Raw genomic sequence first — 55,595 nt, 5'->3', positions numbered from 1 at the left:
CTCGTGGCGGACCTGCTCCAGTTCCTGGCGCAGGTCCTGCACGCGGCGGATGGCCTGCCGTTCGGCCTCCCACTGGGCGTGTTTGGCGTCGGCCTCGCCGCGCAGGTCGGCCAGTTCCCTGCGCAGCTCCTCCAGGCGGGTTTTGCTGGCGGGGTCGGTCTCCTTGGACAGGGCGGCTTCCTCGATCTCCAGGCGGGTGACGCGCCGGGTGATCTCGTCGAGTTCGGCGGGCATGGAGTCGATCTCGGTACGCAGCCGGGCGCACGCCTCGTCGACGAGGTCGATGGCCTTGTCGGGCAGGAAACGGTCGGTGATGTAGCGGTGGCTGAGGGTGGCCGCGGAGACCAGCGCGGTGTCCTGGATCTTGACGCCGTGGAAGACCTCGAGGCGTTCGCGCAGGCCGCGCAGGATGGAGATGGTGTCCTCCACGCTGGGTTCGTCGACCAGTACCTGCTGGAAGCGGCGTTCGAGGGCGGCGTCCTTCTCGATGTGCTTGCGGTACTCGTCCAGGGTGGTCGCGCCGATCATGTGCAGTTCGCCGCGTGCCAGCATGGGCTTGAGCATGTTGCCCGCGTCCATGGCGCCCTCGGCGGCGCCCGCGCCGACGACGGTGTGCAACTCGTCGACGAAGAGCAGGATCCGCCCCTGGGCGGCCTTGACCTCGCTGAGTACGGCCTTGAGGCGTTCCTCGAACTCGCCGCGGTACTTGGCGCCCGCCACGAGCGAGCCCATGTCGAGGGCGAACACCGTCTTGTCGCGCAGGCCCTCAGGCACGTCACCGCGCACGATGCGCTGGGCCAGACCTTCCGCGATGGCGGTCTTGCCGACGCCGGGGTCGCCGATCAGGACGGGGTTGTTCTTGCTCTTGCGGCTGAGGATCTGGGTGATGCGGCGGATCTCGGCGTCCCGGCCGATGACGGGGTCGAGCCGCCCGGCCCTGGCCTCGGCGACCAGGTCACGGCCGTACTTCTCCAGGGCCTCGTAGGCCACCTCGGGGTTGGCGGAGGTCACGCGCTGGTTGCCGCGGACCTGGGTGAGCGCGCCGAGGAAGGACTCCTGGGTCACGCCGTGCTCCTTCAGCAGGAGCCCGGCGGCGGTCGCCGAGCCCTCCTCGGCCAGGGCCAGCAGTAGGTGTTCGACCGACACGTACTCGTCCTTGAGGCGTTTGGCCTCCCGCTCGGCCGCGTCCAGCAGTCGGGCCAGGCGCTGGGTGACGAAGACCTGGCCGGGCGCCGCGCCCGGGCCGGTCACCTTGGGCCGGCGGGAGAGCTCCTCGCGTACGGCCGCGCGCAACTCCTTGGGCTCGGTGCCCGCCTGCTGCAGCAGGCGCGGGATCAGGCCATCCTCCTGGTCGAGGAGGGCGAGCAGCAGATGCTCGCCGTCGACCTCGGTGTGGCCCAGGTGGCCGGCGGCGCTCTGGGCCTCCTGCAGGGCTTCCTGGGACTTCTGGGTCAGGCGGTTCATGTCCATGGTGGTAGATCACTCCTCGTGCCGGCACGCCGCAGCGCGGCTTCGAGCAAGCTGATGCGGTCGAGCAGGTCGAGCACCAGACCGATGGATGCGTAGTTCAGGCACAGCCCGGTGCGCAGCCGCTGGACGCGGGCGAGGGCGGCCGGGGCCGTGGGGGCGAACACCAGCCGTCCGGAGGCGTCACGGCCGGCGTCCACCAGTCCGAGGGCGACGAACCGACGGATCAGGTCGGGATGGAGGCCTGAGCGGCGGGCCACGGTCTCCAGGGAGAGCCTGGGCACGGGCACGATCGCGTAGTGCACGCCCACCTCGGTCGCGCGTGCGTGGGACGGGCGGGCCTCGGCCGGTCGGTCGGTCATCAGGTCCTCCTGGGGTCGAACGAGGAGACAGCGGCAAGTTCCTCCAGCAGCTCGCGCTCCCGGTCGTTCAGCCGGGGCGGCACCATGATCCGCAGCTCCGCGTACAGGTCTCCGTTCGCGCCGCGCGGGCCCGGCATGCCCTCGCCGCGCAGCCGCAGGCGCCGTCCGCTGGAGGACCCGGCGGGCACGGTCACCTTCGCCGTGGCACCGCTCGGCGTGCGCACCGGCACGGTCGCGCCCAGCGCCGCCTCCCACGGTGTGACCGGAAGCTTCACGTGGACGTCCCGGCCGTCGAGGCGGAACTCGCGGTGCGGCTGGATCCGTACCCTCAGGTACAGGTCCCCGGTGGGAGCATCGTCGCCGCTCCCACGCCCGCCCTCCCCGGCCAGCCGGATGCGCTGCCCGTCGGTGGTGCCGGGCGGCACGTCCACCTGGTAACGCCGCTGCCCGTCCGGCCCGGCGAGGGTGACCGTACGGCGGCCGCCCCGATAGGCCTCCTCGACGGTGAGCGGCAGTTCGGCCTCCTGGTCGGCGCCGGGCACGCGCATCCGCCCGGCGCCGCCGAACAGCGAGCCGAACAGATCCTCGACGTCGACCCCCTCGCCCCCGAAGCCTGCCGTGGAGTACCGCACCCGGGGACCGCCGCCGGTGGTCCACCGGGAGCCACCGCCGGCTCCGGCGGCGACCCGCTCCTCCCAGTCCTCCGGGATCTTCCGGAAGTCCTCGCCGAAGCGGTCGTACCGGGCTCGCTGATCCGGATCGGACAGGACGCTGAAGGCCTCGTTGATCTCCTTGAACCGCTCCTCCGCCTGGGGGTCCTTGTTGACGTCGGGGTGGTACCTGCGGGCCAGGGTGCGGTAGGCCCGCTGGATCTCGTCCCGGTCGGCGGTGCGCGGAACGCCGAGTACCTCGTAGAAGTCGCGTGCCATGGACGGTCACTCCCGCTTGGCGACAGTTACGGCGGCCGGCCGCAGCTGCCGCTCGGCCTCCCCGTAACCGGGTCGCAGCACCTGGACCACGGTATTCGGATCGGCCTCGGGATCCTGGACCACCCCGACCACCTCGTGCCGGGCCGGATCGAACGACACCCCCTTCTCTGCGTGGCGCGGGTAGCCCAGCCGCTCCAGGACATGCACGGCCTGGTCACGCACAGCCCGGACGCCTTCGACAATCGCACCGGGGTCGGCGGCCGCGTGGCTCAGGGCAAGTTCCAGGTTGTCGATGACGGGCAGGAAGGCCGCAGCCGTACGGCCGCGTTCGGCCGCCGCCACCCGCTCCAGCTCCCTGGCGTGGCGTTTGCGCAGGTTGTCGAGGTCGGCCAGGGCACGCCGCCAGCGGTCCTCGGCCTCTCGCAGCGCGGCCGCGTATTCGTCGTCAGGTGCGGCGGCGCCGGTTGCGGCGTCGGGCCCAGGCTCGGCCTCCTCGGCCGGCGGTCCCGGCTGCGGAAGGTCACCGCGCGGCGGTTGTACGGCGCCTTCCGGCGGAGGGTCGGGTTCTCGGTCCCGGGGTGGGATGGGCATGGCGGGCACCTCAGCCCTTGTCGAACTCGGCGTCGATCACGTCGTCGTCGCCCCCGGCGCCGTTCGGCGCGGCCCCGCCGGGACCGGATCCGTCCGGTGAGCCGGTGCTCGCGGGACCGCCCGCGGCGGCTTCCGCCTGGTGGGCCGCGAGGCCCGCGAAGACCTGCTGGAGTTCGGATGCCAGCGGCCGGGTCTTGTCCACCCCGGCCTCGTTCTTGACCGCCTCGCGGGCCTCGGCCACCAGCATCTCGGCGCGGGCCTTCTCATGTGCGGGCGCGGCGTTGCCGAGCTCGCCTAGGCGCTTTTCGACCTGGTAGGCGATGGCGTCCAGTTCGTTGCGGGCGTCGACAGCCTCGCGCAGGGCCTGGTCCTGGCTACGGTTGTGTTCGGCCTCCTGGACCATCCGCTCGACCTCGCTGCCGTCGAGGTTGGAGCTCTCGCTGATGGTGATGCCCTGCTCCTTGCCGGTGTCCTTGTCCCGCGCGGTGACGTTGAGGATGCCGTTCGCGTCGACGTCGAAGGTGACCTCGACCTGCGGCTCGCCGCGCGGCGCGGGGCGGATGTCGGTGAGCTGGAAGCGACCCAGGACCCGGTTGTCGGCGGCCAGCTCCCGCTCGCCCTGCAGGACGACGACGTCGACGGCGGGCTGGTTGTCCTCGGCGGTGGAGAAGGTCTCGGTGCGGCGCACGGGGATGGTGGTGTTCCGCTCGATGATCTTCGTCATCACACCGCCGCGCGTCTCCACGCCCAGCGACAACGGGGTGACATCGAGCAGCAGGACATCCTTGACCTCGCCCTTGAGGACCCCGGCCTGGATCGCGGCGCCCATCGCCACGACCTCGTCGGGGTTGACGCTCATGTTGGGGTCCTTGCCGCCGGTCAGCCTCCGCACCAGGGCCTGGACGGCGGGGATGCGGGTGGAGCCGCCGACGAGGATGACCTCGTCGATGTCGTTGTCACTGACCTTGGCGTCGTCCATGGCCTGCCGCACCGGGCCCAGGCAGCGCTCCACCAGGTCGCCGGTGACCTGCTCGAACGTGGACCGCATGATCGTCGTGGTCAGATGCTTGGGCCCGGAGGCGTCGGCCGTGATGAACGGCAGGCTGACCTGCGTCTGGGTCACCGAGCTGAGCTCGGTCTTGGCCTTCTCGGCGGCCTCGAACAGGCGTTGCAGCGCCTGCGGGTCCTGGCGCAGGTCGATGCCGTTCTCCTTCTGGAAGCCGTCGGCGAGCTGGTCGACCAGCCGGCGGTCGAAGTCGTCGCCGCCCAGATGGCTGTCGCCCGCCGTGGACCGTACCTCCACCACGCCGTCGCCGACGTCGAGGATGCTGACGTCGAAGGTGCCACCGCCCAGGTCGAAGACGAGCACCGTCTCGTGCTGCTTCTTGTCCATGCCGTAGGCGAGGGCGGCCGCGGTCGGCTCGTTGATGATCCGCAGCACTTCCAGGCCGGCGATCCGTCCGGCGTCCTTGGTAGCGGTGCGCTGGGCGTCGTTGAAGTAGGCGGGCACCGTGATGACCGCTTCCGTGACCCGCTCTCCCAACTGCTTGGAGGCATCATCGGCGAGCTTGCGCAGCACCTGCGCGCTGATCTCCTCTGGCGCGTAGAGCTTGTCGCGCACCTTGAAGCGGGCGGCGCCGCCGTCTCCCTCGACCACGTCGTACGCGACGGCCTCGGCCTCTTTGGAGATCTCGTCGAAGTGCCGGCCGATGAACCGCTTGGCTGAGGAGATGGTGCCCTTGGGGTTGAGGATCGCCTGGCGGCGGGCCAGCTGGCCCACCAAGCGCTCGCCGGTGTCGGTGAAGGCCACCACGGACGGCGTCGTGCGGTTGCCCTCGCTGTTGGGTACGACCGTCGGCTCGCCGCCCTCCCAGACGGCGATCACCGAGTTCGTGGTGCCCAGGTCGATGCCGACTGCCTTGGCCATGAGGAACTCCTTCCGCGACGGGCGGCCCCTGTTCGCACTTGGAGTCGCGCTCGGTCTTCCGCACTCGCTCAGTTAACGGGCAGGACCGTCCCGTGGGCGGCTGCTCTGCCGAGCCCCGCTGCTGGTGATGGTGCCGGTCCTGCTGGGCGGCTGCGCGAGCAGCCGCACCGCCTCGTCGGTGACGACGTCGTACCGGCCGGGTTCAATGAAGCCCGCCGAGGTGAAGTCCCGGCGGCCACGCTGGGCCGCGTACACCGGCGGGCCGAGCAGAGCGCCGAAGTGTGCTCCGAAAACCAGCCCGTACAGAGCGAGCAGTCCCGACACGACCGGGGCCGGCCGGTTCAGCAGCTGAGAATCCACCCGATCAGGGCGCCGCTCGCCGCGCCGTGCAGCGCGGCCGCGCCATGTCCCGTGCGGCCGGTCACCTGCTCGACCCGACGCGTCCTGCCCGATGACGGCCACCCTCTCTACGGGAAAACCTGATCGGATAGGTGATCGAAGGCGCGTTCCGCCTCCTGGTAGGTCGTGTAGGCGATGGTCCTGCGGGCCTGCTCGTTCATCAGCCAGTCCTTCCACGGCTGCTGGTGTGCCCGGCGATCCCTGACAATCCCAGAGTGGCAAGAGAGCAGCGTGCTCCGCCTCCACCCGGCAGGTCGGAAATCGACACAGTCGGTCGGTCCACGAGAACAAGGCTCAAATTCAGACAAATCGGATTGTCTTGCCTAGGCTGGGTGCTCAGGGCTCACCCAGGCGTGGATCCCACGACTCGCTCGATCGCCTCTGATGGCCGGGGGAGAACGGAGTGATCTATGGCTGGCTCGTCACGGCGGCTGCCCCCTCACGTCTCCGACCAGGAAGTGACCCGCCCTCCGAGCAACACGGCGGACACCGAACGGCACGACCCCCGTCCGCTCGGGGCGCTGGACCCACACGGGCTGCTGGTGCTGTCCCACACCCTGTTCACCTGCGCGGAGCAGAGTGAGATCGTGCGGCTGGCCATGCGGCACGTCAGCGCCCTGGGTCCCTACCACGCCGAGGCCGGATACCTCGCGACGGGCGACGGTTTGTCCCGCGTCCCCGGCCACGACGCAGGAGCGTCAAAGGTCGACGCCGCACGGATGAAGGAGTTGGACGAGGCTGACGGCTCCGTATCCCTTCCAGAGCGGTCCTGGACCTGGGCTTTCGGCCTGCGTGGGGCCGGCGGTCTGCTCGGCTACATCGTGGTCTCCTCCCACTCCGGGCCCGACGAGCAGGGGCACTTCCTCCTCTCGGCCCTCGTGGGGCTCGCATCGGCGGCTCTGTCACTGACGGTCACGCGCGCCGCGCAGCATGACCCGGCCGACGAACTGAGCCGTCTCCGCACCGAACGGGACACCGCACTGCGGCAGTTGGACACAATGCGCTCCGAGCTGCACCTGCAGAAGACCGTGCACGAAACCCTCGATCGTGTCGCTGCCCGGGGCGGCGGCGAGGACGCCATCACCCAAGCGCTGTACGAACTCACCGGGCTGGCGGTGCTCATCGAGGACCGGTTCGGCAACCTGAGATCCTGGGCCGGTCCGGACCGGCCCGACCCCTATCCGGTGCGGTCCTCGACCTACCAGGAAGAGATGCTGCGGCAGGTCGCGCGCGAGGCGGGCCCGGTCAGAGTCAAGGACCGGCTGATCGCCCTGGCCCGCCCGCGCGGCGACGTCCTCGGCGTACTCGCCATCGAGGACCCCGACGCGACGGCCAACGAGTACACCATGTTCGCCTTGGATCACGCCCAGCGGTCGCTCGCCCAGGAGCTCATGCATATGCGCGAACTCACCGAGGTCGAACTTCGGCTGCGCCGCCAGCTGATCGACGACCTGTTGGAGGGCACTGACGAGACGAGCGCCTACGCCCGAGCCGAAGCCGTCGGCCACGACTTGCAACGTACCCACTATGTGGTCGTGGTGCACTGGCCCGGCAACGCCGCGAACAGCTCCTTCACCCGTGCCGTCGAGCAAGCGACGGCCACCTCGGCGACCCGTCCGCTGATCACCCGTCGCGGCGACCGGATGGTCCTGCTGACCGAATCGAGGCCCGACGACGATGCCGTGTACACGGCGCTGGCCCATGAGTTGGGAACACCCGACGGAGCGATCGGGGTGAGCACCCGCTGCGACTCCCCGGACGGCGTTCCCCGCTGCTATCAGGAGGCACTGCGGGCCCTGGAGGTGCGGCAGAACTCCCGCCAGCGCAGCGGGACGACGTTCTTCGACGACCTCGGGCTGTACCGGATCCTTGGGCCCGGAAACGATCTCCGGGAGCTCGAAGGCTTCGTGCGAGAGTGGCTCGGCCAGCTGATCGACTACGACGCGGGGCACGACACGGAGTTGGTGGAGACGCTCTCGCGCTACTTCGACTGCGGAGGCAACTACGACGATGCGGCCGCCGCGCTGACGGTCCACCGCAGCACCCTGCGCTACCGGCTGCAGCGCATCCGTGAGATCAGCGACCGCGACCTGGCGGACGTGGACACCCGGCTCAATCTGCAGGTGGCAACGCGCGTCTGGAAGATCATCCTGGGTGGGCGGCGCTGACCGCGACCACCCGGAGGGCCGGCACGGCGGGTCAGCCCGGCACTCGAACAGGTCGCCCGTGACCTCGCCGGACACATGAAACTAGTCAAAGTCGATGTCGGCCAGTCCCGCTCCAGCTGACCCTGCGATTCGAGGTACAGGTGGTGCCCACCCTGCCGGTGCTTCGCAAAGGGCAGGTCATCGCCCGGCAGGCCGACGCGGCACCCGCGGACGTCCTGCGCCCGTGGGTCGAGAAAACCCTCCCGGACACCGGCCCGCCTCCGCAAGGGAACGAGGACCGTCCAGGCCGGCCTGCGCCGGTTCGTCGACGGCGCAGGCCGGGTCCTGATGGCCGCTGCCGCCGGACCCACCACGCCGTCTCAGTATCCCGGGCGGCGGCACCGCCAGCCACCCTGAACTGGGCTTTCAGGGAAATATGAGCCCACACTTGTCAAGTTTTCTTCTCTGAGTTATATGAATGGTGTACGGGCGTCACAGACCGGATCCGTTGGAAAAGGAGATGACCAGTGATGCTCATGCGCACCGACCCGTTCCGTGAACTGGATCGACTCACCCAGCAGTCGCTCGGTACGAGGTCCTGGACCACCGCCATGCCGATGGAGGCATACCGAGCGGATGACGAATTCGTGGTCCACTTCGACATCCCGGGTGTCGACCCCGAGACCATCGACCTCGATGTCGACCGGAACGTCCTCACCGTCCGCGCTGACCGCCGCTCGCCGGCACCGGATGGTGCGCAGTTGATCGCGGCCGAGCGCCCGACCGGGACGTGCAGCCGCCAGCTCTTCCTCGGCGACAGCCTCGACACCGATCGGATCGACGCCTCGTACGACGCCGGGGTCCTTACGCTCCGCATTCCGGTGGCCGAGCAAGCCGAGCCGCGGAAGATCCAGATCTCGGGCGGCGAGCCTCCGAAGCAGATCGACGCCTGAAACGGGCTGCACCCGGCTCCCGGCAGAAGCCCTCGCTTTGCACTGCCGGGGGCCGGCAGCCGGCCCCTCTCGTACACGCACCGTCTGACATCTTCGCCGACGCCGTTGGCTCGGAGCTCGGCGAACAGAATGAAGGGGGAAGGGATACCGGAGATGCGATGGAGCGAACTCGTCGAGGAAGTGTGCGAGCGCGGGGAGTACCCCACCACCAAGGAGGCCGAGCGGATCACAAAAATCGTGCTCTCCACACTGGGCGGGCACCTGACCGGTCCCGAGAAGGCCGATCTGGTCAAGCGGCTGCCTGTCGAGGCCGCCACGGTCATTGCCGAGCAGGTACCCGTCATCAAGCCGCTGACCGCCGCGCAGTTTGTCGACAGTGCGGCGGCCCGGATTGATGGAGCCACTCCCACGACTGCCCGCTGGGACGTCAGCTCGGTCCTGAGTGTGGTGGCGGACGCTGCGGGTGACGAGCTCACGGAGCGCATCATCCGTCTGCTCCCGCCCGGATACGCCCTGCTGTTCGGCCGGGTCCGGCTTGCGGCCTGATCGCCCGCCACCCAGCCTCTCCGAACTGCGGAAACTGCCCGCACATGAGGAGTGCTGGTGCCGAGCAACGACCAGTGGAGGTGGGTGACGTGGCCTACCACCACCCCACGGGGCGCATCAGCCCCACGGGCCTTGCGGTTATACATTTCCTTGTCATTGAGATGGACATTCCTCTCCGAGAGGGGTGATGGCGATGTTCCTGTCCGTAGCGTCATCGGCCCTCAAGAGGTGCTGGCAAGCCCTGTTGAGGTGCGGGCAGATCTTCGAGTGGTGGGGGGACGCCTTCGAGAGGTCCGGGAAGGGCCGGACCACATTGGATGACCTGATCACGGATGTGATCCTGCGGCCCCTGCGAGGAAGCCCCGCCCCAGTCGGCGCAGTTGGCTCTGCGGAGCGGCATCAAACGCCGACACCAGAGCCGCGCATGTCCGGACCGGCGCAGGTCTGAGCAGCTGACAGGCCCGACGTGCGTGACGTTGGCATCCCGCAATCAGGGAATCATCGGACGTGTGAAGGAGCGGGAATGATGGCTGTCGGACTCTTCCGTATTCGTGTCGTCGTCGGAATGCTGCTCCTCGGGCACGCCGCCCAGAAGCTCTTCGGCTGGTTCGGCGGGCACGGGCTCGTCGGCACGGGCGCCTTCTTCGACGGCATCGGCTACCGGCCAGGACGTCGCCTGGCTCTGCCGGCCGGCCTCGCCGAGCTGGCCGGTAGCCTGCTGCTGACGCTGGCCTGCTGACCCCGCTCGCCGCTGGCATCATCGTCGGCACGATGATCGCCGCGGCCGCCACGCACATGCGAAGCGGCCTGTGGGTGCAGAACGGCGGCTACGAGACCCCGCTGCTCTACGCGGTCACGGCGCTCGGAGTCGCGTTCGCCGGACCCGGCGGCGTATCGCTCGACCGTCTGTTCGGGCTGAACCGGCCGTGGCCGTATGGCCTCTACGCCGTGGCGCTCGGCCTGCTCGCCGCCCTGTCGTCCGTCATGGTGCGCCGACGGCGGCTGGCGAAGGAGCCGGATCAGCCGCAGCGGAACGATGCACGGCATCCGAAGCAGCGGCTGAAGATCCGTATCCCAGTCTGACCACGACCGGGCTCGGGTGTGCCGTTGGAGCGCGGACGCCCCGGCACCGGGGCCTGAGTCACGCCGGGAGTTCGGCGTGTGCGTGGCCTGTGAGACTCTCCCGTACCTTCTCCTTGACGTCCGCGGGTGTCGCGGCCTCGCTGTCGATGGTGAAGCTGCCGACGAGCCGTTCCCGCAGCGGGCGAGGGAGGAGGTCGACGAAGGCCGCCGCAAGTGTTGTCCTGCCCGCGACCTTCAATGCCGTGGACAACCGCTGCAGTTGTACCTGGCCGAGGAACAGATCACGTCAGCCGCGTACGGTTTCTATCTGCATCGGCTGGGTGGATCGGCGGCCGAGGCCAACCAGTTCGGCCGCGATGACGGGGTGGTCTACCGTCTTTCGCCGACCACAGGCGAGCCGTCACCGGTCCTTGCACGAGCCGTACGCTGGCCCGATCCTGTGGCGGGCAGAACTGCTCATTCGGCAGGCAGGCTGACCACGAACCGTGCCCCTGGCGTGTGCCCGGGGTCGTAGGTCACGTCGCCGCCTGTGGAGCGGGCGAGGCGGCGTGCCAGCGGCAGCCCGAGGCCCGCGCCGCCGTGTCCGTCGTCGGGATCCGCGCGTCGGCCGGGCTCGAAGAGCTGTCCGGCGAACGCGGGTGGTACGCCGGGTCCGTCGTCTATGACGTCGACTCGTACGCCGTCGGGCGCGTGGTACGCGTGGACGGCGACGTTGGAGTGGGAGTAGCGGCAGGCGTTGGTGAGGAGTGGGCTGACAATGCGTTCGAGGAGGGCGGCCGGGACTCCGGCGGTCAGGTGTGGTCCGTCGATGGTCAGCGCCAAGTGGCTTGGCGCGTCGAGGGTTTCGGCGAGGTGGTGCAGGGTGGGCATGACCTCGGCGGTGCCCGGTGCGGTGAGTGTGCCGTCGCGGGCGTCGTCCAGGAGGGTGTCGCAGATGGTGCGCATGGACTCGGCGGCGTCCGCGATGACCTGGTGGGCGGCGCGGGTCTGGTCGGCGGTGCGGGGACGGGTCTGCCACCAGTCCAGCTCGGCGATGATCCGGCTCAGAGGCGTACGCAGTTCGTGCGAGAGTTCCCCGGTGAGCTGCTGCTCGTGGCGCAGCAGGGTGCGGATGCGGTCCAGTATGGAGTCCAATGATGTGCCGAGGCGGGCGAGTTCGGCCGGGTGCCGCATGCTGCCGAAGCGTTCTTCGGAGGCTACGGCGCTCCACTGGGTGGCCTGGTCGGTCATTGTGCGGACGGGACGCAGGGCGCGGCCGACCGCCAGGCGCGTCAGGGCGTAGGTGCAGGCGAGCATGACGGCGTCCAGGGCGAGCGATCCCAGGAGCAGGGTGTCGGCGGAACTCCGGTAGGGGGAGAGGTCCAGCGCGGTGACCACCGTGGCTTCGCTCCTTCCTCCGGGCACAGGCTGGGAGCACAGCTGGAGAGGGCCGTGGACGTCGGCGGTGACGCACCGCCGGCCGCCCTGCGCGGCGAGTGTGCCGGCGACGCGGGTCAGGGGACCGGCGGTCGACGGACCCTCCAGTAGGTGTCGGCCGGCGTAGATCCACACGTTGGTGTCGAGGAGTTCGTCGTGGGAGGTCTCCAGGACGCGTACCGTCGTGCCGCTGGTGTCGACCGTCGTCGCGACGGCGGCGGCGCGGGTGCGCAGTTCGTCGTCCGCCTGATGCTGGAGGTGGCGGCCGGCCACGGCGTTGAAGGCGACGGTGAGGATCAGCATCAGCAGCGTGGCTGTGACGAGGGCCACGAGCGAGAGCCGGCCGCGCAGGGTGCGGGGTGCCAGGCGGTGGAGGAGGGCAGTCGCAGTCGTGGCGGGCCGCCGTGGCCGGTGGTGGCTGTCGCTCATGACAGGCGGTGGCCGATGCCGCGGGCGGTGCCGATCGTCCGGTCGCTGCCCGCCTCGCGCAGCTTGCGGCGCAGCCGGGTCAGGTACTGGTCCAGGGTGTTGTCGTGGACCTGGGCGCCTTCGGGCCAGCCCGCGCGGACCAGCTCGCGGCGGCTGACGATGCCGCTGGAAGCCGCCATGAGCGCGGCCAGGATACGGAACTCGGTCGGTGTCAGGTCTACGGGAGTGCCCCGGACGGTGACTGTGTGCCGGACGGCGTCCAGCACCAGGTCTCCCGCCGTGGCGCCAGGCGGCGGGGCGGCTCGCTTGAGAGCCGCCCGCAGTCGCGCCGTGAGTTCGGGGAGGTGGAACGGTTTGGGCAGGTAGTCGTCGCCTCCGGCTGAGAACCCGGACAGCCGGTCGGTGAGCCGGTGATGGGCCGTCAGGAAGATGACGGGGAAGAGGAATCCGTTCGCGCGCATCGCCTGGCACACGTCCCGGCCGTCGGCGTCGGGCAGCCCGATGTCGAGCACGGCGGCGGAGATTTCGGCGCCGGCCAGCCGCAGGGCGGTGGCCCCGTCCGGCGCGGGCACGGTGTCGAAGTCCTCGTCGCGCAGCCCGCGCATCAGCACGTCCCGCAGCCCGTGATCGTCCTCGACGACCAGGATCGTCTGGCGCATTGTTCTCCCTACTGTTCTCGTGCCGGGTCCGTCCGGCCCCTTGTCGTGCGCGTCGCCCCCTTGTTCCCGCGCACCGTGTCTGTCGTCTCCGTCGCGTCGGACGTCCAACGTGTGGGCAGCCAGAAGGCCACGGCGCACGGGCACATGATCAGCCGACCGAGGACGAACAGCCGGCCGCCAACGACGTCGGCGAACCAGCGGACCCCGAGGTGGGCGCAGATCAACCCGACCAGCGCGGCCAGTGCGAAGGGGACTACCCCCGTCCCGGTGGCGGTGGCCCCACGGGCGAATGCCACCGCCACTTCCGGTCGGTGCGCGGCGTCCCACGTCAGGATGTCGCCGTCCGTGAACAGCGGTACACCGTCGTGGCCAATCACGACCATGGTCAGTACGCCGAACGCTGTCCATGCCCCGAGGGCACAACTGCCGGCCAGTGCAACGATGTCGCCGTGCTTCACTGCGCCGCCAGCAGCGGACGCAGACGGGTGGCGGTGAGTTGCAGGGCCAGCGCCCCGGCACTCCTGCGCACTGCAGGCATGATGAGCAGGGAGGTGAGGGCGCCCACAGCGACTCCCGCCACGACGTCATGCGGGTAGTGCACGCCGACCCAGACCCGGGAGGCTGCCATCGCACCGGCAGCCACAACGGCGATCGTGCCGAGCCGGCGGGAGACGAACAGCAGGGCGACGGCCCGCCGCGGCGGCGATGGCAGCGTGATTGCTGGGGAAGAACCAGTCGCCGGGCGCCGGACACGCCTCCAGTGTGGCCACGTGCAGGCTCTGGCAGGGGCGGTCCTCACGCACCAGCAGCTTCAGCGCCGTGTCCACTCCGTAGGCCGCGACTACGACGAACGGCACGGCGAGCGCGGTTGCCGACACGGTTGCGTTCACTCGCCGGGCACGCCACCAGCCGACGACCATCAGGAGGGCGAACAGGGCGAGTCCGTACGTCGACCAGGCCGACACGGTGTCGTCCAGCCATGCTGGAGTGTGCTGGGCGAGGTTCACCACATCGGTGTACGCCGAGCCGTCGATGGACGAGCCGTCGAGGGCGCGGATCATCCGCGGATCTCCTTCGCCTTCGCGTCCCTGTGCGAGCGGTACACCTCGGCGGCGAGCGGAATCAGGGACAGGGCCACGATCACCGCCACCATCGGCAGCAGATACCGGTCCACGTTCGGCACGGACGAGCCCAGCGCGTAGCCCGCCAGGGTGAGACCCAGGCTCCACACCAGCCCGCCGGTCACCTGCCACACGGTGAACGTCCGTACCGGTACCCCGAGGGCGCCCGCCATCGGGTTCAGGACCGTGCGCACCACCGGGACGAAGCGGGCCAGCACGATCGCCTTCGCGTACCCATAACGCTCCAGGAGTTCCTCAGCCCGTTTCGCCCCCGCGTGCAGGCGGCCCGAGCGGCTGCGGGCCAGCAGGGCGCCGCCCGCTCTTCGGCCCAGGAGGTAGCCGCACTGCGAGCCCGCCAGCGCCCCCACCGCCGCCGCGACCAGGAGCGGGGCGAGCGACAGCTTCAGGCCGCGGTCGGCGGCGCCGGTGCACAGCAGGCCCGCCGTGAACAGCAGTGAGTCGCCCGGAAGGAAAAAACCGACCAGCAGGCCCGTCTCGGCGAACAGCACCACACCCACGCCCAGCACGCCGAAGGCGGACAGCAAGGACCGCGCGTCCAACACATTGACAGCGAGCAGCGACGCCAGATGCGTGGCTGTGGTCATCGTGGAGCCCCTTCATCCTTTGTCGACACCGTCGGATCGCCGCAACGCTTGCATCCGCCAAGTGACTACAGTTCTGTAGACGGTCTACTGAACTGTAGACGAAGTCGGGGTGAGGACCGTTCCCATGACCCACGCGAGCTACGAGAGGCGACCGGCCGGCGAGCTTGAGGCCGCGGTCATGGCCGCGCTGCGGGACGCCGGGGCCCCGCTCACGCCAGGACGGGTGCGGAGCGAACTCGGCTTCGGCCTGGCCCGGACCACGGTGGCGACCACGTTGGCCCGACTGCATGAGAAGGGCGTCGTCAGCCGAGAGCGCCAGGGCCGCGGCTACGCCTACCTCCCTGTGCAGGACGCTCCCGGCCTGACCGCCCGGCGCATGCACACCGAACTCGACCGGAACACCGACCGGGAGACGGTCCTGGCCCGCTTCGTCGCCCAGCTCACCCCCGGCGACGAGCAGCTCTTGCGTCGGCTCCTGGACTGTGACAAGCGATGACCACTGTGCTGCTCCTACCGCTCCGTGCGCCGCCGATGACCCGCTGAACTCTCGGCGGGTTCGTTCCCGCCGCCGCGCAGTGGGTCGCTGCTCAGCCGTGCGTGCCACCTCGTGATGGCTGCCGCCATGACGCCCGGCCCGGGCGACCCCACCACATCGTCGTCACCGCGATGCTGCGCAGCCTGAAACCCGCCGAACGTGAGGCCCACTTCGCCCACGAACGCGCCCAAGCGCGCCTGTGCTTTCGGCCGCCGCGGAATTCGCCGCCCACTGCTATCTCGTCCTGCGCCTCGCCCGTGCCACCGTCTGGCCTATCGCCGAGCGGGTCACCGACGAGGGCGCCGCCACCGCCGTCGGCGGCCGACACCTGCTCGCCATCGCCACAGCCAGCTATGCCAAACCCTCCACCGCCCGGACTTCGCACCCGCCAGTCGCCGTGCGCGCGCAGCTGATGTTCGTAGGCGAAGATCACGACCTGTATACGGCGGCGACGGCTGAGGCCGCTGGGCCGCTTGCTCCGGACCGGGTGGGCGGACCTTCCGTCACAGGGCCCGATGGGAGACGGTGAGCAGGTAGGTGCCGTAGAAGAGGGAGACGCCGGCCAGGGCGGTGAGCAGGACGACGATGGTGCGCAGGCGGCTCCGCGCCAGATGCAGGGCGAGCGGGAGCAGCAGAGGGAAGGCCGGCAGCAGGAACCTCGGTTTGCTCGTGAAGAAGTGGGTGCCGCCGACGGCCATCACGATGAGGACGGCGCAGTACGCGAGTAGCGGAAGGGGCTGCCCGTTCAGTGCGCAGAAGAGGAACAGCAGCAGGGAACCGAGGATGATCGCGGCGGTCGCGTAGACGACGAGGGTGTCGTGCCCGACGATCAGATGCCTGAACATGTGGGCGGTGTAGTGGCCGAAGTCGAATCGAGAGCCCCAGAGGCTCTGCACGTGGAAGTAGCCGGTGGGGTTGTGTGTCGTGAGTCCCACCCAGCCGATGTAGCCCAGCCATCCGAGAGGAGCCGTGGCGGCCGCCGCCCAGGCGCGCCGAGCAGTGGGCTCCCCGGTGCGGCGCAGTTGCCAGAGATGAGCGACCGCGCCGGTGACGACGGCGACCGCCACAGCGAGGCCGTTGGGACGGCACAGCCCGGCCAGTACCGCCAGCATCCCTGCGGTCAGCCAGCGGCGGGTCAGCACGGCGTGGAGCGACCAGGCGGCGAAGGCCGTCATGAGGGGTTCCGTGTAAGCCATCGTCAGGATGATCGCGTGCGGCAGCAGCGCCCACAGCGCCACGAGGATGATCCCGACGCGTCGTCCGTGCAGCAGCTCGCCGGTCGCGTACACGCCCCAGGCCGCCACCAGGGCGGCACTCCATGCGATGAGCAGCGCGACGTTGACCGGGCCGATCGGTAGCACTGTGCTCACGGCGCGGATCAGACCCGGGAAGAGGGGGAAGAACGCCAGGTCGTTGTAGACGCTGCCCCCTTTGCCGTGGACGATCAGTCCGTAGCCGTACTGGGAGATGTGCCAGTACCAGCGGCCGTCCCATTCCAGGCCGAACACGGCGCGCGGGTGCCTGCCGAGATGCAGCGACCACAAGGTCGCCATGACCACACCGGTCAGCCGCACGGCGGCGAACGACGTCACTGCCAGCAGTGCCTTCCCCAGCTCGAAACGCCACCCTCGCCGCTGAGACCGCGGATCGAGAAGCGGCGCGAACCGGCGCGTGAACGCGTCGATTGTTTTCACTGGATTGTCACCTGTTTCGACCTCCTTCTTCGCCCTGTAGGAGGGAGCGAACGGGATGCCGGGTTCCAATGCCAGGAAATCTCTTACTTCACGAGAATCAGTGATATTTATAGTTAATATTGCCCTCACTTTTGACGACGGCGATGGCATTCCGACAGCATCCGTCGGGCACCTGGGCGCGACATCACCGCCTTACGCGGACGGCCGGCTCGCGGTGCTGTGAAAGATCGCATCGAGACACGCCGGAACGTGTTTTGGAGTCCAACGAGCCGGGCGGCTAGGTCGCGGCTGGACAATGATCCGACGGCCAGTGCCCCGCGTACGTACCCGCGGTCCGGCCGACGATCTCGGAGCACGACAGTGCGAAGCCCGAACGTCTGGAGGTTTGCGCGTCCGGTGAAAACTGTGGATGAACTAGACGCGAAGCGCACGGATCTTTCCGCGCTGCTTCGGGAGGTCGCCAGGTTCGGTGCCGTCGGCGGGCTGGGCATCGGGGTGAATCTCGCCGTGTTCAACCTCAGCCGGGCGGTGACTTCTCTGCCCGTGGTGCGGTGCAGCGTCATCGCGACCAGCGTGGCAATAGTCTTCAACTACCTGGGTTTCCGGTACTTCGCCTATCGACACCGCGATCCGCAGGGTCGTGCCGCGGAGTTCGCTCTCTTCTGTTTTTTCAGCGTCGTCGGCCTGATCATCGAGAACGGGGTGCTGTACGTCGCGACGTACGACTTCGGCTGGGATTCGGCCCTTCAGAGCAACCTCTTCAAGGTCATGGGGATCGTGTGCGGGACCCTCTTCCGCTTCTGGTCCTACCGCACCTGGGTGTTCCGGGTGCGGCGCTGAGGGCGGCTCCGTCCGCCGAACGGGTGTTGCGTGCTGGCACTCAACGGACTTCGCGGACCTGCCGTCACCGTCGGCCTTGATGTTCATCGCCCGCTGCTCCGCCCGGTTCAACGCACCCGACCGCGCTGACCACACCACGGTCGCGGAACCGTCCGACACCTGGGCGACGGCGTACACAACGAGGGTGCGCACTGCGGCAAGGCGAACGAGTGGCCCGTAGCCGCCGGAAACGCATCGGTACAGCCGAGGCGCACGTCGCGGCGAACAGCCGGCGTCGACGACAGCCCGGTGCCGGGCCGCGAGCAGAGCCGCAGCGGACAGCAAGAGAAGTGCCGTGGTGTGCCAGCCCGCGCGTCGCCCCGTGAGGCGCGGGGTGCGGGGGAGTGGTCATGAGGTGGGGGCGATGTAGGCGTACACGGCACCGTCCAGCCGGACGAGCCTCCAGCCGCGGGCGTAGGACGGCGGACGGGCCGCGCTGGTGGTGAGGACGGCGACCGGCATCCGCTGGGCCGCCTGGGCGATGGCCGCGGCGTCGGTGTTGGCGTTGGGGCCCTGGGTACTGGCGGAGGCGCACCCGGCGTAGAAGGCGATCGGGATGGTCGACGGCCCGGTGAGCAGACACGGTGGGCGTACGCCCACCCGGCGCAGTGCGGCGGCGGTGCGCTCCCAGCCCTTGTGGCCGGCGGTGGTGCGCTGAACGGTGTGTGCCAGCACCGCGTACTGCACCGCCAGATGTCCGGCCAGGCCCACCGTCACCAGCGTCACGGCGACCGGGCGCCAGGCTCTGCCCGGCGCGGTGACCAGCCAGACGAGCGCGTCGGCGACCGGGATGGCCAGCAGCGCGTAGGTGGGCAGCAGGAAGCGGGGCGCGGCGTATCCGATGAGGAACAGATACGGGATGGCCGCCGTCACCGCGCAGGCCAACAGCAGTGCGGTGGGCGGCGTGCGCCGGCCCCGCACGGCCACTGCCAGCCCGATGACCGCCAGCACCGGCAGAGCGAACCACCAGGCCGTCACCACGGGGTTCGGCATCGCGCCGGTGCACGGGCGGCACAGCGAACGCCCGCCCAGGCTGCGCAGTTGGTCACCGATGGCGATGTGCCAGCCCAGACCGCCCTGGATGTCGGATCCCTCGGACAGTCGCCGGCCAAGGCCCCCGAAGCGGGCGTACGCCTCGATCACCCACTCGGCCGCCCCGGCCACCAGCCCACCCGCCAGAGCGATGAGCAGCCGGCCGTGCCGCCACCGGCGAAGAACCACTGAGACGAAGAGCAGCGGCAGGGTCACCCACACCGCGTCCGTGGGCCGCATCCACGCCATCAGCAGGGCACTTGCCGCCAGCCCCCACAGCGGACCGCGTCGGGTGCGGTCGGTCTGGGCCTGAAGGAAGCAGCCGACGCCTGCCAGGGCGCCGACCGCCACCCAGTAGTTGGGCATGGCCTGAGGACCGTAGAAGACGGTCACCCACAGGCTCGCGAACAGGGCGCCGCCCAGCGCGAGCACCCGGACCGGGAACAGGCCGCGCCAGGCGCGCAGCGCCAGGAACAGCCCGAGACCCGCCAGCAGCGCCAGGTAGACCCGCAGGAGCGGGGTGGACGACGACCATCCGGCGACCGGCGCCACCAGCAGCGAGATGCCGCGGGCGCGCGGGGCGCTGAAGAACGATGCCGGGGCGTGGGAGCTGACCTGGCTGACGTACACCGACTCGTCCCAGCCCAGCCCCATCCCAGGGCCTACGACCACCAACTGGGCCAGGACGAAGGCACCCGCCACCGCCGCCAGCCACCACGGGCCCTTGCGGCCCCGTCCCGCGGCCGGGCCGAGTGGCGGCTCGTGGCCGCCGATGCGGTCGAGTGTCACGGTGTGCACGGCTCTGGTCATCGTCCGTCCCTCGCCCCTGACAGCCTGTAGAGTGTCGATAACCCTACAGGCTGTAGGGTCGCCTGCAGGAGCTGGGCCAAACATGGTCAAACTAGCGTGCACACCCCCGGAGCGCACCGCGGAGGTCGACGAGGTCCGGCCGCGCCGGGGGCGGATCGGGCTGCGGCTGTCCCTGGTCGGAGTCGTCGCCGACAGGGCCACCCTGATACTTCGGGCCCGCGACGGAGGCCAAGCCGAGATGCGGCTGCCCGTCGACAGTTACGGCGGCCGGTTCCAGGTGTGTATTCCGCTGGATGCGCTCGCCACCGCGTGCATCGCACGTGACTGGATCTGGGATCTCTACCTGGACGCGGGGACGGAGGGAGCGCCGCTGCGGCTGGGCAGGCATCCGGACGGCATCGCCGGCGAGAAGAACGTCTTCGTCTGCCCGGCGCAGCATGCGGCCGGGGTGCGGGTGCAGCTGTACTGCACGGTCACGGACGATCTGTCGATCGCCTGCGCGCGGGAGGAGAAGCGGTGAGATCAGCGGCCATGCCGGCTCCAGCGCCCCCGACTTCGCCCGGCGCGACGCCCGTTCGGCGAACAGGACAGCTTGAGCGCGACTTCCTCGACGCGCCGTGGGCCACCGGCAGGGCCTGGCACCGGTCGATATCCAGGAGGGCGCGGTGGCGGTGTCCCTGTCGACCTGGTGCAGCCCGTCCTCCGGCGACTTCGCGAGCGGGGCCTGGTCCAGCCCTCCGGCGACGACCTCGGCGCGTGGGAACCCGTAGGATGCGCCGCTGAACGAACAGCCCAGGTCATGCATCAGATTCGCGTACCCGACGCAGCCGCCCCGGCCTCTCTTCCGTCCCCGTCCACGCCGGTGACCCCGGCCTCCCTCCGAGGTGAACCCCCACGGTGCCCGCACACCTCTCGCCCTCGAACCTCCGACAGCACACGCCCACGGACCGCGTTCCCTCCCCGAGCGGACCACCGCGCCCACGCACACGGCTGCGCAGGGGCGCGGCCTCGGCCACGGTCTGGTACCTGCGGCTGCTCGCCGTGCTCAACCTGGCCGCGGTCGTCTCGCTGTCCTTCCGCGACGAGGTCCAAGAGCACAACGTCGGTGAGTACTTCACCCCGTATCTGGCCACCGCCGGGCTCATCTCGGCGGCGCTGGCACTCTTCCTCGCCGCGGTGATGCGGCGCCGCAAACGGGCCGCGTGGATCTTCAACCTGCTGCTGGCCGGCGGGCTGTTCGCGCTGTACACGCTGGCCATGACCCAAGGGGCGTACCGCGAGCACGTCACCAACTGGGGCTCCCTGCTGCTCACCGGCCTGTTCGTGGCCGCGCTGCTCCTCGGGCGCGGGGAGTTCAAGGCAGTGGGGGACCGCTCCAACCCGAAGCTGGCCCTCGCCGCGGGAGCGGGCGGTCTCCTCGTCAGCGGCACGATCGGCACGCTGCTGGTCGCCGCCACCAACAAGCTGCCCGGCGCCACGCTGACCGACGAGATCGCCTACACCCTGCTGCGCGGCATCAGCGTCGGCCCGCTCGCCGACCGCGTCGACGCCGTGCACGCACCGCGCTGGGTCGACGTCCTCATCAACATCCTGATCGCAGCGACCTTCCTGCTCGTCCTGTACGCCTGCTTCCGTGCCCCGCGCGGTCGCGCCCTGCTCGGCGAGGACGACGAACAGCGGCTGCGCGACCTGCTGGCCCGGCACGGTGAGCGAGACTCCCTCGGCTACTTCGCCCTGCGCCGCGACAAGGCCGCGATCTTCTCGCCCAGCGGCAAGGCGGCTGTCACCTACCGGGTGGTCGGCGGCGTCAGCCTGGCCTCCGGCGACCCCGTCGGCGACCCCGAGGCATGGCCCGGTGCCATCGACGCGTGGCTGGAAGAGGCCCGCCGGCACGCCTGGACCCCGGCGGTGATGGGCGCGAGCGAGGAGGCCGGCACCATCTACGCCCGGCATGGGCTGGACGCCCTGGAACTGGGCGACGAGGCCATCGTGGAGATCGCCGACTTCACCCTCGAAGGACGTGCCATGCGGGCCGTACGACAGGCGCACAACCGGGTGCACCGGGCCGGATACACGGTGAGCGTCCGACGCCACGAGGACATCACGGACGACGAGATGGCGCTGCTGATCGACAAGGCCGACCACTGGCGCGACGGACCGACCGAACGCGGCTTCTCCATGGCGCTGGGACGGCTCGGTGACCCCGGCGACGGCCGCTGCGTGATGCTGGAATGCCGCGACGCCGACGGTGAACCGCGCGCCCTGCTCAGCTTCGTCCCCTGGGGCGAGCAAGGCCTCTCCCTGGACCTGATGCGCCGGGAACGCGCCTGCGAGAACGGCCTGATGGAGTTCATGGTCGTTGAACTGCTGCTGCGTGCCGAGGAGTTGGGCGTACGGCGGGTGTCGCTGAACTTCGCCATGTTCCGCTCGGTCTTCGAACGCGGCGCGCGCCTCGGTGCGGGCCCGGTACTGCGGCTGTGGCGGTCGATGCTCACCTTCTTCTCCCGCTGGTGGCAGATCGAGTCGCTCTACCGTGCCAACGCCAAGTACCGGCCCGTGTGGGAGCCCCGCTTCCTGCTGTTCGCCAAGAGCGGCGACATCCCCCGCATCGGCCTGGCCAGCGCCCGCGCCGAGGGCTTCCTCACCCCGCCACCGCTGCCCGCCCTCCGGCGCCGCGGGCGTTCCTCCGCCTCCGAGGCAGAACCGGCCCCGGCAACCTACAGCTTGTAAGGCGGCTCGATAGCGGGCACGTTTCCCGGCGGCGAAGCCGAACGGCGCATCCACACCACCGTCCTGCCGGTCCGCTGACCTGTCTCTGTCTGCTCGGGAAAGCCGGGTGGCCGCCCAACTGGCAATCAGCTGGGCGGCCTCGGGTACGGCGCGGGCTCAGCCGTTCGGTCCGGCCGGGGTCGTGGTGGTCTTGAAGCCCTCGGTCTTGTTGGCCTGGACGGCGAAGTCATTGGTGAAGGTCTTGCCGAGGTCCACCGACCCCTTCACGTTGCCGACCAGCTTCTCCGTCGCCAGAGAGGTCTTCGGGCCGCCGGCCGGCATGAGACCGTCCGGGAGGAACTGGCCCTTGTCCTCGTTCAGGGCCGCGATGTAGTCGGCCTTGGTCACCAGCTGGTTGGACACGAACGACGCAGGGAGCTTGTTCGCGATGTCGGCCGCGCTGTGGGTGCTGATCCAGTGCATGGTGGCGACGAGCGCGTCGACGACCTTCTGCACCGAGTCCTTGTGCGCGTTCACCCAGTCGGTGCGGGCGAGCACGCTGGCAGCGGGATAGGCACCGCCCATCGCCGCCGTGGCGCCGGAGGTGGTGGCCAGGTCGATCGCGGAGGTACCGACGCCCTTCTTCTGGATCGCGGCCACCGTGGGCTGCGTCGTCATCACGCAGTCGACCTTGCCGTTCTGCAGCGCGGCGATCGCGGTGGAGCCCGAGCCGACCCCGATCCGATGGAGCTGGCCGGTCTTTACACCCTTCTGGGCGGCCAGGAACTGGGTGAGGGTGTCGGTGCCCGACCCCAGGTCGGTGACGCCGAGGGTCTTCCCCTTGAAGTCGGCGGCCGAGTGGACGCCCGACTTGCTGGTGCACATCTCGCGCTCGCCCGGCGCGCCGGAAAGCTGCACGACGTCCTCGACGGCCTTGCCCTTCGCCTGGAACTCGATCGTGTGGTTGTACCAGGCGCCGGCCATGTCCACCTGCCCCGAGGCCATGGCCTCCTCGGCGCCCACGCCGCCGTCCTGCTCGGTGCTCAGCTGCACGTTGACGCCGTACTTCTTGTAGAAGCCGAGCTGCTGGGCGAGCTGGTACGGCAGGTAGATCTGCTTGTCGAGGCCGCCGGCCATGAGCTTGACGGTCGGCGTGGAGCCCGAACCCCCGGTCGAGGCCGAGGAGTTGCCGGAACAGGCGCTGGCGGCGCCGAGGGCGAGAACGGTGAGGACGGACGCGGCGACGGCGACGGGTCGTCTGGACATGGCTGACCACATTCCTTTGCTGAGGGTTCTGGGATGAAGCGGGGGCGGGGGGCGTCAGATGATGTTGGAGGCCTCGGACGGGGCCGGCGGGCGCCAGGCCAGCAGCCGGTGTTCGAGCTTGCCGATCAGCCACTCGGCGCCGAGCACGATGACCGAGATGACGAGCATCGTGGCGAACACGCCGTTGGGGTCGAAGTTGTTCTGCGCGGTCTTGATGACCAGGCCGAGGCCGCTCTGCGCGCCGAGCACCTCGCCGACCAGGGCGCCGACGATGGCGAAGCCGAAGGCGCTGTGCAGGCTGGCGATGATCCAGGTGAGTGCGGAGGGCACGGTCACGTGCCGGATGATCTGCAGTTGCGAGGCGCCGAGGACCTTGGTGTTGGCGAGGATGTTGCGGTCGACCTCGCGGACGCCCTGGAAGGCGTTGAAGAAGACGATGAAGAACACCAGCACCGCGGCGAGCAGGATCTTCGGCAGCACGCCGATGCCGAACGCGACGATGAAGATCGAGCCGAGGACGATACGCGGGATCGCGTTGACCATCTTGATGTAGGGGCCGAGCACGTCGGCGAGGAAGCGGCTCTGGCCGAGCGCGACGCCGAAGACCACTCCGGTGACGGCCCCGAGGGCGAAGCCGACGAGCGCCTCCTGGATCGTGGTCCAGATGTTCGAGTAGAAGGAACCGAACTCGGTGCCGTGCCGGAAGAGGTCGACCAGCCGCTTGGCGATGCCTGACGGCTGCCCGAAGAAGAACGGGTCGACGATCCCCCAGGTGGTGAAGGCCTGCCAGCCACCGAGGACGAAGACCGCGAGCCCGATGCGCCCCGCCCACACCAGCAGGGTGCGCCGCCGGACGGCGCGCTTGGCGGCGGACCTGGCGGAGACCTGCGAGCCGTCTTTGACCAGGGCGGTGGAAACGGTGGACGTCGTACTCATGCCGTACCTCCTGCGGTGCGTGCGTAGGCGCGCTCCACCTCCTCGCGCAGGCAGTCCCAGATCTGGTGCTGAAGTTCGATGAAGCGGGGCTGGAAGCGGATCTCCTGGACCGCGCCGCGCGGGCGCGGCAGGTCGATGTCGAAGACCGCCTTGACCGAGCCGGGGCTGGACGTCATGACGACGACGCGGTCGGCCAGCGCCACGGCCTCGTCGAGGTCGTGCGTGATGAAGATGACCGACGGACGGATCTGCTCCCACAGGCCGAGGAGTTCGGTCGACATGATCGCCTTGGTCTGCACGTCCAGGGCGCCGAACGGCTCGTCCATGATCAGGATCTTGGGTTCGTTGATCAGTGCCGCGGCCATCGCCACGCGCTTGCGCATGCCGCCGGAGAGCTGGTGCGGGTAGCGGTCCTCGAACCCTGTAAGGCCCACCCGGCGCAGCCAGTCGCGGGCCGAGGCCTGGGCCTTCTGCTTGGGCACTCGGCGGAAGACGGGGCCCATCAGGACGTTGCCGAGGACCGTCTTCCAGGGCAGCAGCGCATCGGTCTGGAACATGAAGCTGACACCGTCGGCGACGCCGTCCACCTCACGGCCGCCGACCCTGACCGAGCCCTCACTGGGCCGGTCGAGCCCGGACACCATGCTCAGCGTCGTCGACTTGCCGCAGCCGGTCGGACCGACCACCGCGCAGAACTGGCCGGGCTCCACGGTGAACGAGACGTCCTGCAGTGCCGTGAACACCTCACCCGCAGGAGTCAGAAATCGTTTGGTGAGTCCTGAGATCTCGACTCGCGCGCTGTCCCGGCCGATCTTCTCGGCGCCGGGGCTCGTCGCGACATCGTTTCGCGAAGCCATCTGAGGCGGTCTCCCTTCCTAACCTCGGAGGTCGAGGAAGGCAGACGCTAAAGGCCTCGTGGTGTTACGTCGCTGTTTCAGACGTATCCCGCGTTAGTCGTGTTAACAGGGGTTCTGCGCATTCTGCTCAGCGGTTCAGGGGGTGGGCAGAAGGCCCGCGGTGGGACACAATCACGCCACCACGGGTACGGCGAAGGGGCCGGGCCCGGCAGCACGACAAGGGCAAAGACACCTGTGACGCCCATCCGTATCCGGATCGGCCGCGGCGGGACGGGGAGGCTCTCCGCGCGGATCCTGGCCAACCAGCTGGCCATCCTGGCCCTCACCGGAGCCATCGGCTTCGTACTGTTCGCGTTCGCCCAGCGGGCCGAGATCGACCGTGCCTACGAGCAGCGGGCACTGGACATCGCGCAGACCACGGCCGCCGATCCGCAGATCCGGCGAGCCGTGGCGTACGGCGGTGGCGGCGACATCGTGCAGACCGTCGCCGAACGGATCCGGAAGGCGTCGGGGGCGTCGTACGTGGTCGTGATCGACCTGCACGGCCGCCGCCATTCGCACCCCGACCCGGCGCTGATCGGCGAACCGGTGGGCGATCCGATCGTGGTGCTGGACGGCCGTCCCCACGTCGGCTCCGACCAGGGCGCGACCGGGCGCTCGGCCAACGGCAAGGCTCCGCTCTACGGGCCCACAGGCACGCTGGTCGGCGAGGTCTCGGCCGGTATTCCGGAACACGACGTGCTCGGCGAGCTGTGGCGGGAGCTGCCCACCTTCGGGCTGTACAGCGCGATCGCCGTCGCGCTCGGCTCTGCTGCCGCGTTCCTGCTGGCCAGGCGGTTGAAGCGGTCGACTTTCGGGCTGGAGCTGGAGGAGATCGCCGGACTGTTCCAGGATCGCGAGGCCATGCTCCACGGCATCCGGGAGGGCGTGATCGCCTTCGCTCCGGATGGCCGGATCACCGTGGTCAACGACGAGGCCCGCAATCTGCTCGGCCTCGGTACGGCGCTCGGCAGCCGGCTCGAGGAGGTGCTGCCCGACGGGCGGCTGCGCCGCGCCCTGGACGGCACCCTGACCGGCACCGACCTCAACGTGCTGACCGATGACCACTGCCTGGTCGTCAACCGGATGCCGGTGACGCTGCACGGCCGTGAACTGGGCGCGGTGGTCACCGTACGCGACCGCACCGAGCTGATCGGGCTGCTGCGCGAACTGGACTCGGTGCGCGGGCTGACCGACGCCCTGCGCGCCCAGCAGCACGAGTTCACCAACCGCATGCACACCGTGGCCGGGCTGCTGGACATCGGCGACCACGACGCCGCCCTTGAGTACGCCGTCGAGTCGGCCGGCGCCGACCAGGCGCTGACCGAGTCCGTACGCGAACGGATCGGCAACGCGCTGCTCGTGGGGCTGATCGTCGCCAAGACCACGGTGGCCGCGGAACGCGGGGTACGGATGGTGCTCAGTGACGACTCCGCGCTCGGCGAGGACCCGCCGCATCTGCGCCGGCTGCTGACCATCGTGGGGAACCTGCTGGACAACGCGATCGACGCGGCGTCCGGCGGACCGCCCCCGGCGGGCGGCCGCGAGGTCGAGCTCTCGCTGATCGAGGCTGTCGACGTGGTGATGGTGCGGGTCGCGGACAGCGGCCCGGGGATTCCGCCGGGCGCCGCCGAGTCGATCTTCGAGGACGGCTGGTCGACCCGGCCCGACCGCGGCACCGCCCGGCGCGGACTGGGGTTGGCCCTCGTCCACCGGCTCACCCAGCGGCACGGCGGCACGATCACGGTCAGCGAGGGGCCGGGCGCGGTCTTCACCGTCGTACTACCGCTGCCGGACGCCACGCCCGTTCCACGCGACGCACAGCTCACAACGGCCTCGCCGACCGGAGGTGACCGCGAATGATCCGGACCCTGGTGGTGGACGACGACTTCCACATCAGCCACATCCACTGCGACTACGCGTCCCGCGTCGAGGACTTCGAGGTGGTCGGCCGGGCGGCGACCGTGGCCGAGACACTGGACGCGGTGCGCACCCTCCACCCCGACCTGCTGCTGCTCGACGTGTTCCTCCCGGACGGCAGCGGACTCGACGTGCTGCGGCAGCTCAGCTCGGACGAGGGCGGCGCCCGCCCCGACGTCATCATGATCACCGCAGACAGGGACATCACCTCGGTACGGACCGCCATGAAGCTCGGCGCAGTGGGCTACCTGGTCAAGCCGTTCGGCTCCGGCGACCTGGCCGAGCGGCTCACCGCCTACCGCGAACTCCAGCACCGCGTAGCCGCGTTGGGCCTCGCCCCGCGGACCGACCAGGCCGACGTGGACGCCCTCTTCAGCGCCGCCCGGCCACCGGCCGTCCCCCGCGTCCCTGCCAAGGGGCACTCCGCACCGACCCTCGCCCTCCTGCACCAGGTACTGCGCACCGCCCACGACCCCCTGTCCGCGGCCCAGGCCGCCGAACTCACCGGTGTCTCCCGCGCCACGGCCCAGCGGTACCTCTCCTACCTCGTACGGGAGGGCATGGTCCGCCTCGAACTCCGCTACGGGGCCACCGGCCGTCCCGAACACCGCTACCGGATCGCCCGATGAGGTGGGTGCCGAGACCCACCTGACAGCAGCTCGCCAGCCTTGCCGCCAGCCTGCAGAGAGCAGTTCAGTAACCCGGCGTTCCTGACCTGCAACGATGAGACCTGTGGAGGGTCTTGGACGTTGCTGTCGAAGGAGCACTTGTCAGGTGAAGAGTACTGACCTGTATCCGCATGTTCGCGTCCAGCGCGACGGCTGTGGGGTCAGACAGGTGGGGTGCTGCTGGTCGAGGCAGTCCGCAAGGCCGGCCCGCATCAGGCGATAATGATCATTAGCTGCCTGTGCGTATTACTTGGGGAGGTCTTGTGAGTCTGAGTACCTATTGTCGTTCCGATCTTGAGGGGTGTGGGTCGGACGGGAGTCTCGATCGGGTGATCGCGGCTGGTCGCGGAGATGAGAACAGGGACTCTTGGTAGTCGTCAGCGGTCTGCCAAATCTGGTGGATGGACCGCGCCGCAGTGCTGGAGAGCGCTCTGTCCGGTGGCCTCTTCTCTCCCGACGTCCTCAGCCTGTGGTACGTCGGGAGGTGCGGCCCAATCCTGCGATATGCGGTCGCGAGACCTCGCTCTTCATCGATCACCGGCGCACCGCGATCTCCTCAACGCCTTTGGCGAGGACCGGTCGGCAGGATCTCACCGACGGCCGGTGACGGTTTCGCCCGGCGAGGTTCTCAGTTGTTCGCTGAGTGCCGTTCCTCTGACGAAGTAGTTGCCGGCGGCAGTTCAGGGGTGTCTTCAACGCTCGGTCGTTGGCGGATCATGAGGAAGGAGACCAGGGCGGCGGCGACGCCGATCAGCCCGGCGACGAACAGGAGCATGTCGATGCCATGGGCAGCCGCGGCACGGATCGCCTGATCGGTGATGTCGCGGGATCCGGGCGCGGCGGAGTGCAGGACCTGGTCGGATTGCCCGGCGGCGACGTCGTGAGCGAGGGAGGTCGCCGAGGTCAGGTGCTTTCGGACGAGGGCGTGCTGGGTGCCGGCGGTGAAGACGCTGCCCAGCAGGGCGATGCCGAAGGCGAATCCCACCTGGCGGGCGGTGTTGATGGCACCGGCGGCCATGCCGCCGCGCTGGGGTGGTACCGCGGCCATTCCGGTCGCGCTCAGCGGCGGGGCGGCGAATCCGACGCCCAGGCCGACCACGAGGAACCCGGGCAGCAGCGCGGGCCACGATGGCCAGGCGTCGACGAGCGCGGCCGCGAGGAGATCACCGACGCCGATCAGGAGGATCCCGCCGCTGATCACGCGGCCGGGCCGCCATCGGTGCATGGCGCGGCCCAGTGCCGCGGACACGACGAACGCCGCGACCGACATCGGCAGGCTGACCAGGCCGGCGGTCACCGGCGAGAGACGCAGGACCGACTGCATCCAGATCGACGTGTACGCGAAGGACACGTACGCGGCGAAGTTGAGCAGGACGGCCGCGATGAGGACTCCGCTGAACGTCGAGTTGCGCAGCAGCGCCAGGTCGAGCACCGGCTCGGCGATCCGGCTCTCGGCGATGACGAACGCGAGCAGGAAGACCGCGCCGGTGAGCAGCATCGACCAGCATGCCGGGTCACTCCAGCCGTGCTCGTTCGTACGGATCATCGCGAAGGTCAGCGAGCCGATCGCCACGGTGAACAGGGCAACGCCGCCCATGTCGAGGCGCCGGGTGTCGCGGGTGTGCGCGTCACGCAGCACGAACAGGCACGTCGCGATCGCCACCGCGCTGACCGGAAGGTTGACGAAGAAGATCCATCGCCAGGACAGGCCCTGCGTCAGCGGGCCTCCGAGCAGTGGTCCGGCCGCGGACGAGGCGCCGGACACCGCTCCCCACATCCCGTATGCCGTTGCCCGGTCCCGTCCGGTGTAAGAGCTGTTCAGCAACGCGAACGTGGTGGCGAACATCGCCGCGGCGCCCACACCCTGCACGATCCTGGCGGTGATCAGCGCCGACGTGGTCGGGGCGAGTCCGCTGGCCAAGGACGCCACGGCGAACAGCGCCAACCCGCCGATGTAGCACCGCCGGTGGCCGATCCGGTCCGCGAGTGAGCCGATGCCAAGCAGCAGAGCAGCCAGCGCCAGGGCGTATCCGTCGACGACCCACTGCAGCGCCCCCAGCGAGGTGTGCAGGTCGGCGGCCATGTCGGGCAGCGCCACGTTCACGATCGTCACGTCCACCAGCAGCATGAACGTGCCCAGGCACACAGCCGACAGCGGCAACCATTTACGCATTGTGCGCTCCTTCCGTCGTAGCCGTGCAAGCCTCGGCCACGCCCGGTGCGCAACGGTCCAGAAACGGCGCCTTCTGTAGTGTTGCCGCTATGCAGCGCCCTCTGATCGCTGATTCCGTCATGCTGGATCCGGATGATGTGCGAATCCTTCGCGCCCTTCAGGTTGATCCGCGGGTCGGATTCGCGACCGTCGCGACGGTCCTCGGGATCTCCGAACTGGCCGTCGCCCGCCGCTACCGCCGCATGCGACGTGCCGGGGTGATCCGGGTGATCGGGGTCGTCGACCCGGGAGCGCTCGGGCAGAGTCAGTGGATGGTGCGTTTGCGCTGTCGGCCCGGCAGCGTCACGGCCATCGCCGAAGCACTCGCGCAACGTGACGACGTCAGCTGGGTCGCCCTGAGCGCTGCCGGCTCCGAGGTGACCTGCGCCGTGCGGTCGCGCTCACAGGAGCAGCGCGACGACCTGCTGGGCCGCCGGCTGCCCCGCATCGCCGCTGTGCTCGACCTGCAGGCATCGGTGGTCCTCCGCCAGTTCGTCGGCGGACGCGGGCACTACTGGGCCGCACTCACCGGAACCCTGACCCCCGAGCAGGAGTCCGCCCTCGGGTTCCGCGACAGGCCCTACACCGAACAGCCGGTCGTACGGGACCAACCGTCGCAGCTCAGCGCCCATGACGAGAAGCTGCTCGCGGCTCTTGCCGCCGACGGACGGGCCAGTCTCGTCGACCTCGCCGTTGCGGCCGACCTCACACCGGGCCGAGCGTCACGACGTCTGAACGCACTGCTTTCCAGCGGAGTGGCCTACATCGACGTGGAGATCGCACCGATGGCCCTGGGATACCGAGCCCGGGCGAACCTGTGGGTGCGAGCCCACCCAGCCAAGATCAAAATTGTCGGGCGGGCGATGGCGCAGATGCCCGAGGTGGGATTCGCTGCCGCAGTGTCCGGACCGTCCAACCTCCACGCCGTCGTACAGTGTCGCGACCTCGACGGGCTGTTCGAGTTCACCACCGATCGCGTCGGGACCCTGCCCGGCGTCGAAGGCATGGAGATCAGCCCTATCTTCCGCCAGATCAAACAGGCCGGAACCCGGGTGGACGGTGACCGCTTGAACGACCCGCCGAGCGACCGCGGCCGCCGCTGACACCGGCGACAGAGAGACGCCCGACTCTCCTTCACGAGCGACCCTCACGGGTTCCGTCTGACTCAAGTCGAGCGGCGGTAGTCGGCTCGGGGTGGTTGCCACCGATCGGCCCGAAGACGCCGAGGCCCCCCGAGTACTGGCTGTCCAACCTGCCGGCGGATACCCCGATCGCCGATCTCGTATGTCTGGCCAAGGTCCGCCGGCGCATCGAGCATGACCACCGTGAACTCGAACACGGCCTGGGACGTGACCACTTCGAAGGCCGGTCCTGGCCGGGCTGGCACGACCACGTCACCCACGTGTCCGCCGCCCACTCCTTCCTCACCAAACAACGACTGTCCCCAAAAATCCCCGGGCCGGCCTCACCCTCTACCAGGTCCTCGACACCCTCCAGAACACCCTGAGGTGCTGGACCGGCATCCGCACACCTGCCAACTGTCGGCGTACATCTGAACGTACCCCTCCTCGCCGCCTTGGACGCTTTTGACCGTGACGCTCTCACCACCTGGGCACCTGGCGAGCCCGCCAACCGCGCCCCCCACGACGCGCCCTACCGAGCTGGCCCTCACTCTGGCTACCTTCCTGACCGTTCTGCAGCGCCCCGCCCCCCGACGGGGCCGCCCGCAGGCGCCTGGACTGCGGCATCCGGTCCGGCGACCTGTGGCGGGCTGCTTGCGCTGGTGACGGTAGTGGTGAAGTCCGGTGCGCTGTCCTACTGCTGGTGGCGAGTGGGAGCCGGCCTGCTGGCCGCCGTGCTCTCGTTCGATCCGTCCTGGCTCGAACGAGAGCACCAACGGCCCGCCTCGGCAGTACATCCCCAAGGACGCCGACCTTTCGGCCTACGCCCCGCGCGCGTGGCGACAGCGGCCGCCGATCTCAACAGCCTGCGCATGCGAAAACGCTCAGCTGGGCAACCCCAGCCGAGCGCCTGTCCACACTGCCCGCAGCCTGATCAATCGACCACGGTGTTGCGACGACCTCTCGAACTCGCCGGTGTGGCGATGGGGCTTCAGGAATTCTTCAGGTACGCGGCCAGCTTGGCGACAAGCCGGGCGGCGTCGTCCAGGCCGCGGGCCGTCTCGCCCAGGTCGCCGGCGAGCAGCTTCTGCAGGGCTTGCCCCGCTTCCTGGCCCTCCTGCCGACCGGCGGTGTCCGACCAGGGGCCGGGGACGGTCGTACCCCGGTATCCGACGGGGTCGCCCCCGCGGGACGCGCGGTAGCCGGTGAAGTCGGCGGCACCATGGGCCGGCCCGGCGGCGACCTCGGCCGTGAGGAACTGGACCCGGGAAAGCTGAGTCTGCTCGGAGCCGTGGTTGTCGGTAATGCTCAGGCGGTAGCGGGCGTAGGACGCGGGGGAGGCGACGGCGTACTCCTTCGTCTCGTACCGCTGCCTGAAGTGTTCGCGGGTGCGGGAGTCCACGGTCGTCCAGTGACCGCCGTCGTGCGATCCCTGGAGCTCCCACTCCTCCGGGTCCCGTTCGGGGGCGTCGTTCGCCGAGGTCAGCCGGTAAACGGTGACCGCGGCGGGGTACTCAAGGGTGAAGTCCAGCACGGCGGTGTCACCGTCCGCCAGCCACTTGCTCGGGGACTTGCTGAGCAGGTTCTCCGCGACCTCGCCCGCCGCGTAGAACTCGTCGCTCGCCTCGACGTCGGCGACCGTGCGAGTGATGTCCCGCAGTTCGCCGACGGGTTGCCGCACCTCGGGCGTGCCGGCGGAGTTCACGTGGCTCAGGGCAATCGAGGCGGTGGTGCCCCGCCGGTCGGTCCAGGACACGCGCTCCACGGGCGCCCCTCCGTCGTCGAGCAGCAGCCGCAGCTCGCCCGAGGGGGACCATGCGCTGTCGTGTCCCTCCTCGGTGGAGAACCGGTGCAGCCGGGCCCCGGTCGTGCCTTCGGGGTAGGCCCAGCGGTCGGTGAGCGTGCCGCGGTACTCGGTGACAGTACCGTCGACAGTCCTGCGGTGTCCCAGGAAACGGGACAGGTCCGCGCTCAGCCCCATCGCCGCCTCCGATCCGTCCGCCCCGCGCCAGGAGAGGTGCGCGGGCATGACACGCTCACCCGTGTCGATGTGGAGGAGCAGTCGGGGAGCGGGCTGCCAGGCGGTGGAGCCGGAGGCGCGGACCTCGGCACGGAAGGCGACGACGGACCGGTTGGCCGCCCGGGCCGCCATGGCGCGCTCCGCCCGGTCCCGGTCGTGCGTGGGAGCCACGGTGACGGCACGCAGGCGCAGCAGTGTGTCCGCGCCCTCGGGGCTGCGTACCTCAAGAACGTTGTCGCCGGCGGCCAACAGTTCCCCCGGCGCAGTGAGGACAGTGTCCTGCGGGTCGCTGTGCCCCCCGTCCGCCGGTATCGCCAGCCGTTCCGCGAGGGTCTTGCCGTTGAGCAGGACGTCCATCGGAGCGCTCGCGCCGAGAACAGTCACCGTGACGACGGCCTCGTCGATCTCCTCCCGCTCGCCCACCGTGAAGTCCACCTTGATGTGACCGCCGGCGCCCAGCGCGAGGTGCGAGGGGGCGATGCCGCAGCGGTGGTGGGTGACCACGGCGTTCGAGAGTTGGGCCGGGCTGGTGGAGAAGTCGGCGAATACGGGTTCCATGCGTGTCCCTACGTCGTCCGGGGCGTACCAGTAGTACCGGTCGCGATGTGTACGCCGCGGCCTCGCGGCCTGTGGCTCGCAAAACGTACCGGGAGCCACTGACAACGCGCCGCGCACACCCACCAGTTGAGTGCGTTGGGGTGCTACCAGGCCATGTGGGCCCGGTACTTGGTGAGTTGGTGAGGGTTCCGACCCGGATGGTCCTCAACTCGGCGAGCGGCGTGTTCTCCACCCCATCGTTCGCTGTGGAGCGCCGCCGCCTCAGCCGCCGGTGACTGGTCGGGGTTCATGAGGATGGCGGTGACCCAGTAGCTCTCGCCTGGCTTTCGGCCTGACATCGTTCCGATGGGGCGTCAGGTTTGGCCTCGTACTGCGGCGACTGGGCTCGCGGCGACGCTACGGACGCCGACCGTGCGGGGCTCCCTGCCGCGATCTGTCACCGGTGAGCGTCTCAGTGGTCCACCTGCCGTCCTCGCTGCCGGCCCAGGTTGACGAGGCCATCGGGGGAGGTAAGGGGCCGTCACTTGTGGCAGGGCAAGAACTTGGTCTGCGCGTACGAGCAGCCTGCCGCAGTGCTGTGTGACGCCGACTCTCCCGCCACCGGCCCGCCCGTGCACGAACCGAAGTACGTGCTCCGGCGTTGTCCTGTGGCGCTCAGGTTCCGAACGGACGTCACTGTGGTTCAAGTGCGTGCTGTGTCGGTTTTCCTAAGCTTCGACGGCAGGCGACAGACGGCAGTGTGCGGATCGGGCGTGCCCGGGCCCGCCGGATCAAGGTGATCGTTTGCCACCGGGTCACTGGAGCCCGCTCGCTGCTGACCGGCCGGTTCCACACCGTCTGCGCACCGAGCCCGGACGCGGCTGGGCAACCGACAGGACTGACGCGAAGACAACCACCTTAACTTTTGGGCCCCTTCAGTACATAAGTGTAATCAGCCCCTTGATCTTCGAGGCGCTGATTCTCTGAAATGCGGTGGTCGGAAAAGGCTGCCCTGGAAAGCGGAGACATGATGAGCAAGAGTCCTTATGACTATGTCGTGGTGGGAGCGGGCACAGCGGGATGCGTGATTGCCTCCCGGCTTTCGGAACGCCCCGGCGTGCGGGTGCTGCTGTTGGAGGCCGGAGCACGGGACGCAACTGAGACGATGGCATCTCCTTGGGGCTTCCTGGGGTTCGACCCGTCATCCCTCTGGCTGGGCGCCTCGACCGTGCAGTCCGGTACAGGCAGGGCCGCTGACGTACTGCGCGGCAAAGCCCTCGGCGGATCGTCGAGCATCAACGGCCTCTATCACCTGCGGGGGCACCGCTCCGGTTACGACGAATGGCCCGGCCTCGGTGCTCCAGACTGGGGTTTCGACGATCTGCTGCCCTATTTCCGCCGCAGCGAGAGCACTCGCAGCCGTAATGCCTCCGTGCGGGGCACGGACGGGCCGGTCGTGGTCGCCCCGGTCCCCGAACCCCATCCCCTGGCCACGGCGGGCGTCGACGCCGCGGTGGAGGCCGGGTTCGCACGCGCCGATGACATCGGCAGCGGGCTGGAGACCGGATTCGGGTGGAGTGACATGAATCTGCCCGGCGGCGCCCGCCAGAGCGCGGCCGACGCCTACATCCGTCCGTTCCTCGACCGGCCGAACCTGGACGTCGTCACGGACGCGACCGTGCAGCGGCTGCGCACCACCGCGGGCCGCTGCACCGGCGTCGAGTACACCATCGGTGGCGAGCACCTGTCCGTCGACAGCGCTGAGGTGGTACTGACCGCGGGAGCCATCGGTTCCGCACACCTCCTGATGCTGTCAGGGATCGGCCCGGCACAACACCTTGAGGAACACGGCATCGACGTCGTCGCCGACCTGCCGGGAGTGGGCTCCCATCTGCAGGACCATCCGATGGCGGGCGTGGTGTACGAGGCCATCCAGCCCGTACCGTTCGTTCCTGCCAACCCGCCGGCCGAGATGATGGGCCTGCTGTACAGCGACCCCGCCGCGGCCCGGCCGGACCTTCAGGTCTACATCGTCGCCGCACCGCTACCGTCGGCATGGGGCCAGCCGCCGGCCAACGGCTACTCCATCGTTTTCTCCGCGATGGCTCCGCACAGCAGCGGCACCGTGCGCCTGACGGACGCCAATCCCGGCAGCGCTCCCGTCGTCGACCCCGGCTACCTGAGCGACGACCGTGACCTGGAGATCATGCGCAAGGGCCTGGCCCTGGCACGCCGCATCGGGGAGGCCGACGCGTTCGCCGACTGGCGCAAGCAGGAAGCGGTGCCCGGCTCCGGGACGAGCGGCGAATCCGTGGACGAGTTCATCCGCAAGGCCACCGGCCCCTACTTCCACTACACCGGCACCTGCCGCATGGGAACCGACGCCGATGCAGTCGTCGACCCTGCGAACCTGCGCGTGCACGGAATAGCCGGACTGCGGATCGCCGATGCCTCGGTGATGCCGTCCATCCCCTCGGCCAACACCAACGCGACCGTCTACGCCATCGCCGAACGGGCCGCCGAACTGATCGACTGAGTCTTCTTCAGCGCCCACGGCGCTTCCACAACACGTTCATCCCCGACGCCTGGACCGCCGGCAACTGGTCGGAGTCTTCAACCAGTTGCCGGCATCCTCCTTGCAACTCAAGGCGGCCGGCGAGCTCGACGGGTCCAGGGCCTGTGCGGACGGCTGCCACATACGGGTGAAAGAGAGGGGGAGCTGACGCGGGTCCGCCGTCGGTCGGCCGGCGGAAGTCGGGCAGGAAACACCGCCTGATGGTGAGCCACGAGGCGGAGGATCACCTCTCAGCTCACTGGGAACCGCCGAGATCCTAAAACGACCGAGGGCCCCACGGGCACCGCCGCTGAGGTCACCCGGATCCGCGCCCGCATCGACAACATCCCGCGGCGGTCACACGCTCAGGCCGCCCACAGCGCCGCCCTGCCTTGCCCGGGACACGAGTAGCGGCATCCGCTGAACTGCGGTCGTACCTTCTTGAGGCAGTTTGAATCCATCTCCTGAGGTATTCGCTCGGGCTGATGAACGTTGTCCTGGAGCCCTTCAGTCCACTGCTGTCCGGCGAAGAAGCGGCCGGGTTGTTGGTACACCGGTCGATCTCGGATGGCACAACGATCTACCTGGACGGCGAGAGGATGATGCCGGTCGAGCCGTTGTGCTCGTGGGGCCGGAACATGTCCTACGCCGACCTGGCCCGCTCCACGCTGAAGGACTACGGGCGGATCACGGCTCGGTTCGCCGGGCACCAGGAGGGCCGTGGCCGCGACGTCCTCTCGGCCACCGAGTCGGACTTGGTGGCGTTCAAGAAAGTCCGGACCCAGTTACAGGAACGGCCTATTGGTACGTCAACCTGGGGCAAGGAGTCCGGTCTGATGGACCAGTTCTTCGGATTCGCCGTCGACGAGGGGTATCTGTCACGGCGGCCGGTGCGAGTGGCGGCCGAGGCCGCAATCCGCTCGCCCCGGGTCCGGCGGGGCATGGACGTCCCGTACCTCACGCTTGATCAATACCGCTGCTTCCGCGATGTCGGCCTGGGTGGGCAGCGGCCGAACTCTCGGGTCGCCCCGACCTTTCGGGGCTGGGCCCCGCACCGCAACCACGCTGGGTCCGATCTGGCCCTGGGCTCGGGGGCGCGCTGGCATGAGTGGGCGACGGTGCAGCTGCCGGAGGTCGGCATCGGGGTCAATCCGCTCGGTCAGGCGGCGGAGTTCACGGTTCAAGCCTGCGCGACATACGGCAAGACCCGCACCGTCTGCGTTCCTGAGGACGCGGTCGGATCGGGCGATACCGAAGCCGCCAATTGTTGATCCTGGGTTCCGCGTTGGGCGGAGCCGTCACCCGTTCAACTCGGTGTTGGTGGTTTGATGTTGGGCTGTCGTCCGGGCCGGGTGGGGATATTGGCCCCGATCGGGCGGACCGCGTACCCGTAGTTCAAGCGGCTGGCCATCGCCATCGGTTACCGCATGTCGCTGGGATACACCACCAGCGACATCACAGTCACCCCTGGACCGATACCTCAGCAGTCGCTGAGCTTCACGCGGCGTTGTCCAGACCGACCAACACCTTCGCGATACGCCAAGCGCCTTCGGCATGCCGCAGAGTGAACGTGTAGAAGCCGGTCGCGATCACGGTCGCGCTCCCGCCCGCGTTCGACGTGAGCATCAGGTAGGCCCACACCACTGCCGTGTCGGTGTCCGCCCGGTGGAAGACCATGTTGATCAGGTTGTGCCTTCGCTGCTCTGTCTGCGCGTCCGTCGCCTCTCGCACCAGTTCGAGAATCGCCGCGTGTCCGACAAAGGGGCCCTGCTCGACCTCACCGGCGATGCTGGCCGTCCAGGTGGCGTCTTCGGTCAGGACGCCCGCCAACGTCACCAGATCTCCGTGATCCAGGGCGAAGGCGTAGCGTGCCAGCGTCTGCTGGACGGCGAGCCGCTCTGCAGGGTCGAGCTTCACCTCTCCCGCCGGCGTTGTGTTGAGGTGGCTGCTTCCCCAGCCGAAAGCCGCAGTTGTCGTCATATCAAGCCTCGCTCATGCTCGGTTGTCGGGTGGAAGATCGGGCGCGCAGCGCGCACAGCGACAGCGGCCACCCGGCGCGCGCCGGGAGGGCGGAGGGCGTGACATGAGCGGCGTACCGCCTTGCGACCGACCGCTCCACCGTCAGGACGCCGGACCGCTGCCGCTGGCCAGTGATGTCGCCCTTCTGCCGGCCTCAGGAATGCGACCGTCTCGGCGATCTCCTGCGGCGGACCGAGCCGACCAGTGCGGTCGGCTCGGTCCGCCGTTGCGAGCATCGTGGCCGCGCGGTCGCCAGGACGCGCCCAAGTTCTCCGCGTCGGCGTCTCGATGGCCGCCGGTGCCCTACGGACGGGCGCCGGACGCGTCGGTGAAACGGCTCGTTCCTAAGCGACCGAGAGCACGATCTTGCCCTGGATGTGCCCTCGGGCGGCGCGTTCGTGCGCGGCCCGGGCATCCGCGAGCGCAAACGTGCTGTCGATCGCGACGTGGATTGTGCCCGCGTTGAGCAGGCGCCCCAGTTCAGCGAGTTGCGCGCCGTTCGAGCGGACCTGGGCGCTCGAGACCGTGACGCCGAGCTTCGCGGTCTCTTCTTCATCAAAGTCCCCGGGGAGTACGGGGAACTGGGCGCCGCCGCGCTTGAGCGTGCGCAGGAAGCGTTTGCTGTCGGGGCCGCCGACCGTGTCGAGAACGAGGTCGACGTCGTGCACCACTTCCTCGGGACGACTCTTGGTGTAGTCGATGAACTGGTCGGCGCCGAGTTCGCTCAGGAACGATTCATGCGCGCCCGACGCCACCGCGATGACACGTGCGCCCTTCCATTTCGCCAGCTGTAGTGCGAAGTGGCCCACGCCGCCCGCGGCGCCGTTGACGAGCACCGTCGTGCCGGCGTCGAGTGCCGTCGGGTGATGCCGTGCCTCCTGGAAGGGCGAGGGGTGATCGTGTCCGACGTCGATCAGGAACTGCCACGCGGTGAGCCCGGCCATGGGCGCCCCGGCTGCGTGTACGTGGTCGATGCCGGCCGGCTTGCGTGCGAGGTCCGGCGCGGGCGCGGCCACGTACTCGGCGTATGCGCTGCCGTGGAAGCTGGGAAAACGCAGAAGACCGAAGACTTCATCACCGACGGCGAGGCCGTCCACGTCCGCGGCGACGGCCTCGACGACACCCGACATGTCCGTCCCCGGAATCACCGGCAGGCTGACCGTCGATTCCGTCTCCCCAGGCATCCTGGTCAACCCGCCGCGCAGGTACCAGTCCGGAGGATTGACGCCGACCGCGTGAACGCGGACGAGCACTTCGCCCGGCCCCGGCTTGGGAATCGGCACCTCGTCGTAACGCAGAACTTCAGGGCCACCGTGCTCATGGAGCCGGACCGCCCTCATCGTGTGTGTCGGCATCGTTTTCTCCTGCCCGCGCTGCGGGATACGCTTATCCGGATCAGCGATCCATATATGTGGACCACTGATCCGAATATATGGACCACTGATCCGGATAGTCAAGAGGGACACATGCGGGCCGACGCCAGGAAGAACCGCGACCACCTGCTCGCAGTAGCGGGCACCGCCATCACCGAGCAAGGCGTCGACGTGTCACTGCGCGACATCGCGCGCAGGGCCGACGTCGGGCTCGCGACGCTGCTGCGTCACTTCCCGACGCGAGAGGCGCTGCTCGATGCGCTGCTCCGCACGAGCTTCGACGAACTGGCGGCACAGGCAGCCGAGCTCGAAACGTCGAGCTCACCCCAAGACGCTCTCGTTTCGTGGCTACGCGACTGCGTCGCGTGGACAACCGAGTATCGGGGCGTGACCGTGCTGATGGCAGCCGCCATCGAGGACACCGAATCCGCACTCCACGCTTCGTGCGTCACCCTGCGCGCGGCCGGTGCGCGGCTCCTCACCCGTGCCCAGGCCGCAGGCGTGGCGCGGAGCGACATCGATGGCGCCGATTTGTTTGCGCTGGTGGCCATGCTCGCTTGGCTCGGCGACCAACACTCGCTCGCGCCACGCGCCGGCCACCTCTTCGAGGTTGTCGCGAGCGCGATTCTGACGAGCGCAGGGAGCAGCGACGCCGAGGAGGAACGCCGTCCTCGGGCCCGCAGCTGAAATCGTCGCGCACGCGGACCAGCGAACTCGGCAGGAGCGGTTCGATGCCGAGTTCGCTGGTCCGGTCAGGGCACCGGCATCGAGCCGTGCGCGATGGCTGACCACTGCACCAGATCCGCCACAGCACCCGGACACATGACGCCGAGGGCGGCACCTCCCCCGTTGCTCCCGGCCCGCTCCCGCCACGCCTCCGTCCGCTTCTTGGAGCGGTACGCACGCCCCAGCGTCGACGCGGTTGCCCGGCGCGTCGCTGAACGCGACCTCGCTGCCCGACGGATGCGCTGACACCTCAAGATCAACAATTGGCGGCTTCCGGGCTCACCTCGGCGACACCCCAAAAGGGTGAACCACACCACCACCTCAGGGTCAGTCAGCAGTCCACGTCTCGTGAGACATGCGAACCGCGAAGAACACCCCTTTGGTCACGCGCTTTCGGCCGGCCCGTGGCCCGGCGGGTGCCTGTTCGGCGAGAGCGAGGCTGCTTCGATCGAGCGGGCGTACTCGGTGGGAGCCTGACCGTAGTGCTTCTTGAAGGCACGGGTGAAGTGGCTGCCGTCCGCGAACTGCCAGTGTGCTGCGAGTTCCGAGATACTCAGGCGACCTGACGGCGCGGTGAGGGCGAGCCGGGCCTCTTGCAGTCGCCGGTGGCGGATGTAGGTGGCCACCTGCTCTCCCACAGCGGCGAATGCCCGGTGCAACGTACGGACGGAGACGTTGAGTTCGCGCGCAAGCATTGCCGGAGAAAGCTCGGGATCAGCGAGCCGGCGGTCCGCGAGGTCCTTGGCTGCCCGGGTGAGCGCGGGAGCCAGCCGAGGTTCTACGTCGTCGAACCGGCCCTTCATCACCGCCTTGGCCAGCTCGATCAGGGTGCTGTGGGCGGCTTCCACACCGGCCGGGCCGAGGTCGGCCACGGTTATGTGGATCATGTCCGTGAGGGCCGTCAGCAGGCGTATCTCGGCAGAGACCGCCGACCCGGTGATGACCCGGTTCCCGAGCAGGGGTTTGAGCTCGCCGGGGGGCAGGACGAAGAACTTCGCCGTGAGGTGAGCCGACGTCTCGAAGGCCGTCAGGCGCCCGAGGTGCCGAATGAGGAACTGCCCGGCCGATACGGTCTGGTCGCCGTAATCGGGCGGGCCGCCCAGAGTCCATGCGCCGCGCTGCACCACGTACATGGCCACCAGATCCTGATCGCCGCCCGGGACCTCCGCGGTCCGGGTTGCCGTCGCGGCGTGAAGATCGGCGATCGCTGCGCCCTGCACCTTGGCCACCTGACCCTTGACCCGGAAGTCACCGATCGTGTCCGGGCTGAAGGCCGGCAGCTGGAAGACATCGTCGCCGATCTGTGTCTCCCACCCGCGCCGGAAGGTGTCCAGTCCCCGCGGTGCGGCACCCGGGTCGGTCGAATCCACTGAGAACACCCCACGCGCGCCGTCGACCTTCGCACCAGTGCTGATCACCACTCTCCGATCCTCAGATTCATTGCTCCAGCGCCGTCCTGTGATGCTCGTGTTCCGATGTTGCCGTGGTTCAAGTGGGCGCTGTGCCAATCTTCCTACAGACGGGCCGCGCGGTAACGGTCGAGGGTCGGTCCGCGACGGTTTTCAAGGAACTGCGGACCTGTCAGTTGACAGATGTGCTGGTGACATGACTTCCTCGCCCGACCAAGTGGCCGGGCCTAGAGGCAATGCCGTTGCTTTACGCGGTTGCGGGTTGGGGCCGTTGGATGCGGACTGCTCGGATGCCGGTGTGGGTGGGTTGGGGCCAGGTGTGGTGTTGGGCCCGTTTGAGCCGGTAGTTGGACATCTTGCGTTTGACGACGCGGGGCTGGCTGCGCAGGTGTCTGTGGGGCAGGAGGCGTTCGAGCAGGTCGTGTTGGAGCGGGACGAGGGTTCTGACCAGGAGGTCAGGGGGAAAAACTGCCCGGCGTGAGGGTCACGCTGGGCCGGGCGGAGCGCAGGGTTTCGGTGAAGGAGATCCGGTCGGGATCCAGGCCGCGGGGGGCGGCGGTTCTCACCATCAGCTCACGCAGCGCGTGGTGGACGAGCAGGTGGGCCCAGATCTGCTGCAGGATGCCGTCGGGGGGCTTGCTGCTCAGCATGGTGCGAGCTCCGCGTTGATGGGTCTTTAGCTCGGCGAAGACAGCTTCTGCTTCCCAGCGCTCCTGGTAGAGCGCGGTCGGCGGGCGGGATGACGGCGCGCGTCGGTCAGGGTGGTCACCAGCCGGTAGTCCCCGGCCGCGGAGCCGGTGCCGGTCAGCTGGTAGGCCACCACCCGCACCGTGACGGGATCGGTGTGGGCGCGGTCACCGGTGGCGTGGATGCGCGCGAGCCAGGATCCGTCGCGCAGCATCCGGTCGACGGGCAGGATCCGGTTGGCGGGCACCCGCCACAGCAGGTCGGCACCGCTGTCGGCGAAGGCCCGCCACAGCGGCACACCGAGGAACTCCCGGTCGGCCAGGACGAGTTGGCCCGGCCCGCAGGAGTGCGGCAGGCGGCTGACCAGGGTGACTTCCCCGGTGTGGCAGCCGGCCGGCTCCGCGTCCGGCACGAGATGGGTGCCCACCTCGATCAGACAGGCCATCCGCACCTGGGGAAAGCACGTCTTGTTGCTGCCGCGGCTGTTTCCGGGACGGCCGAAGGCCGCCTCGTTGGCCGCGCTGTCGGCCACGTCCCAGCAGGTTCCGTCCACCGCCAGCAGCCGCAGCCCGCGCCAGAACGCCCCGGGAGTGGCGTGGGTGCCCATCGGCTTCGCGGTCGTGGCAAACAGCACCCGCAGCGGCTCCGGTCCCAGCCGCTGACGGGCCCGAAACAGCGACGACTTCGCCGGGATGTGCCACTCGCCCAGCAGATCCACGAACGCATCGAACGCGGCGACAGCCTGCGCGCCATCGCCCGTGAACTCCACCTCAGCCGCGGCACCATCCTGCGCTTCGCCCGGGCCGCCGATGTCCAACAGCTTCTTGCCGCAGCAACCGACCGCCCGAGCAATTGTCGGAGGCGGCGGGTCAGTGGTGCCGAGGCCCGTCGGGCCTACCTCTTACTCCCAGCCGACGACCTTGAATTGCTTGTTCACGAAGACGTGGTGCGGCCAGTTGATGCTGATGTTGTGCACCTCGTACTCGCCGTCGTCGAGCTTGACGACGCGGTCGGCGATACCGCCGGGCACGACGGCCTGCGCGGCCTGGGTGGCCTTGTCTGCGGTCGAGCCGCTAACGACGGTGCCTTCGCCCTCGGTGTAGTCAGGAATCGTGCCCACCGACTTCGTCGGGGACGGCGTTCCCTGCTGGAACGCGATCACGCCGGCCTCCTCGGCGGCGGCTGCTCCACCGTCCCCGTGCGGCTGGACGAAGACCTTGGACGCCGTGATGTCGGCGCTGTCGACCAGTCCCAGGACGAGGACGCTGGTGCCGTCCTTCACCTCCTTGGCCGATGTGCGGTGGTTGTTCTTCGTGAATGTGGTGGACGCGGTGTCGCTCACCGTGACCGTCACGCCGGTGGCTGTCTTAAAAGTGAAGCCTGAGGACGACTTGGACTGGACGATGCCCGTCGCGCCGCCGTCGGCCGGGTCGCTCCGCTGGCCGCCGTCCGTGGGAAGGGCCGACGGGGTCACGGACGAATCCGCTGACGGGGTGGAGGCCATGGAGGTACCCACCGTGGCGAAGCCGGCCAAGGCGCAGGTAAGTGCCGCACCGGTGATCAGGAGGGTCTTCTTGTTCCTCAGCTGCAGTCCGCCCTTTCGATGTGTGTGGTTGGCGGTGGTGCTCGCATCGCCGTCGCCGGACGGGCCTGCCGGGTCAAATGCATTCATGAGGTGGCTCCTCGGTCGGTTTGATACCAGTGGAATCATTCCTGCCGAGAATGTGAGAGGAATTGAAATTACTTAAGAGTTCCCTATTTTTAGGAATTTCCCGATGCGGAGTAACTCAAATGGCCGATCAGCGGTGAATGGACCGCTTTGATCGGCTGTTTGCGCCCCGATTGGAGAATTGCTCGGGCGCTGAGCGGATATGGCTATATGGGAAAAGGACGTTTCGATCGAGACATCCTCGCGGGTGGGGGAGGGGCTACAGAAGGCTGCCCCGAGGGTTGGATACCTGACCGCCCAGAGTGACATTTGTCCTGAGCCATGCGGTCAGTGCCTCGGTGAGCGCGGTCCCTGAAACGGGACTGTCGCCGGCGGCCTTGCGAGCCTCGGTGATCTGCTCGACGGTCAGTCGGTGGTAGTCACGAACCACGGCGGCCGCGTGTCGGGGGTTCCGGGAGGCGACGGCGGCGACGATCCGCATGCGCTCGGTGTGCAGCGAGCCCACGACCTGTACAAAGTCGCGGTTGTCGCTGCCGGCAAGCTTCACTGCGAGCTCGATCTGCATCTCGGTGATGAACCGGCACAGTGCGGCAAGCAGGGGGTTGTGCGAGATCGCGGAGAGTGTGTCGAAGAACTCGCGCAGGGCTGTGGCGGTCTGCGCCACGCCCTCGCTGGCAGGGATCGCCTGTGACGACTCCCGTAGTCGGGTGACCTCCTCGTCGCTCGCTTGAGTGGCGGCGAGTTCGGCTGCGTAAGCGTTGAGGGCGCCGAGTAGGCCGAAGACTTCCCTTCCGCTGACCTTCTCGACCTGGACCAGCGAGGCGATGGACACTGCGAGCAGGGTGTCGCCCTGGGCGGTAACTACCGCCCGGCTGCCGTTGCGTGTGTTGACCAAACCCGTCGCGGTCAGGACCCGGATCGCCTCACGGACGGTGGGACCGCTGACGTCGTAGTAGGCGGCGAGTTCGCGCTCGGACGGCAGTCGTGAGCCGTCGGGCAGGGTGCCGTCGAGAATCTGTCTGCGCAGGTCCTCGACGATCTGGTCTGCGACTCGCCCGCGGAAGATCCGTGAGGGCGTCTCGGGCATGGACATATCGCTCTCCGACGTGTTCGGGCGCCTAGTTCGTCTACCTACTAAGTAGGTAGACGAACTATAGCAGCCTGCGGCGCTTCCCTTCAGTCCTGGAGCTGCATCAACAGCCAGCCCACCGAAGCACATTTGGGTAGGTTGTCGAGGTTCGTGACCGGCTCGGCTGTGACCGGCGGGCTGTGAGTCGGCTGCGGATGGCAGGTCGTTGATGAGGTCGACGGCTTCGCCGGCCCGGATGGGCAGAGGGGGTATGTCGCCTTGTGACAGGGCGGTCTGGTAGGCCTGTCGGGCGTGGGGGTCGGTGGTGAGTCCGGTTTTTCGGTTACGCCGGTGTCCGGAGCCACTGACGATGACGGCTCCGGACACCACCCGCCCACTGGCTGTAGGCCACCGTGCGCCGACGCGAGCCCACTCCCGGTGAGCAGACCGCAAACCGGCCCGATCTGCGACGAGGGGCGCTCGGAAGAGGGGATGCCAGTCGCCGGGTGCCCGGTTGCTCGTGATGATCAAGGACCGGCCCTGCCGCTCGGAGACGAGTTCGTAGAGGTCATCAGCCGGGGACGCGGCCAGCTGGCGCATGCCGAAGTCGCCGAGGATGAGCAGGTCGGAGCGGATGAGTTCGTGGATTCGCTTGTCCCAGGTGCGGTCCGCGTGGCCGTCGGCGAGCTCGGCCAGGATGCGGCTGGTCTTGGCGAATCGGCTCTCACCTCCGGCGTACTGCCATTACCGCCCCGCCGTCAACAAACCACCGCTAGCTGGGGCGCGAGGCGGAAGCAGGCGGTGTGGTATTGGATGGCCACCTCGCCCTTGCCAGTTCGGCACGGGCAGCCTGCCGGGACGCCGCAGGTGGACATGGGGCAGTCGTGCGCCTCAATGCGCGGGAAGTCGTCGGTCACACGATCGCTGTTTCATGTGTCTGTTTCGAAGGCCAGTCCTTTTGCACCGACCCATGGATCAGGGAACGTGCAGCATGATCGCCGTGCAGAGGGGCGTTTCACGAGCGGCCACCTATGAAACACGCATGCCTGGCCCGTCGGTGGGGCCGAGGACGCACTCCGTACACGTCTCAGCCCATACGCATCCGAACGCGCTGACGCGACGCCGTCCGCCTCGCCCCCGCGGCCCTGCGCTGGTCTCGCCGGAGCCGGCCTGAGTGGCATCTGTCCCGGGGTGGATCATCAGATCCAGGTGGGCACGTGCCCTTTGGTGTAGCGGGCGCCGAAGCCGCCCTGAGGCAGGATCTCGTCGATGGCTTTGAGGTCGGCATTGGTGAGGGTGAGGTCGGCGGCGCCGGCGTTTTCCTCGATGCGCTTGGGGCTGCGGGTGCCGGGGATGGGCACGATGTGCTCGCCCCGGGTCAGGAGCCAGGCCAGGGCCAGCTGGGAGACGGTGGCACCCTTGGCCGCCGCGAGGGCGGCGAGTTGGTCGACGGCTTCGAGGTTCTTCGCGAAGTTGCCCGGCTGCCAGCGCGGGTCGACGTTGCGCATGTCGGTGGCTTCGTACTGGCCGGCGGGCTTGGCGGTGCCGGTGATGAACCCGCGGCCGAGGGGGGAGTAGGCGACGAAGCCGATACCGAGTTCGTCCAGGACGGGGAAGAGCTGCTCGACGTCCCGTTCGAACAAAGAGTACTCGGTCTGCAGGACGGAGACCGGCTGCACGGCGTGCGCCTTGCGGATCGTCTCGGGTCCGGCCTCGCTGAGACCGAAGTACTTCACCTTGCCCGCGTCGATCAGCTCCTTGACGGTGCCCGCGACCTCCTCGATGGGCACCTCGGGGTCGACGCGGTGCTGGTAGAAGACGTCGATGTTATCCACGCCGAGATAGCGCAGGCTGTTGTCGGCGACCTTGCGGATGTTGTCGGGCCGGCTGTTGAGAGCGCCGCCGATCTGCTCGGGAGGCACCGACATGTCGACACCGAACTTGGTGGCCAGGACCACGTCGTCGCGGAAGTCCCTGACCGCCTTGCCGACCAGGATCTCGTTGGATCCGGTGCCCCATCCGTACATCTCGGCGGTGTCGAAGAAGGTGACGCCCAGGTCGTGCGCGCGGCGGAGGGCGGCGACGCCGGCCCCCTCGTCGGTGGATCCGTAGGCCATCGTCAGGCCCATCGCGCCGTAGCCGATCGCCGAGACCTCAAGGCCCTGGCTTCCCAGTGTCCGGTGCTGCATGACGCACTCCTTTGAATAGAACTAAAAGGTGGTTTATGAATGAAAGGCGCTTTGTGGGTGATACGCCTCGCGCGGCCTCTCGCCAAGCCGAACGATTCGGCCGGGTACGCTCGCCGCCGCGACTCCTTCGACCGGGGTGGACCCCACTCGCGGCCTCCTGCTCCGGAGTTGCTGTTCGCTCGTGCAGGGCGGGGCGTCCGCGGACCGTTGTGTCAGTGCGTTGCGGCGGTCAGTCCGGCGCGGTGGATTCGGGTGTGCTCGGCGACGCGTCGGCCGAGGTGGCGGGCGGTGTTCAGGTCTGCGTCGTGGACCGCGGGGGTGTCGTTGAAGCTCTGTGCGCCGGCACCGAGGTAGAAGCCGAGGCGGTTGTCGTCCTGGGGGCTGGATGTGGTGGTGTTCCAGCCGGGCAGGAGGTTCAGGCTCACCCAGAGCATTCCGTGCTGGGCCGCCAGGAGCGAGAGGTACTGCAGGGTGTGCAGCTTGTCGCCGCTCATGGAGCCGGAGTTGGTGAATCCCGCCGCGAACTTGTCGCTCCAGGCGCGGGTCATCCACCGCTTGCTGCTGGCCTCGGCGAAAGCGTGGAACGCCCCCGACGCGGTGCCCATGTAGGTGGGAGTGCCGAAGATGATGGCGTCCGCGGCGTCCATCAGTTCCCAGTCGGTGTCGGTGAGGGAGGCGACGTCCACGCGGTGGACCTGCGTACCGGGGACGGAGTGTGCGCCGTCCGCGACGGCCGTGGCGATCTGCGCGGTGTGGCCGTAGCCGGAATGCGACGCGATGACGATCGAGATGTCGGACATGGGTTCCTCTCCTGCCGCGGTGGCGGCGTGTTCGGCGGTGGTGCCGGCGGGCGACGAGCGGCCCCCTGCGGCGCCCGCCCGCACTGCTCCACGAGTGGCGGACCGACGGCCCCGGCCGGAGTGCGGCGCATGCCCAGGTCTCGCGGGCCGGCGCCGACCACCGTCAGCGTGGATCGTCGTTCCGCTTCAAACGGTAGCGCCGATAAGGCGGCGATACGAAAAATGAGATATCGTTGTTCCATGAACGAGGGACGACGCGCCGCGCGGCGCCAGGTACTCCAGGTGGCCGCCAAGCTTTTGGAGGAGGGCGGCAGCGAAGCGGTCTCCACGCGCGCTGTCGCCGCAGCCGCGGGCATCACGGCCCCCGCGCTCTACCGGATGTTCGACGACAAGGACGGACTCCTGGCCGAGCTGGCCGCCTACGGGTTCGAGCTGTACCTGGCCGAGAAACGGGAGGCACTGGCGCTGACCCCCGACAACCCGGTGGCAGACCTCTACCGCGGCTGGGACCTGCACGTCGACTTCGGAGTGCAGCACCCCGCGTTCTACATGCTCATGTACGGCACCGTGCAGCCCGGGCGGCGGCCCCCGGCCGCGGACGAGGCGCACGCCCTGCTGGTGACACTGCTGGGCCGGGCGGCCGACGCCGGGCGCCTTCGGGTTCCGGTGGAGCAGGCGACCCGCGTCATCCACGCGGCGACAACGGGTGTCACGCTGGCGCTGATCGGCGAAGAGCCCACGGAGCGGGACCTGACCACTTCGGCACGGCTGCGGGACACCGTTATCGCCTCGGTCACCACGGACTCGCCCGCCTCATCCGGGTCGGACCTGGCCTCGCGCGCACTAGCCCTCGATGCCGCACTTCAAACCGCGCTCACCAGCGGGCCCCCGGCTGCGGGCGCCGGGGCACCTCTGCGAGACACGGAGACGGCTCTGCTGCGCGAATGGCTGCAGCAACTGGCAGGCTGAACCCACCGCCTGCTCCGCAGGTGTGGGCGCAGTCGGTTGCACAGGCCCCACGGAGGGCGTTCCGTCGCAGGGGCAGGCTACAAAGCGCCGCCGATCCCGCCGCGGCAAAGACCCGGCCCACCTCCCCGAGCTTCACCCCCAGAAAGACGCCCATTACCACGCGAGGTGACCCAAGGTAACGAAGCACCACGCAGTCCTGGCCGGCGGATCATGACCCAGGTCGTGATGTCTGGCTCTGACACGCGTACCTGGCCGTGTTGTCTGAATTGCCTCCGTACACCTCGTACGAGGACGATCCTCCGCCTTGCGATCGCAGACACCGGGTACCGTCCAGCCTGGCCGAACGGCGGCACCTCGTCGAAAACGCTCTAGTGGCGGGGCGATGTGCCGGCTCGAACCAGGGCTCGTGCCAGGACAGTGCTCTCGGGGAGGCTGTCGAGCAAGAGGGGTTGCGTGGCGACAGCCCCCTCGTGCAGCACGAGGAGTTGGGTGGCGAGGGCGGCCGGGTGCGAGCAGCCCGCTGTGACGGCGAGTTCCTCGAACAGGTTCAGCAGCCAGAGCTTCTGGTTCGCGGCGATGCGGTGTGCGGGATGCGCGGGGTCCGGGAGTTCGGCGAGTGCGTTGATGAAGGCGCATCCGCGAGTGTTGGTCTCGCTCCAGGTCCGCAGTGCCTCGAAGGGTGCGGTGACAGCCTCGGCGGGAGTGTCGCTGGCCTCGACGGCGGCACGGACGAGTGACCGCCAGCGCTGATCGCGGCCCGTGAGATAAGCCGCCACGAGGTGGTCTTTCGAACGGAACTGGTTGTACAGGGTCCGCTTGGTCACCCCTGAGTGCTCGGCGATCAGATCCACGCCGACTGCTGTGATTCCGCGGTGGTAGAACAACTCCTCCGCGGCCGCCACGATGCGGCGGCCGGCCGCCGTCATGGGCCGCGCTTCCTGCACCGCGGGTCCCTTCACTGATCGGTGTACGGTGAGAGATGTTCACAGATCAGTATACCTGCGAGGAGGTTCAAGCAATGAGCGCGTCCCAGTTCATGCGAGCGGTGCGCATCACAAGGCACGGAGGGCCGGAGGTTCTTGAGCTGACGCAGGTCACCGTCCCTGCCCCGCGGGCGGGGGAGGTACTGGTCCAGGTCAGCGCGGTAGCCCTGAACAACACCGACCTGTGGACCCGGGAGGGCGCCTACGGCCGCCCGGGAGACCCGAAGGCGCTGTCGGGCTGGCGCGGCCCGATCGACTTCCCGCGTATCCAGGGCGCCGACGTGGCCGGCCGTATCGTGGCCGTCGGGACCGGAGTGGAGGGGAGCCTCGTCGGACGCCGAGTGGTCGTCGACCCCGCGATCTACGACAGCGACGGGCCGGACGCCCACGCGGTGGGCCTGATGGGGAGCGAACGCGACGGCGGATACGCCGAGTACGTGACAGCACCGGTGGAGCGTGTACACGACGTGACGGAATCGCCGCTCACGGACGACCAGCTCGCGACGTTGCCGACCGCCTACGGCACGGCGCTGGGCATGATCGAGCGAGGCCGGCTGCAGAAGGGGGAAACCGCCCTGGTCACGGGAGCGTCCGGCGGCGTCGGCCTCGCGCTGGTGCAGATCGCCCGTGCGCGCGGCGCGAGGGTGCTCGCCATCAGCAGCGGAACCAAGATCGACGCGGTGCGCGAAGCGGGTGCGCACGAAGTCGTCGACCGTGCGGGAGACGTCGCTGAGCAGATCCGCACCGCTGCCCCGGAGGGCGTCGACGTCGCCCTCGATGTCGTAGCCGGCGAGCTGGTCAGCGAGGGGCTGCCGCTGCTACGCGAAGGGGGCCGGTGGGTCATCGCCGGCGCACTCGGTGGCTACGACGTGACCTTCGACGTGCGCCGTCTCTATCTGCACAACGCCCAGGTCATCGGGTCCTCGATGCACACGCCCACACACTTCGACCTCCTCATGGACCTGGCCCGTCGGGCCGAGGTCCAGCCCGTCATCGCGGCGACCTTCCCACTGGACCAGGCCGCCCGGGCGCAGGAAGAACTCTCCCGCAGGGGGCACGTGGGAAAGATCGTCATGCACCCCTGAGGTCCATCCGACGGATCACGGGCAGAGTCATGAGCGGACCGCCCCATACTTGGCCGACAAAGCCCTGCTGGACGTCCCTTCGGCCCGAGCGTCGTGGCGTGTCGCCGCGTACAACTCGACCTTCGAAACGGGCACTTGAGCCACTCAGCGCTCGCTGATGCACCTCGATAATCCCACCGCAAGGCCCCGATCTTCCGGCTCCGGCGCACCGCCGGGCCCGCCGCGCTGGCTTTCGGGGAGGCGTGGGAAGTCTTCGCCGCATCGGGGCCGGGCGGCGATCCGCTGCGTGACGTCGCGCACCGGCTACGACGGGTCGTGGCACAGACCGAGCAGCTCGGGGAAATGCTCGACAGCGCCCGGGATGCCTGGAGCGCGGAGGTCGGTGTCAGTCAGAACGACGACATGCGGCGCATCAGCGCCGTCGCGGCTCTGGCCGCGGTGCCGACGGTGGTGGTCGGGAACTACGGCATGAATTTCGACAACATGCCGGAACTGCACTGGCGTTGGGGCTGCCCGATGACCATCGTCGCCACCGCGGCGATCGGTGGAATCCTCTATGCGCTGTTCAGGCGCCTAATGGCTGTGCCCGGCTTCCGCCCGGCGAGGGCCGCGCTGTGCGGCCTGCTCACCACCGGTACCAGCGGCCCCTCGTTCCTCCGGTTCCGGCGCCGCGGAATACGAAACCCAGGAGCCACAGGACCGCGACGATTATGGCGATCCACCACAGGATGTGAACAGCGAATCCCGCACCGCCCAATATGAGGGCGAGGAGAAGAACAAGGATCAATGCGGCCATTTCGATTCTCCCTTCCGGACAGTCGTGTGCCCGCCGGGAGGTATCTCATGCGGGACTCCGGCGCGGAGCCGGCCGACGCCCGCGAGTCTTGTCGCGGGCGTCAGCCAGCCGCTGTCCCCTCGGTCGGCGCGCCGACGCGGCGCGCCGGGTCAGCTTTCGTACCGCGGGGCCCACTGGGTGCGGGTGACCGCCGCCCGGAGTTCGTCCTCGGTCGCCTCCGGTGCTACGCCGTCCTCCACGGCTGCCACCGCCGCGGCCACCGCGATCTCCAGGGCGGCCTCGCGCATGCCCCGCAGCGGCGGCAGCAGCGGCGCGGGGCCGGCGCCGTCCGTCACGGACCGTGCGGCGCACCGGCCCACGGCGCGGGCGGCGGCGACCATCATCCGGTCGGTGACCCTGGTCGCCCGGGCGGCCGTCACCGCGAGGCCGATGGCCGGGAAGACGTACACGTTGTTCGCCTGGGCCACCGGGATCTCGCGGCCGTCGACCTTCAGTGGCGGGAACGGCGAGCCGGTGGCGATCAGGGCCCTGCCGTCCGTCCAGCGGGCGAGGTCGGCGGGGTCGGCCTCGGAGTGGGAGGTCGGGTTGGACAGCGGGAAGATCACCGGCCGCTCACAGGTGGACGCCATGTGCCGGACGATCTCCTCGGTGAAGGCGCCCTTCGCGGTGGACAGGCCGATCAGCACAGTCGGCTCCACCCGGCGGACCACCTCGGCCAGGTCGTACGACTCCCGCATGTCGCTGCGGGCGTAGACGCGCTGCTCCTCGCTGAGTCCGTCACGCGAGTCCACCAGCAGTCCGTCGACGTCCACGAACCAGAAGCGTGAACGGGCCTCGTCCGGTGACAGGCCCTCGTCCGTCATCGCCGTACGGATCATGTCGGCCACCCCGACCGCCGCGGAGCCCGCGCCGAGGACCACGACCCGCTGGTCGGTCAGCCGGGTGCCCGCGACCGCCGTGGCCGTGGTGAGCGCCCCGAGGGCGACGGCGGCCGTGCCCTGGATGTCGTCGTTGAAGGTCAGCAGCCGGTCCTGGTAGCGGGTGAGGATCGGGCGGGCGTGGGCGGTCGCGAAGTCCTCCCACTGCAGCAGCGTGCCCGGCAGTTCGGCCTCCACCGCCGACACGAATGCCTCCACCAGCTCCTCGTACGCGTCGCCTGTGACCCGGTGCTTCCGGCGGCCCAGGTAGTGCGGGTCGGCCAGCAGCTCCTCGTTGTCCGTCCCGGCGTCCAGCAGGATCGGCAGCGTACGGGCCGGGTGGATGCCGCCGATGGCGGTGTAGAGGCTGAGCTTGCCGACCGGGATGCCCATGCCGCCGACACCCTGGTCACCCAGTCCCAGGATGCGCTGGCCATCGGTGACGACAATGACGTCCACGTCCGGGTGCGGGCGGTTGCGCAGGATCTCCCGGAAGCGATGCCGGTCCTCGTACGACAGGAACAGTCCTCGCGGGCGGCGGTAGATCTCGCTGAAGCGCCGGCATGCCTCCCCGACGGTCGGCGTGTAGACGACGGGCAGCGTCTCCTCCAGATGGCCGGTGAGCAGGTGGTGGAAGAGAACCTCGTTGGTGTCCTGCAGTTGGCGCAGATAGATGTGCCGGTTCAGCGGCTTGTCGTAGCCGAGGAACGCCTCGTACGCGCGGTCGGCCTGCTGGTCGAGCGTTTCCACCGCGGGCGGAAGCAGCCCGTCGAGACCGAGCTCTGCCCGCTCCCGGCGGTCGAAAGCGGTGCCTTTGTTGCGCAGGGGATCCGAGAGCAGGGTCGTGCCGCGGGGGGATTCGTTCACTGTCATGCAGGTTCCCCTTCCCGAAAACGCGTGCGCGGAGGCAAAGCCGTCGGCAAGGAACGGTCATCACTCTGCGGGACCGAGTCGACGTCCAGGACCTTCCCCCTATTGCGGAACGCGATGCTGGTCACTCCCTAGGAGACCGTCCACAGGCGCCAGGCTGTCGCCGGGTCGCCGGGGAGCGGCCTGCCAGTGTGTCGGGGCGTCCCGCAGCGCGGGCAGTCAAACGGCTCCTGTCGCCGCCGAGCCTGTGCGGGCCGACAAAGGACTGATCAGCCACAGACATACGTGAACGTCGGTGCGGGCGGCTCTTTTGCGCCGCCCGCACCGCACCGCAGGCCATGAGGGCGGTCGTCTGCGGTTGCGGTCAGCGGAGGGGACGCCGACTGCGTCGGGACAGCCGTACGGCGGCGAAGGCCACGTCGGCCACCAGGACCACGATGCCGATGGCCAGCAGATAGCCAAGGCCCTCGGCTGCCGCGCCGATGATTCCCAGGACAACGGCCACGAGGACCAGCAGCAGGAAGAGCATCACGACTCGAACATCTCCCTTGGGCCCGACTCGGTCGCTCAGCGGCGGGCGAGTTGCCGTTCGCCCCCGGCGCCCGGCTCGTAGGTCGTGCCGTAGTGCTGGAAGATCGCCTCTTCCCGTTCGGCGGGCAGGATGTCGTCCGTGCCGATCGAAGGAGCCTTCCGCACCAGGCTCTTCGCATACGAGACTTTGAGGTGGCCCGGCCCGAAGATCGCCTCGTCGAGGGGACGAAAACCAGGCGACGGCGGGTGGGCGGCCGCGTACGGACGGTGGCCACGGCCGGTTCGTCGGTGATGGTGTCCACATAAATCGCTGCTGCTGAAGGGCGGCGCAGTCGGTGTGTGCCGTCTCGACTGCATCCCGGTGTACGGCTGGGTCTTCTTCGTGCTCGGCGAGCGCCCGGTAGATGCTGGCGTCGGACGGGTTCTGTCCCTTGTGCCTGCCGGGGGTCGTAGATGCCGGGCAGCGGCCTGGCGGGCATCTCCAGCACCAGGCTGTGCCCGGTCAGATGGTGGGGGCGAACCGGTGGCGCAACCCGGAGGACGACCTGCCGGCGGACTTCGAGGACAACCGGGACGTGCACTACGCTGCGCTGGGTCAACCGCAGGACCCCGGGGAATTCATCGCCGACCTGCAAGGCAGACTCCGCACCTCGCTGGACCGATTCGACCGCGCCCCGGCGGAGGGAACGACGGGCGGGGTGGCTATCGTCAAGAAGCTCGGCGAGCCGTGGATTCGCGTCTCCTCGCGCGGCAAGCGGGAGGAGCCCGAGAGCCTGGTCGCCGTCAAGGGCGAGATCGAGCGACGCTGGGGCACCATCGACCTGCTCGACATCCTGAAGTACGCCGAGTTCGACACCGACACCCACGGCGCGTCCATCGTCGGGTTCGCCTTCGCCCACGTGCTCGACTTCAAGCTGATGCCGAGGCTGAAGAACATCGGCTCGGCGAAGCTGTACCGGCCGGGGGGGGGGGGGGGCGGGGGGCAACATGGCGCCGCCGGGGCCCGGGGGGGGCCCCCCCCCCAAAGCCGGGGGGGGGGGGGCGCCCCCGGAGGACACCAGCGAGGTTTAAAAAACCCCC

The 55,595-nt window shown here is 69.1% G+C and carries 49 protein-coding genes and 6 pseudogenes (1 of these 55 running past the window's edge); 21 read left to right on the top strand and 34 right to left on the bottom strand.

What is annotated here, in order from left to right; translation table 11 throughout:
- From clpB to ACFWP5_RS09920, 6 genes are all read right to left on the bottom strand, one after another.
- On the bottom strand, positions 1-1,470 hold the 5' portion of the coding sequence (gene clpB / locus ACFWP5_RS09945; protein WP_384153070.1) for an ATP-dependent chaperone ClpB. It extends 1,170 nt beyond the left edge of the window; the window shows 1,470 of its 2,640 coding nt (coding positions 1-1,470); the start codon lies at positions 1,468-1,470; the stop codon falls past the left edge of the window.
- Positions 1,461-1,829, bottom strand: coding sequence for a chaperone modulator CbpM (locus ACFWP5_RS09940; protein WP_384153067.1), 369 nt, complete (start codon positions 1,827-1,829; stop codon positions 1,461-1,463). Before ACFWP5_RS09940 ends, clpB begins: the two co-directional genes overlap by 10 nt.
- Positions 1,829-2,758: a DnaJ C-terminal domain-containing protein gene (locus tag ACFWP5_RS09935; RefSeq protein ID WP_384153064.1), complete on the bottom strand. Its 930-nt coding sequence runs from the start codon at positions 2,756-2,758 to the stop codon at positions 1,829-1,831. The genes ACFWP5_RS09940 and ACFWP5_RS09935 overlap by 1 nt, the downstream gene beginning before the upstream one ends.
- A 6-nt stretch (positions 2,759-2,764) precedes the next feature.
- A complete protein-coding gene (locus ACFWP5_RS09930; protein WP_384153061.1) occupies positions 2,765-3,349 on the bottom strand; it encodes a nucleotide exchange factor GrpE in 585 nt (194 codons plus the stop codon).
- A 10-nt stretch (positions 3,350-3,359) separates the two neighbouring features.
- Positions 3,360-5,276 (bottom strand): molecular chaperone DnaK, encoded by a 1,917-nt coding sequence (dnaK, locus tag ACFWP5_RS09925; protein WP_384153058.1) that lies wholly within the window; start codon positions 5,274-5,276, stop codon positions 3,360-3,362.
- A gap of 72 nt (positions 5,277-5,348) precedes the next feature.
- Positions 5,349-5,636: a hypothetical protein gene (locus ACFWP5_RS09920; protein WP_384153055.1), complete on the bottom strand. Its 288-nt coding sequence runs from the start codon at positions 5,634-5,636 to the stop codon at positions 5,349-5,351.
- A 449-nt stretch (positions 5,637-6,085) separates the two neighbouring features.
- Here ACFWP5_RS09920 and ACFWP5_RS09915 point away from each other — a divergent pair, with 449 nt between their 5' ends.
- The 5 genes from ACFWP5_RS09915 (at position 6,086) to ACFWP5_RS09895 (ending at position 10,404) form a co-directional block, all read left to right on the top strand.
- The gene (locus tag ACFWP5_RS09915; protein ID WP_384153052.1) at positions 6,086-7,843 is read left to right on the top strand and encodes a PucR family transcriptional regulator; all 1,758 of its coding nucleotides are present in this window, start codon (positions 6,086-6,088) and stop codon (positions 7,841-7,843) included.
- A 509-nt stretch (positions 7,844-8,352) separates the two neighbouring features.
- On the top strand, positions 8,353-8,775 hold the full coding sequence (locus tag ACFWP5_RS09910) for an Hsp20/alpha crystallin family protein (protein ID WP_384153049.1): 423 nt from the start codon (positions 8,353-8,355) through the stop codon (positions 8,773-8,775).
- 153 nt (positions 8,776-8,928) lie between these two features.
- Positions 8,929-9,321, top strand: a complete 393-nt coding sequence (locus tag ACFWP5_RS09905; RefSeq protein ID WP_384153046.1) for a DUF2267 domain-containing protein — start codon at positions 8,929-8,931, stop codon at positions 9,319-9,321.
- Between the two features lie 523 nt (positions 9,322-9,844).
- The gene (locus tag ACFWP5_RS09900; protein ID WP_384153043.1) at positions 9,845-10,060 is read left to right on the top strand and encodes a DoxX family membrane protein; all 216 of its coding nucleotides are present in this window, start codon (positions 9,845-9,847) and stop codon (positions 10,058-10,060) included.
- A gap of 32 nt (positions 10,061-10,092) precedes the next feature.
- Positions 10,093-10,404 (top strand): DoxX family protein, encoded by a 312-nt coding sequence (locus ACFWP5_RS09895; protein WP_384153040.1) that lies wholly within the window; start codon positions 10,093-10,095, stop codon positions 10,402-10,404.
- Positions 10,405-10,462: 58 nt separating this feature from the next.
- Here ACFWP5_RS09895 and ACFWP5_RS09890 read toward each other — a convergent pair whose 3' ends face one another.
- Positions 10,463-10,654, bottom strand: a complete 192-nt coding sequence (locus ACFWP5_RS09890) for a hypothetical protein (protein WP_384153037.1) — start codon at positions 10,652-10,654, stop codon at positions 10,463-10,465.
- A 9-nt stretch (positions 10,655-10,663) separates the two neighbouring features.
- Between ACFWP5_RS09890 and ACFWP5_RS09885 the strand changes: the two genes are divergently transcribed.
- Entirely contained in the window at positions 10,664-10,918 is a 255-nt protein-coding gene (locus tag ACFWP5_RS09885; RefSeq protein ID WP_384153034.1) for a DUF6417 family protein, read from the top strand.
- Here ACFWP5_RS09885 and ACFWP5_RS09880 read toward each other — a convergent pair.
- From ACFWP5_RS09880 to ACFWP5_RS09860, 5 genes and pseudogenes are all read right to left on the bottom strand, one after another.
- Positions 10,861-12,249: a sensor histidine kinase gene (locus tag ACFWP5_RS09880; protein WP_384153031.1), complete on the bottom strand. Its 1,389-nt coding sequence runs from the start codon at positions 12,247-12,249 to the stop codon at positions 10,861-10,863. The genes ACFWP5_RS09885 and ACFWP5_RS09880 overlap by 58 nt on opposite strands.
- On the bottom strand, positions 12,246-12,908 hold the full coding sequence (locus ACFWP5_RS09875) for a response regulator transcription factor (protein WP_384153028.1): 663 nt from the start codon (positions 12,906-12,908) through the stop codon (positions 12,246-12,248). Before ACFWP5_RS09875 ends, ACFWP5_RS09880 begins: the two co-directional genes overlap by 4 nt.
- A gap of 8 nt (positions 12,909-12,916) precedes the next feature.
- A complete protein-coding gene (locus tag ACFWP5_RS09870; RefSeq protein ID WP_384153025.1) occupies positions 12,917-13,291 on the bottom strand; it encodes a hypothetical protein in 375 nt (124 codons plus the stop codon).
- Between the two features lie 71 nt (positions 13,292-13,362).
- Positions 13,363-13,969, bottom strand: a pseudogene (locus ACFWP5_RS09865) (phosphatase PAP2 family protein).
- Positions 13,966-14,634, bottom strand: coding sequence for a DedA family protein (locus tag ACFWP5_RS09860; protein ID WP_384153023.1), 669 nt, complete (start codon positions 14,632-14,634; stop codon positions 13,966-13,968). The pseudogene ACFWP5_RS09865 and the gene ACFWP5_RS09860 overlap by 4 nt, the downstream one beginning before the upstream one ends.
- Positions 14,635-14,758: 124 nt before the next feature.
- On the opposite strand from ACFWP5_RS09860, the gene ACFWP5_RS09855 reads away from it, so the two are divergent.
- On the top strand, positions 14,759-15,130 hold the full coding sequence (locus ACFWP5_RS09855; protein ID WP_384153020.1) for a BlaI/MecI/CopY family transcriptional regulator: 372 nt from the start codon (positions 14,759-14,761) through the stop codon (positions 15,128-15,130).
- 542 nt (positions 15,131-15,672) lie between these two features.
- On the opposite strand, the gene ACFWP5_RS09850 is transcribed toward ACFWP5_RS09855, so the two are convergent.
- Positions 15,673-16,863 (bottom strand): hypothetical protein, encoded by a 1,191-nt coding sequence (locus ACFWP5_RS09850; RefSeq protein ID WP_384153017.1) that lies wholly within the window; start codon positions 16,861-16,863, stop codon positions 15,673-15,675.
- Positions 16,864-17,268: 405 nt separating this feature from the next.
- On the opposite strand from ACFWP5_RS09850, the gene ACFWP5_RS09845 reads away from it, so the two are divergent.
- Positions 17,269-17,703, top strand: coding sequence for a GtrA family protein (locus ACFWP5_RS09845; RefSeq protein ID WP_384153014.1), 435 nt, complete (start codon positions 17,269-17,271; stop codon positions 17,701-17,703).
- 387 nt (positions 17,704-18,090) lie between these two features.
- On the opposite strand, the gene ACFWP5_RS09840 is transcribed toward ACFWP5_RS09845, so the two are convergent.
- The gene (locus ACFWP5_RS09840; RefSeq protein WP_384153011.1) at positions 18,091-19,584 is read right to left on the bottom strand and encodes a hypothetical protein; all 1,494 of its coding nucleotides are present in this window, start codon (positions 19,582-19,584) and stop codon (positions 18,091-18,093) included.
- 82 nt (positions 19,585-19,666) lie between these two features.
- Between ACFWP5_RS09840 and ACFWP5_RS09835 the strand changes: the two genes are divergently transcribed.
- Both ACFWP5_RS09835 and ACFWP5_RS09830 read left to right on the top strand, forming a co-directional pair.
- Positions 19,667-20,104 (top strand): hypothetical protein, encoded by a 438-nt coding sequence (locus tag ACFWP5_RS09835; RefSeq protein WP_384153009.1) that lies wholly within the window; start codon positions 19,667-19,669, stop codon positions 20,102-20,104.
- 377 nt (positions 20,105-20,481) lie between these two features.
- Positions 20,482-22,314, top strand: coding sequence for a phosphatidylglycerol lysyltransferase domain-containing protein (locus ACFWP5_RS09830; protein ID WP_384153006.1), 1,833 nt, complete (start codon positions 20,482-20,484; stop codon positions 22,312-22,314).
- A gap of 156 nt (positions 22,315-22,470) precedes the next feature.
- Here ACFWP5_RS09830 and ACFWP5_RS09825 read toward each other — a convergent pair whose 3' ends face one another.
- The 3 genes from ACFWP5_RS09825 to ACFWP5_RS09815 are packed head-to-tail and all read right to left on the bottom strand — an operon-like array spanning position 22,471 to position 25,352.
- Positions 22,471-23,559, bottom strand: coding sequence for an ABC transporter substrate-binding protein (locus tag ACFWP5_RS09825; protein ID WP_384153003.1), 1,089 nt, complete (start codon positions 23,557-23,559; stop codon positions 22,471-22,473).
- A gap of 54 nt (positions 23,560-23,613) precedes the next feature.
- Positions 23,614-24,495, bottom strand: coding sequence for an ABC transporter permease (locus ACFWP5_RS09820; RefSeq protein WP_384153000.1), 882 nt, complete (start codon positions 24,493-24,495; stop codon positions 23,614-23,616).
- Complete coding sequence (locus ACFWP5_RS09815; RefSeq protein ID WP_384152997.1) at positions 24,492-25,352, bottom strand: ABC transporter ATP-binding protein; 861 nt, start codon at positions 25,350-25,352, stop codon at positions 24,492-24,494. Before ACFWP5_RS09815 ends, ACFWP5_RS09820 begins: the two co-directional genes overlap by 4 nt.
- A 234-nt stretch (positions 25,353-25,586) precedes the next feature.
- Here ACFWP5_RS09815 and ACFWP5_RS09810 point away from each other — a divergent pair, with 234 nt between their 5' ends.
- Both ACFWP5_RS09810 and ACFWP5_RS09805 read left to right on the top strand, forming a co-directional pair.
- Positions 25,587-27,254: an ATP-binding protein gene (locus tag ACFWP5_RS09810; protein WP_384152994.1), complete on the top strand. Its 1,668-nt coding sequence runs from the start codon at positions 25,587-25,589 to the stop codon at positions 27,252-27,254.
- Positions 27,251-27,940, top strand: a complete 690-nt coding sequence (locus ACFWP5_RS09805; protein WP_384152990.1) for a response regulator — start codon at positions 27,251-27,253, stop codon at positions 27,938-27,940. Before ACFWP5_RS09810 ends, ACFWP5_RS09805 begins: the two co-directional genes overlap by 4 nt.
- 667 nt (positions 27,941-28,607) lie before the next feature.
- Here ACFWP5_RS09805 and ACFWP5_RS09800 read toward each other — a convergent pair.
- A complete protein-coding gene (locus tag ACFWP5_RS09800; protein WP_384152988.1) occupies positions 28,608-30,152 on the bottom strand; it encodes an MFS transporter in 1,545 nt (514 codons plus the stop codon).
- Between the two features lie 23 nt (positions 30,153-30,175).
- Here ACFWP5_RS09800 and ACFWP5_RS09795 point away from each other — a divergent pair, with 23 nt between their 5' ends.
- Together ACFWP5_RS09795 and ACFWP5_RS09790 are read left to right on the top strand one after the other, a co-directional pair.
- Complete coding sequence (locus ACFWP5_RS09795) at positions 30,176-31,294, top strand: Lrp/AsnC family transcriptional regulator (RefSeq protein ID WP_384152985.1); 1,119 nt, start codon at positions 30,176-30,178, stop codon at positions 31,292-31,294.
- A 109-nt stretch (positions 31,295-31,403) separates the two neighbouring features.
- Positions 31,404-31,698: pseudogene (locus ACFWP5_RS09790) on the top strand (IS701 family transposase); the annotation flags it as partial.
- A gap of 605 nt (positions 31,699-32,303) precedes the next feature.
- Here the strand turns inward: ACFWP5_RS09790 and ACFWP5_RS09785 are convergent.
- Complete coding sequence (locus ACFWP5_RS09785) at positions 32,304-33,890, bottom strand: alpha-1,2-mannosidase (RefSeq protein ID WP_384152982.1); 1,587 nt, start codon at positions 33,888-33,890, stop codon at positions 32,304-32,306.
- Positions 33,891-34,896: 1,006 nt separating this feature from the next.
- Here ACFWP5_RS09785 and ACFWP5_RS09780 point away from each other — a divergent pair.
- Both ACFWP5_RS09780 and ACFWP5_RS09775 read left to right on the top strand, forming a co-directional pair.
- The gene (locus tag ACFWP5_RS09780; RefSeq protein WP_384152979.1) at positions 34,897-36,405 is read left to right on the top strand and encodes a GMC family oxidoreductase; all 1,509 of its coding nucleotides are present in this window, start codon (positions 34,897-34,899) and stop codon (positions 36,403-36,405) included.
- Positions 36,406-36,908: 503 nt separating this feature from the next.
- Positions 36,909-37,694: a hypothetical protein gene (locus ACFWP5_RS09775; protein ID WP_384152976.1), complete on the top strand. Its 786-nt coding sequence runs from the start codon at positions 36,909-36,911 to the stop codon at positions 37,692-37,694.
- A gap of 226 nt (positions 37,695-37,920) precedes the next feature.
- Here ACFWP5_RS09775 and ACFWP5_RS09770 read toward each other — a convergent pair whose 3' ends face one another.
- Positions 37,921-38,340: a nuclear transport factor 2 family protein gene (locus tag ACFWP5_RS09770; protein ID WP_384152974.1), complete on the bottom strand. Its 420-nt coding sequence runs from the start codon at positions 38,338-38,340 to the stop codon at positions 37,921-37,923.
- Positions 38,341-38,786: 446 nt separating this feature from the next.
- Positions 38,787-39,797, bottom strand: coding sequence for an NADP-dependent oxidoreductase (locus tag ACFWP5_RS09765; protein ID WP_384152971.1), 1,011 nt, complete (start codon positions 39,795-39,797; stop codon positions 38,787-38,789).
- A 111-nt stretch (positions 39,798-39,908) separates the two neighbouring features.
- On the opposite strand from ACFWP5_RS09765, the gene ACFWP5_RS09760 reads away from it, so the two are divergent.
- Positions 39,909-40,502, top strand: coding sequence for a TetR/AcrR family transcriptional regulator (locus ACFWP5_RS09760; RefSeq protein WP_384152968.1), 594 nt, complete (start codon positions 39,909-39,911; stop codon positions 40,500-40,502).
- Positions 40,503-40,924: 422 nt separating this feature from the next.
- Here the strand turns inward: ACFWP5_RS09760 and ACFWP5_RS09755 are convergent, their stop codons facing one another.
- From ACFWP5_RS09755 to ACFWP5_RS09720, 8 genes and pseudogenes are all read right to left on the bottom strand, one after another.
- Entirely contained in the window at positions 40,925-42,049 is a 1,125-nt protein-coding gene (locus ACFWP5_RS09755) for a helix-turn-helix domain-containing protein (RefSeq protein WP_384152965.1), read from the bottom strand.
- A 356-nt stretch (positions 42,050-42,405) separates the two neighbouring features.
- Positions 42,406-42,600 carry a hypothetical protein gene (locus tag ACFWP5_RS09750; protein WP_384152962.1) on the bottom strand — a complete coding sequence of 65 codons (195 nt, stop codon included), beginning with the start codon at positions 42,598-42,600 and terminating at the stop codon, positions 42,406-42,408.
- Between the two features lie 26 nt (positions 42,601-42,626).
- Positions 42,627-43,454, bottom strand: a complete 828-nt coding sequence (locus tag ACFWP5_RS09745; RefSeq protein ID WP_384152960.1) for an IS4 family transposase — start codon at positions 43,452-43,454, stop codon at positions 42,627-42,629.
- A gap of 84 nt (positions 43,455-43,538) precedes the next feature.
- Positions 43,539-44,309, bottom strand: coding sequence for a hypothetical protein (locus tag ACFWP5_RS09740; RefSeq protein ID WP_384152957.1), 771 nt, complete (start codon positions 44,307-44,309; stop codon positions 43,539-43,541).
- A 256-nt stretch (positions 44,310-44,565) separates the two neighbouring features.
- The gene (locus ACFWP5_RS09735; protein ID WP_384152955.1) at positions 44,566-45,399 is read right to left on the bottom strand and encodes a FadR/GntR family transcriptional regulator; all 834 of its coding nucleotides are present in this window, start codon (positions 45,397-45,399) and stop codon (positions 44,566-44,568) included.
- 450 nt (positions 45,400-45,849) lie between these two features.
- A pseudogene (locus ACFWP5_RS09730) lies at positions 45,850-46,095 on the bottom strand (ATP-binding protein); the annotation flags it as partial.
- A 479-nt stretch (positions 46,096-46,574) separates the two neighbouring features.
- Positions 46,575-47,564, bottom strand: a complete 990-nt coding sequence (locus ACFWP5_RS09725; RefSeq protein WP_384152952.1) for an aldo/keto reductase — start codon at positions 47,562-47,564, stop codon at positions 46,575-46,577.
- 212 nt (positions 47,565-47,776) lie between these two features.
- Positions 47,777-48,364, bottom strand: coding sequence for a flavodoxin family protein (locus ACFWP5_RS09720; RefSeq protein ID WP_384152949.1), 588 nt, complete (start codon positions 48,362-48,364; stop codon positions 47,777-47,779).
- A 240-nt stretch (positions 48,365-48,604) separates the two neighbouring features.
- Between ACFWP5_RS09720 and ACFWP5_RS09715 the strand changes: the two genes are divergently transcribed.
- Positions 48,605-49,333 (top strand): TetR/AcrR family transcriptional regulator, encoded by a 729-nt coding sequence (locus ACFWP5_RS09715; RefSeq protein WP_384152946.1) that lies wholly within the window; start codon positions 48,605-48,607, stop codon positions 49,331-49,333.
- Positions 49,334-49,701: 368 nt separating this feature from the next.
- Here ACFWP5_RS09715 and ACFWP5_RS09710 read toward each other — a convergent pair whose 3' ends face one another.
- Complete coding sequence (locus ACFWP5_RS09710) at positions 49,702-50,259, bottom strand: TetR/AcrR family transcriptional regulator (protein WP_384152943.1); 558 nt, start codon at positions 50,257-50,259, stop codon at positions 49,702-49,704.
- Between the two features lie 92 nt (positions 50,260-50,351).
- Here ACFWP5_RS09710 and ACFWP5_RS09705 point away from each other — a divergent pair, with 92 nt between their 5' ends.
- Entirely contained in the window at positions 50,352-51,401 is a 1,050-nt protein-coding gene (locus ACFWP5_RS09705) for a zinc-binding dehydrogenase (protein ID WP_384152940.1), read from the top strand.
- 189 nt (positions 51,402-51,590) lie between these two features.
- Positions 51,591-51,962, top strand: a pseudogene (locus ACFWP5_RS09700) (CorA family divalent cation transporter); the annotation flags it as partial.
- 64 nt (positions 51,963-52,026) lie between these two features.
- Here the strand turns inward: ACFWP5_RS09700 and ACFWP5_RS09695 are convergent.
- The 4 genes and pseudogenes from ACFWP5_RS09695 to ACFWP5_RS09680 all read right to left on the bottom strand — a co-directional run.
- The gene (locus tag ACFWP5_RS09695; protein WP_384152937.1) at positions 52,027-52,197 is read right to left on the bottom strand and encodes a hydrophobic protein; all 171 of its coding nucleotides are present in this window, start codon (positions 52,195-52,197) and stop codon (positions 52,027-52,029) included.
- Between the two features lie 149 nt (positions 52,198-52,346).
- A complete protein-coding gene (locus ACFWP5_RS09690; RefSeq protein ID WP_384152934.1) occupies positions 52,347-53,987 on the bottom strand; it encodes an NAD-dependent malic enzyme in 1,641 nt (546 codons plus the stop codon).
- A 361-nt stretch (positions 53,988-54,348) separates the two neighbouring features.
- The gene (locus ACFWP5_RS09685) at positions 54,349-54,516 is read right to left on the bottom strand and encodes a hypothetical protein (protein WP_384152931.1); all 168 of its coding nucleotides are present in this window, start codon (positions 54,514-54,516) and stop codon (positions 54,349-54,351) included.
- Between the two features lie 35 nt (positions 54,517-54,551).
- Positions 54,552-54,826: pseudogene (locus ACFWP5_RS09680) on the bottom strand (PRC-barrel domain containing protein); the annotation flags it as partial.
- 546 nt (positions 54,827-55,372) lie between these two features.
- Between ACFWP5_RS09680 and ACFWP5_RS09675 the strand changes: the two are divergent.
- Positions 55,373-55,595, top strand: a pseudogene (locus ACFWP5_RS09675) (Tn3 family transposase); the annotation flags it as partial.

This window comes from Streptomyces sp. NPDC058469 (assembly GCF_042721125.1).
Classification (GTDB): Bacteria; Actinomycetota; Actinomycetes; order Streptomycetales; family Streptomycetaceae; genus Streptomyces.
The sequence above is the reverse complement of the archived record's forward strand: the minus strand, read 5'-3'. Positions and strand labels throughout refer to the sequence as shown.

Excerpts from the sequence above, each read along its gene's own strand:
- ACFWP5_RS09940 (WP_384153067.1), bottom strand. The coding sequence starts at position 1,829 with ATGACCGACCGACCGGCCGAGGCCCGCCCGTCCCACGCACGCGCGACC.
- ACFWP5_RS09935 (WP_384153064.1), bottom strand. The coding sequence starts at position 2,758 with ATGGCACGCGACTTCTACGAGGTACTCGGCGTTCCGCGCACCGCCGAC.
- ACFWP5_RS09930 (WP_384153061.1), bottom strand. The coding sequence starts at position 3,349 with ATGCCCATCCCACCCCGGGACCGAGAACCCGACCCTCCGCCGGAAGGC.
- dnaK (WP_384153058.1), bottom strand. The coding sequence starts at position 5,276 with ATGGCCAAGGCAGTCGGCATCGACCTGGGCACCACGAACTCGGTGATC.
- ACFWP5_RS09915 (WP_384153052.1), top strand. The coding sequence starts at position 6,086 with ATGGCTGGCTCGTCACGGCGGCTGCCCCCTCACGTCTCCGACCAGGAA.
- ACFWP5_RS09910 (WP_384153049.1), top strand. The coding sequence starts at position 8,353 with ATGCTCATGCGCACCGACCCGTTCCGTGAACTGGATCGACTCACCCAG.
- ACFWP5_RS09905 (WP_384153046.1), top strand. The coding sequence starts at position 8,929 with ATGCGATGGAGCGAACTCGTCGAGGAAGTGTGCGAGCGCGGGGAGTAC.
- ACFWP5_RS09900 (WP_384153043.1), top strand. The coding sequence starts at position 9,845 with ATGATGGCTGTCGGACTCTTCCGTATTCGTGTCGTCGTCGGAATGCTG.
- ACFWP5_RS09895 (WP_384153040.1), top strand. The coding sequence starts at position 10,093 with ATGATCGCCGCGGCCGCCACGCACATGCGAAGCGGCCTGTGGGTGCAG.
- ACFWP5_RS09880 (WP_384153031.1), bottom strand. The coding sequence starts at position 12,249 with ATGAGCGACAGCCACCACCGGCCACGGCGGCCCGCCACGACTGCGACT.
- ACFWP5_RS09875 (WP_384153028.1), bottom strand. The coding sequence starts at position 12,908 with ATGCGCCAGACGATCCTGGTCGTCGAGGACGATCACGGGCTGCGGGAC.
- ACFWP5_RS09870 (WP_384153025.1), bottom strand. The coding sequence starts at position 13,291 with ATGGTCGTGATTGGCCACGACGGTGTACCGCTGTTCACGGACGGCGAC.
- ACFWP5_RS09860 (WP_384153023.1), bottom strand. The coding sequence starts at position 14,634 with ATGACCACAGCCACGCATCTGGCGTCGCTGCTCGCTGTCAATGTGTTG.
- ACFWP5_RS09855 (WP_384153020.1), top strand. The coding sequence starts at position 14,759 with ATGACCCACGCGAGCTACGAGAGGCGACCGGCCGGCGAGCTTGAGGCC.
- ACFWP5_RS09840 (WP_384153011.1), bottom strand. The coding sequence starts at position 19,584 with ATGACCAGAGCCGTGCACACCGTGACACTCGACCGCATCGGCGGCCAC.
- ACFWP5_RS09835 (WP_384153009.1), top strand. The coding sequence starts at position 19,667 with ATGGTCAAACTAGCGTGCACACCCCCGGAGCGCACCGCGGAGGTCGAC.
- ACFWP5_RS09825 (WP_384153003.1), bottom strand. The coding sequence starts at position 23,559 with ATGTCCAGACGACCCGTCGCCGTCGCCGCGTCCGTCCTCACCGTTCTC.
- ACFWP5_RS09820 (WP_384153000.1), bottom strand. The coding sequence starts at position 24,495 with ATGAGTACGACGTCCACCGTTTCCACCGCCCTGGTCAAAGACGGCTCG.
- ACFWP5_RS09815 (WP_384152997.1), bottom strand. The coding sequence starts at position 25,352 with ATGGCTTCGCGAAACGATGTCGCGACGAGCCCCGGCGCCGAGAAGATC.
- ACFWP5_RS09805 (WP_384152990.1), top strand. The coding sequence starts at position 27,251 with ATGATCCGGACCCTGGTGGTGGACGACGACTTCCACATCAGCCACATC.
- ACFWP5_RS09800 (WP_384152988.1), bottom strand. The coding sequence starts at position 30,152 with ATGCGTAAATGGTTGCCGCTGTCGGCTGTGTGCCTGGGCACGTTCATG.
- ACFWP5_RS09785 (WP_384152982.1), bottom strand. The coding sequence starts at position 33,890 with ATGGAACCCGTATTCGCCGACTTCTCCACCAGCCCGGCCCAACTCTCG.
- ACFWP5_RS09780 (WP_384152979.1), top strand. The coding sequence starts at position 34,897 with ATGATGAGCAAGAGTCCTTATGACTATGTCGTGGTGGGAGCGGGCACA.
- ACFWP5_RS09775 (WP_384152976.1), top strand. The coding sequence starts at position 36,909 with ATGAACGTTGTCCTGGAGCCCTTCAGTCCACTGCTGTCCGGCGAAGAA.
- ACFWP5_RS09765 (WP_384152971.1), bottom strand. The coding sequence starts at position 39,797 with ATGCCGACACACACGATGAGGGCGGTCCGGCTCCATGAGCACGGTGGC.
- ACFWP5_RS09760 (WP_384152968.1), top strand. The coding sequence starts at position 39,909 with ATGCGGGCCGACGCCAGGAAGAACCGCGACCACCTGCTCGCAGTAGCG.
- ACFWP5_RS09750 (WP_384152962.1), bottom strand. The coding sequence starts at position 42,600 with ATGCTGAGCAGCAAGCCCCCCGACGGCATCCTGCAGCAGATCTGGGCC.
- ACFWP5_RS09740 (WP_384152957.1), bottom strand. The coding sequence starts at position 44,309 with ATGAATGCATTTGACCCGGCAGGCCCGTCCGGCGACGGCGATGCGAGC.
- ACFWP5_RS09735 (WP_384152955.1), bottom strand. The coding sequence starts at position 45,399 with ATGTCCATGCCCGAGACGCCCTCACGGATCTTCCGCGGGCGAGTCGCA.
- ACFWP5_RS09725 (WP_384152952.1), bottom strand. The coding sequence starts at position 47,564 with ATGCAGCACCGGACACTGGGAAGCCAGGGCCTTGAGGTCTCGGCGATC.
- ACFWP5_RS09720 (WP_384152949.1), bottom strand. The coding sequence starts at position 48,364 with ATGTCCGACATCTCGATCGTCATCGCGTCGCATTCCGGCTACGGCCAC.
- ACFWP5_RS09715 (WP_384152946.1), top strand. The coding sequence starts at position 48,605 with ATGAACGAGGGACGACGCGCCGCGCGGCGCCAGGTACTCCAGGTGGCC.
- ACFWP5_RS09710 (WP_384152943.1), bottom strand. The coding sequence starts at position 50,259 with ATGACGGCGGCCGGCCGCCGCATCGTGGCGGCCGCGGAGGAGTTGTTC.
- ACFWP5_RS09705 (WP_384152940.1), top strand. The coding sequence starts at position 50,352 with ATGAGCGCGTCCCAGTTCATGCGAGCGGTGCGCATCACAAGGCACGGA.
- ACFWP5_RS09695 (WP_384152937.1), bottom strand. The coding sequence starts at position 52,197 with ATGGCCGCATTGATCCTTGTTCTTCTCCTCGCCCTCATATTGGGCGGT.
- ACFWP5_RS09690 (WP_384152934.1), bottom strand. The coding sequence starts at position 53,987 with ATGACAGTGAACGAATCCCCCCGCGGCACGACCCTGCTCTCGGATCCC.